Below are 57,244 nucleotides of genomic sequence, written 5' to 3'. Positions count from 1 at the left end.
TTATGGCCCGCTGAAGGTCATGACCGTGCAGGGGCGAATCGGCCGGGTGCGCTACCTGGGCTGGTCCATGGCCCTGACACTGGGCGCGTGTGCGGCGATGTTTATCTGCCTCGCCCTGGCCGCCGTCTCAAAGCCCTTGGCCATTGGCCTGGGCGCCATCGCCGTCGCGGCCTTCATCACCATGAACGTGCAAATCAGCGTGCAACGCCTGCATGACGCCGGCTGGACCGGCTGGATGTGGCTGCTCAACCTGGTGCCGTTCGTGGGCAGTGTGTTTCCGTTTGTGGTGATGGCCGTGCCGGGCAACCCCGGGGTCAATCAATACGGGCCGCCTGCCCCACCCAACAGCACCGCGGTAAAAGTGCTGGCCTGGCTGTGGGTCGCTTTCCTGGCGCTGGTGTTCATGGCCGGCCTGCTGGGCGGTTTCGCCTCGGTAGCCCGCCACTCCCAGGCAATCTGACTCGGCACAACGGCCTCTCCCGCTGTAGACTAGCGCCCCCTCTGCGCCCGCCTCATTGACGAGTCGTGGCCAGGGGCGTTCGTATGGAGAACTGCATGACCCGTTACGCCATGATCACTGGCGCATCCAGAGGGCTGGGCCTTGCGCTGGCCGAAGCCCTCGCCCGGCGTGGCCGCAACCTGATTCTGGTTGCCCGCCAGCGCGACGCACTGGAAGCTGTGGCCACCGAACTGACTCAACGCTTCGGCGTGGAGGTGCTGTTCCGCGCCTGCGATTTGAGCGAACCGCTGCGGTTGTCCGGGTTGTTGATGGAACTCGAAGAGAGCAGCCGTCACATTGACCTGCTGATCAACTGCGCGGGCCTGCGTTCGTACGGGCATTTCCTGGCGCAGGACTGGATGCAGGAACAGGATCTTATCGAGGTTAATATCCTGGCCTTGGCGCGGCTGTGCCATGTGATCGGCAATGCCATGGCGGTGCAGGGTGGCGGGCAGATCCTCAACGTTGCCTCCCTGGCGGCCTTCCAGCCGGGGCCATGGATGAGCAGCTATGCCGCCAGCAAGGCCTACGTGCTGAGTTTTTCCGAAGGGTTGCGCGAGGAACTGCGCCAGTCCGGGGTCAAGGTCTCGGTATTGTGCCCAGGGCCGGTGCGCTCGTCGCGACGGGTGATCGAACGCCTGGCCGACAGCCAGCGCGTGCTCAGCCCTGAGGAAGTGGCGCTGTTCACGGTGCGGGCATTAGCGCGCAACCGTGCAGTGATCATCCCCGGGCGCCGCAATCGCCTGCTGACCTATGGCGCCCGGCTGGGCTCGCGCTGGCTGGTGCGCAAGATCACCGGCGCCATCAACCGCGCCTACCGCCCCCGCTGAGCACCCTGTGGGAGCGGGTTCTACCCGCGAAAAGAACACCGCGAATTAGCTGAAACACCATGGCGCCCTCTTCGCGGGCAGAGCCCGCTCCCACAGTGCCAATGCGCAGGCAACACCCTCATGCAAAATGCTGGGCGAAGCAGGCAGGCCTGAGTACACTCAAGCCCGACGTCAAACATGGAGCAACCGTTGTGGATACTCTGTTCACCAAGATCATCAACAGGGAAATCCCTGCCAAGATCATCTACGAGGACGACCAGGTACTGGCCTTCCACGATATCGCGCCCCAGGCACCGGTGCATTTCCTGGTGATCCCGAAGAAGCCCATCCGCACCCTCAACGACCTCACCGAGGAAGACAAGGGCCTGGCCGGTCATATTCTGTTCACCGCACAGCGGCTGGCCAAGGAGCTGGGCTGCGAGGAAGGTTTCCGCGTGGTGATGAACTGCAATGAATTGGGCGGGCAGACCGTTTATCACATTCATATGCATGTGCTGGGACAACGCCAGATGCACTGGCCGCCGGGCTGATCCCATGTAGCCGCTGCCGTCAGGCTGCGCTGGCCCTCATCTACGCTGGATGTCTCCAGTGGACACCAGGGCCAGCGCAGCCTGGCGGCAGCGGCTACAGGTGTGTTGACTAACCGCAGGCTCTGGCACGGTATTTTGGGTTAAACTGCACCCCGTGATTCTATCCGGAGGTGCCCAATGGCTACCGAACGTCACTACTCCCCCCTCGACCGACTGCTGCTGCAGGCCGACACGGCCATGCGCACGCTGCTGCCTTTCAGCGGCCAGCCGTCGCGGCCGTCCCCGGCCATTGTCCAGCCGGACCCTAAACTCAGTGATGACGAAACCCGCCATGTGGCCGGCCTGATGCGCATCAACCACACCGGTGAAGTGTGCGCCCAGGCGCTGTATCAGGGCCAGGCCCTGACCGCCAAGCTGCCGCAGGTACGCAAGGCGATGGAGCATGCCGCCGAGGAAGAAGTGGACCACCTGGCCTGGTGCGAACAACGCATCCGTCAATTGGGCAGCCACCCCAGCGTGCTCAACCCGTTGTTCTACGGCATGTCGTTCGGCATCGGCGCCATGGCCGGGCTGATCAGTGATCGTGTCAGCCTGGGGTTCGTGGCCGCCACGGAGCATCAGGTGTGCAAGCACCTGGACGAGCACCTGGAACAGTTGCCGGTGGAGGACGAGAAGTCTCGCGCCATTCTGGAACAGATGCGCGTGGATGAAGAGCAGCATGCCGATTCGGCGCTGGATGCCGGTGGTTTCCGCTTTCCGGCACCGGTGCGGTTCGGCATGAGTGTGCTGGCCAAGGTCATGACCAAAAGCACCTACCGCATCTGAAACCGTAGCCGCTGCCGCCAGGCTGCGCTGGCCCTCATCTACGCTGGATATCTCCAGTGAACACAGGGGCCAGCGCAGCCTGGCGGCAGCGGCTACAGGTATTGGTGATGCTTAGCCCAGCTCGATGATTTCGTAGTCGTGGGTAATTTCCACGCCTGCGCGGCCCAGCATGATCGAGGCCGAGCAGTACTTCTCTGCCGACAGTTCGACGGCGCGCTTGACCTGGGCTTCTTTCAAGCCACGGCCCTTGACCACGAAATGCAGGTGGATCTTGGTGAATACCTTGGGGTCTTCAGTGGCGCGCTCGGCTTCCAGGAACGCTTCGCAGCTTTCCACCGGCTGACGCGACTTCTTCAGGATGCTGACCACGTCAAAGTTGCTGCAGCCGCCCAGGCCCAGCAACAGCATTTCCATGGGGCGCACGCCCAGGTTTCGACCGCCGCTCTCGGGCGGGCCGTCCATCACCACCACATGACCGCTGCCCGATTCGCCGAGGAACATGGCTTCGCCTGCCCACTGGATACGTGCCTTCATCACCAGGACTCCACTGTAAAAAAGGCGGCCAGCTTAGCACAGCACTACGAATAAGCCCTGTAGCCCGGCGCTTGCCTGCCGATAAGGTGATTAGTAAATTCTCTGATACATAAAACGAGCGTCTGATAAGCTGGCGCCAAATCACTGGCGCTGCGCCAGCACTCTAACCATCATTTGCCGTTGATCGTCTTGCCCCGGGATTCAGACATGGTCGCCCTCACGCCGCCTATACAGAACATCGATAAACTCCTGGCTCATTGCCAGCGCCGCCGCTATGGGGCCAAGAGCAACATCATCTGTGCGGGCGATCATTCGGACACCCTGTCGTACATCATCAGGGGCTCGGTCACTATCCTGATCGAGGATGATGACGGCCGCGAGATGATCCTCGCCTACCTCAACGCCGGGGACTTCTTCGGCGAACTGGGTTTGTTCGAGTCGCCTGCCCACGGCCACGAGCGCAGTGCCTGGGTAAGGGCCAAGACCGAGTGCGAGGTGGCGGAAATCAGCTACGGGAAATTCCGCGAAGTCGCGCTGCAGCACCCCGAAATCATGTTCGCCCTGGGTTGCCAGATGGCCCAGCGCCTGCGTGACACCACCCGCAAGGTCGGTGACCTGGCCTTCTTCGACGTGACCGGGCGCGTTGCCCGCTGCCTGCTGGAGCTGTGCAAACAGCCGGATGCCATGACCCATCCCGATGGCATGCAGATCAAGATCACCCGTCAGGAAATCGGCCGCATCGTAGGCTGTTCGCGGGAAATGGTGGGGCGAGTGCTGAAGGATCTGGAAGAGCGCAACCTGGTCAACGTCAAGGGCAAGACCATGGTGGTCTACGGTACCCGTTAATCCTTGCTGCGGATGTCGGCCAGCAATTGGCCGTAGGCCAGGTACAGGTTTTCAATCAGCCGCGGCGCTACAAAGCGCTCATGCAAACCGACATGGCTGCTGGCCTCGCAGCGCTGAGGCAACTCGCACGCCTGATTGAAGCGGTTGACCGCTGCCACCATGGACTCGCGCTGGTTTTCCATCAGCATCGCCCCATGCACCAACACCACAGGCCGCGTGCCGCTCAGGCCCTGGCGCCAGCGCTGGGCGGTACCGACCCATTTGCGGCCGTCGATATTGACGTTGTAGCGGCCATCGCAGAAAGCACCGGGCACCTCCCCCAATGAAGCCTCACCACCCAGCGCGGTGACCATGTCGCAAAGCGGCTGGCACAACCGTTGGTAGGCCGTTTCGATCCGGTTTTGATCGCCTTCGCTGCGCGGGGCAACGTACACCAGCGCCACGTTGATGGTCGCGGCAGATTGCGGCACCGGTTCGCCGCCGGTTTCGCGCAGCAGCACGGGCCAGCCGGCTGCGGCTGAAACGGCGCAGGCGGACTCGAAGGCGGGTTGGCGATTAAGGCGGCGGGGCATGACCAGGGTCTGGTCTGTGGACTGCCAGAACAGCAGGCCGTCAGGCTGTTCGCCGCGACAGACGGCGGCCAGCAGGTCTTGTTCGGCCTGAAGGCCGGATTGGGTGTCGAGTTGTAGCACAGTACTCATCGCAAACCCTCTGTAGCAGTGGCCGCCAGGCCGCGTCGGGTGCATCGCGGCCAACCACGGACGGTGTAGGAGCCGGCCTTGGCCGCGATGCAGACGACGCGGTTCAGAACGGTTGCAATCAGGCCTGTACGCGCTCGGGGAAGAACAGGCGCTGCAGCTCATCACCCGGGCTCTCGGCACGCATGAACGCCTCACCCACCAGGAACGAATACACTTCGCTGATTTCCATCAGTTCCACATCGGCACGGTTGAGGATGCCGCTCTCGGTCACCACCAGGCGCTCACGCGGGATCAGCGGCAGCAGGTCCAGGGTGTTTTCCAGGCTGACTTCGAAGTTGTGCAGGTTGCGGTTGTTCACACCCAGCAACGGCGACTTCAGGTGCTTGAGTGCGCGCTCCAGCTCCTCACCGTTGTGCACTTCGATCAGCACGTCCAGGCCCACGCCAAAGGCAGCGGCTTCCAGCTCGGCCATCTTCACGTCGTCCAGCGCCGCCACGATCAGCAGCACGCAGTCGGCACCCAGGGCACGCGACTCGACGATCTGGTACGGGTCGACCATGAAATCCTTGCGGATCACCGGCAGGCTGCACGCGGCGCGCGCTTGCTGCAGGTAGGCGTCAGCACCCTGGAAGTAGTCGATGTCGGTGAGTACCGACAGGCAGGTCGCCCCGCCCTTCTCGTAGCTCTGCGCGATGTCGGCAGGCACGAAGTGCTCGCGGATCACGCCCTTGCTCGGCGAAGCCTTCTTGATTTCGGCAATCACCGCCGGCTGCTTGGTGGCGGCCTGGTCGATCAGTGCCTTGGCGAAACCACGCGGGGCATCGGCGGCAGCGGCCAGGCGCTCAAGCTCGGCGAAGCTGACGCGTTGCAGGCGTTCGGCAACTTCCTCAGCCTTGCGCGCCAGAATCTTTTCCAGAACCGTCGGCACACTCATCCTTCATTCTCCTGCTTGAATACGGCGGTAAAGGCGCCCAGCTCTTCGAGTTTTTCGCGGGCCAGCCCGGTGTGCAGCGCGTCGTGGGCCAAGGCCACGCCTTCTTTCAGGGAAGAGGCGTGGTCTGCGGCATACAGGGCAGCGCCGGCATTGAGGATGATCATCTCGGCGGCCTTCTGGCCGTTTTCGGTTTTGCGCTTGCCCAGGGCATCGCGGATCAGTTCCAGGGACGCCTGCGGGCTTTCCACCGACAGGCCGTGCAGGCTCTGGCTCTTGATGCCCAGGTCTTCGGGCTCCACCCAATACTCGGTGATTTCCCCCCTCCTCAGCTCCGCCACGTAGGTGGGTGCTGCCAGGCTGAACTCGTCCAGCCCGTCCTTGGAATGCACCACCAACACGTGCTTGCTGCCAAGACGGTGCAACACTTCGGCCAACGGGCGGCACAGGGCGCGGTTGAACACGCCGACCACCTGGTGCTTGACGCCCGCCGGGTTGGTCAGCGGGCCGACCATATTGAACAGGGTGCGCAGGCCCAGCTCGCGGCGCGGGCCGGCGGCATGTTTCATGGCACCATGATGGGCCTGGGCAAACATGAAGCCGATGCCCACGCTGTCGATGCAACGCGCTACCTGCACGGGGGTCAGGTTCAGGTACACACCGGCGGTTTCCAGCAGGTCGGCACTGCCGCTCTTGCCCGATACCGCGCGGTTGCCGTGTTTGGCCACGGTGCAGCCGGCCGCCGCGATGACAAACGACGAGGCGGTGGACACGTTGAAGATGTTGGCGCCGTCGCCGCCAGTACCGACGATGTCGACCACGCCGTCCAGGGTCTTGAGTTCAACCGTGTGTGCCAGCTCGCGCATCACCGAGACGGCGCCGACGATCTCGTCGATGCTCTCGCTCTTCATGCGCATGCCCATCAGAAAGGCGCCGATCTGCGCCTCGGTGCACTGCCCGGTCATGATGTCGCGCATTACGTCGCGCATCTCATCGGTGGTCAGATCCAGCTGACCGACGATGCGGTTCAGGGCGTTCTTGATATCCATGATGGCTCCTTAGCCCTGACGAGTGCCGCCGGTCTGCTTGAGAAAGTTGGCGAACAGCTCGTGGCCCTGCTCGGAGAGAATCGACTCGGGGTGGAACTGCACGCCTTCGACGTTCAGCGTCTTGTGGCGCAGGCCCATGATCTCGTCCACCGAACCGTCATCGTTGGCGGTCCAGGCGGTCAGCTCCAGGCAGTCGGGCAAGGTTTCACGCTTGACCACCAGCGAGTGATAGCGGGTGACGGTCAGCGGGTGGTTCAGCCCTTCGAACACACCTTTGTCTTCGTGTACCAGTGGGCTGGTCTTGCCGTGCATGGCCACGCGGGCGCGCACCACGTCACCGCCGAAGGCCTGGCCGATGGACTGGTGGCCCAGGCATACGCCCAGGATCGGCAGCTTGCCGGCAAAGTGCAGGATGGCCTCGATGGAGATACCCGCCTCGCTCGGCGTGCACGGGCCAGGCGATACCACGATGCGTTCGGGGTTCATGGCCTCGATGTCGGCGATGCTCACCTCGTCGTTGCGCACCACCTTCACGTCCGCGCCCAGCTCACCGAGGTACTGCACGACGTTGTAGGTAAAAGAGTCGTAATTGTCGATCATCAGCAACATGGTCTGCTTCCTCAGGCGTCTTTCGGGGAGGTTTGTTCGGCCAGCGCCACAGCGCGGAACATTGCGCGGCGCTTGTTCAGGGTTTCCTCCCACTCCAGGGCCGGCACCGAGTCGGCGACGATACCCGCCCCCGCCTGTACGTGCAGTTCACCGCCCTTGATCACGGCCGTGCGAATGGCAATGGCCGTATCCATGTTGCCGTTCCAGGCAAAGTAGCCCACCGCGCCGCCATACACGCCGCGTTTGACCGGCTCCAGCTCATCGATGATTTCCATGGCGCGAATCTTCGGCGCCCCGGACAAGGTACCGGCCGGCAGGATGGCGCGCAGGGCGTCCATGGCGGTCAGGCCGCTTTTCAACTGGCCGGTGACGTTCGACACGATGTGCATCACATTGGAATAACGCTCGATCACCATCCTCTCGGTGAGCTTCACCGAACCGATCTCGGACACGCGCCCGGTATCGTTGCGGCCCAGGTCGATGAGCATCAGGTGTTCGGCCAACTCCTTCTTGTCGCTGAGCAGGTCCTGCTCCAGCGCCAGGTCGGCCTCTTCGTTGGCACCGCGTGGGCGGGTACCGGCGATGGGGCGCACGGTGATTTCGTTGTCTTCCACCCGCACCAGCACTTCCGGCGAGCTGCCCACCACGTGGAAATCGCCAAAGTTGAAGAAGTACATGTACGGGGTCGGGTTGAAGCAGCGCAGCGCCCGGTACAGATCGATGGGCGCGGCCTTGAAGGCAATGGACATGCGCTGGGACGGCACCACCTGCATGCAGTCGCCGGCCAGGATGTACTCCTTGATGGTGTCGACACCACGTTCGAAGTCTTCCTGGGTGAAGCTGGAACGGAATTCAGGCTCGGCCGCGGGCGGACGGTCGAGCTCCAGGCCACGACGCGGGGTAATCGGCTGGCGCAGCTTTTCCATCAACTCATCGAGTTGCGCCTGGCCTTGCTCGAACGCATCGGCCTGGGCCGGGTCGGCCAGCACGATGGCGTGCATCTTGCCCGCCAGGTTGTCGAACACCACCACGGCATCGGACACCATCAGCAGGATGTCAGGCACGCCGATAGGGTCGGGATTGGGGCACTTGCCCAAGCGTTTCTCGACATAGCGCACGCAGTCGTAACCGAAATAACCCACCAGGCCACCGTTGAAGCGCGGCAGGCCGGGGATGGTCGGTACGTTGTAGCGGGCCTTGAAGGTCTCGACGAAATCCAGCGGGTCTTCGACGTGGTCATGACGCTCCACTTCGACACCGTCACGGGTAATGATCACTTGGTGGTCATGCACGCGCAGCACGGTGCGGCACGGCAGGCCGATGATCGAATAGCGGCCCCACTTCTCGCCGCCCTGCACCGACTCCAGCAAGTAGGAGTTGGGCGCGTCGGCCAGTTTCAGGTAGATCGACAGCGGGGTGTCGAAGTCAGCCAGGGTTTCGCGGGCAAGCGGAATGCGGTTGTAGCCGGCAGCGGCCAAGCGCAGGAATTCTTCGCGGATCATGATCAGCCTCGTGGCATGAGGGACTAACGGTCAGGTATGCAAACGCGCCGGCAGGGCCGGCCAGGTAAAAGTCAGGCGCGCCAACGCCAACGGGCCAGGGCCTTGATGACTTTCATCCAGAGTTTGCGAGTGACCACCACGATGGAATCTCTGCGAGAAGGAGGTGTGATAGCCCCCAACGTTATCTCAGCCGCCGGATCTAAGCAACTGATCAGCCCGCTTAGATTGTCGATAACCATTGCCGGGGACTCCTCGGCGATGGGCCGGCCATGGTTGTAGCCGTAGCTCAAGGCCACGCAGGGTACGCCGGCGGCCTTGGCGGCCAGCACGTCGCTGCGCGAATCGCCGACAAACAGCGAGTCGGCCGGCGAGGCCCCGGCCATCTTCATCACGAACAGCAGCGCCGCAGGGTCGGGCTTCTGCTGGGGCAGCGTGTCACCGCCGATGATCCACTTGAAGAAACGCCCCAGCTTGAGTTCATCCAGCAGGGGCGCCACGAATTGTTCCGGCTTGTTGGTGATCAGCGCCATCTCCACGCCGCGCTTCTGCAGCCATTTCAGGCTTTCGCGCACGCCGGGGTAGACGGTGGTCAGCTCATGGCCGCTGGCGTAGGCGTCCATGAACAGCGCCAGCGCCTCGTCGGTCTGGGCCTCGCCCACGGCCGCGTGGTCCATGCCACCGGCCAGGCCGCGGCGCACCAGCACCCGGGCGCCGTTGCCGACGTAGGTGCGGGCGGCCTCAAGGCCGGCCGGGGCACGGCCCAGCTTGAGCAGCGTAGTGTCCAGGGCGGCTGCCAGGTCCGGGACGGAATCGATCAGGGTACCGTCCAGATCGAACATCACCAGGCGTGGCAGCTTGCCCGGAAACAGCTGCTCGAAGCCGCTCATGAACGGGCCAGCGCCAATTCGGAGCGCATCTTGTCGATGACTTCCTTGTAGTTCGGCGCGTTGAAGATCGCCGAGCCGGCCACGAAGGTGTCGGCGCCAGCGGCGGCGATTTCGCGGATGTTGTTGACGTTGACGCCGCCGTCGATTTCCAGGCGGATATCACGGCCACTGGCGTCGATCAGCGCGCGGGCTTCGCGCAGCTTGTCGAGGGTGCCAGGGATGAACTTCTGGCCGCCGAAGCCTGGGTTGACGCTCATCAGCAAGATCATGTCGACCTTGTCCATCACGTACTTGAGCACGTCCAGGGGCGTGGCCGGGTTGAACACCAGGCCGGCCTTGCAGCCGCCGTCACGGATCAGTTGCAGGGAACGATCGACGTGCAGGGTGGCTTCCGGGTGGAAGGTGATGAAGCTGGCACCGGCCTCGGCAAAGTCGCCGATGATGCGGTCCACAGGGCTGACCATCAGGTGCGCGTCGATGGGTGCGGTGATGCCGTACTTGCGCAACGCGGCGCAGACCATCGGGCCGATGGTGAGGTTGGGGACGTAATGGTTGTCCATGACATCGAAGTGGACGATGTCGGCGCCAGCGGCCAAGACATTGTCGACTTCCTCGCCCAGACGGGCGAAATCTGCGGAGAGGATGGACGGAGCAATTGCAAAGGGCTGCATGACGCACCTTTCTGGGCTGGAATCACGGTGGCGCGCATTGTACATCAGCCGAAGGGGATGGGGTTGGCCGCTGGGTAATGTCCAGGACTGTAGCCGCTGCCGTCAGGCTGCGCTGGCCCTCCCACTGCACTGGAGATATGCAGTGAAGGTCAGGGCCAGCGCAGCCTGGCGGCAGCGGCTACAGGTCAATAGGCGCTTCGGTAGATCTGCTCGATATCCTTGGCGCTGAGCTTGCGCGGATTGTTGCGCATCAGGCGATCAATCCCGCAGGCCTCCTTCGCCATCTCAGGAATCGCCTCTTCCGGCACGCCAAAACTGCGCATCCCCTTGGGTATCTCTACCGCCGCACACAGTTGCACCATGGCCTGCACCGCCGCATCGGCTGCGTCCTGATCCGACAACGCGCCCACCTGCAACCCCATCGCCACGGCAATATCGCGAAACCGCTCCATGCACGCCAGCTTGTTCCACGCCATCACATACGGCAGCAACAAGGCATTGCTCACCCCATGGGCGATATTGAACTGCCCACCCAGCGGATACGCCAACGCATGCACCGCCCCCACCCCGGCATTGCCGAAAGCCATGCCGGCCATCAGGCTCGCCGTGGCCATGTCTTCGCGCGCTTGCAGGTTCTGGGGGTTGGCATAGGCCTTGGGCAACGCCCGCACGATCAGCTTGATGGCACCCAGCGCCAGCGAATCGGTGATGGGCGAGGCATTGACCGAGATATACGATTCGATGGCATGCACCAAGGCATCCACCCCACTGGCCGCCGTGACGCTGCGCGGGCAGGTCAGGGTCATCTGCGGGCTGACCAGCGCCACGTCGGGCAGCAGGAAATCACTGACGATACCTTTCTTGAGGTGCGCAGCCTTGTCGGAAAGGATCGCCACGTTGGTCACCTCCGACCCCGTGCCGGCCGTGGTCGGGATGGCAATCAGCGGCGGCCCCTTGCGCTTGACCAGCCCCACGCCGAACAGCGCCGCCAGCGGCCCGTCATGCCCGGCATATGCGGCGACGCTCTTGGCGATATCGATGGCGCTGCCGCCCCCTACCCCGATCAGGCCGTCATGGCCGCCGTCACGGTAGGCCTGCATGCAATCCTCGACAATCGCGATCTCGGGCTCGGGTTGCACCCTATCGAAGATCCCATGGCGGCGCCCGCCCAGTTGCGCCAGCGCCAGGGCGACGGTGCCGGACTGCACCAGGATGGCGTCGGTGACGATCAGCGGGTTATGCACATCGAGGCGGGTGAGTTCGCCATCCAGTTGCTCGATGGCGCCAGCGCCGGTGAGCAGGCGGTTGGCGATCTTGAAGGCAGAGAGGGTCATGAAGGCGGCCTGTTTCCGGACATGGGCTGCATTCAGACTAGCCAACATCCCCGGCCAACCAAGCATCATTGGCCGGGGTGATGGTGCGGGATCAGGCCTGGGCGGTACGCAGTTTCTCGCTGCGGCCCCGCAGCCATTCCAGGGTGAGCAGCAGCACGACAGAGAATGCGATCAGCAAGGTGGCGGCCGCAGCAATGGTGGGGCTGAGGTTTTCGCGGATGCCGCTGAACATCTGCCGGGGCAGCGTCGCCTGCTCGGGGCCGGCCAGGAACAGCGTCACCACCACCTCGTCGAACGAGGTGGCGAAGGCAAACAGCGCCCCGCTGATCACCCCGGGGGCGATCAACGGCAAGGTCACCCGGCGGAACGCAGTGATCGGCGAAGCCCCCAAACTGGCGGCAGCGCGCACCAGGTTGTGGTTGAAGCCCTGCAGGGTTGCCGACACGGTGATGATCACGAAAGGCACGCCCAGCACCGCGTGCACCACAATCAGCGAGGTGAAGCTGTTGCCCAGGCCCAGCGGGGCAAAGAACAGGTAGCTGGCCACGCCGATGATCACCACTGGCACCACCATCGGCGAGATCACCAGGGCCATCACCAGCGACTTGCCGGGAAAGTCGCCGCGGGTCAGGCCGATGGCCGCCAGCGTGCCGAACACCATGGCCAGCACCGTGGCCGCCGGGGCCACGATGATGCTGTTGGTGAGCGCGCGCATCCACTCGGGCGAAGCAAAGAAGTCCTGGTACCAGTGCAGCGAGAAACCCTGCAACGGGTACACCAGGAAGCTGCCGGCGTTGAACGACAGCGGCACGATGACCAGCACCGGCAATATCAGGAACAGCAGGATCAGACCGCACAGGATGCGCAGGCTGTAGAACCACACCCGCTCGATGGGCGACATGTAAGGGCTCAGCATTTTCTATTCTCCTCAGCTCAGGCGCAGGCGGCTGGCGCCGACCAGTTTGCTGTACACCAGGTACAGCAGCACGGTGGCCAGCAACAGCAGGCCGCCCAGCGCAGTGGCCATGCCCCAGTTGATGCTGGTGTTGGTATAGAAAGCCACGAAGTAGCTGACCATCTGATCGTTGGGGCTGCCGAGCAGCGCCGGGGTGATGTAGTAGCCGATGGCCAGGATGAACACCAGCAGGCAACCCGCGCCCACCCCCGCATAGGTTTGCGGGAAGTACACGCGCCAGAAGCTGGCGAACGGGTGGCAGCCCAGGGAAATGGCCGCACGCATGTAAGTGGGCGAAATACCCTTCATCACGCTGTAGATGGGCAGAATCATGAACGGCAGCAGGATATGCACCATGGAGATGTACACACCGGTGCGGTTGAACACCAGCTCCAAAGGTTTATCGATGATGCCCATGGCCATCAGCGCGCTGTTGATCAGCCCGCCCGATTGCAGCAGCACGATCCACGCCGCCACCCGCACCAGGATCGAGGTCCAGAACGGCAGTAGCACCATGATCATCAGCAGGTTGCTCTGCCGCGCGGGCAGGTTGGCCAGCAGGTAAGCCAGTGGATAGGCCAGCAGCAGGCAGATGACGGTGATTACCAGGCCCATCCAGAAGGTGCGGGCAAAGATATCCAGGTAAATGGCCTGGTCCGGGGTGGCCGGGGCCACTTCGCCCAGGTCGTCGATACGGTGATCAACGGCGGCGAGCAGGTAAAAGGGGGTGACACTGCTGGTGTTGCGGCGTATCGCCTGCCAGTAGGCAGGGTCGCCCCAGCGTTCGTCGAGGGTTTGCATGGCTTCTTTATAAGAAGCCGGCTCAGGCGTGAACGGCAGCGCCCGGGCGGTTTTCGACAGCAGGCTGCGGTAGCCGGCCAGTTCCATGTTCAAGCGCTTGGACAGATCACCCAGGGTTTGCTGCTTGCGCGCTTCCACCAGGTCTTCGCTCAACGCCTTGTAAACGCCTTCATCGGGCAGGCTCTTGCCGTCCCAGGCTTTCACTGCAGCGACAGTACGCGGCAGGCCTTCGACCACTTCCGGGTTGCCGACGCTTTTGTACAACAGCGCAGCGATGGGCACCAGGAACACCAGCAGCAAGAACAGCACCAGCGGCGCGATCAATGCCTGCGCCTTCAGGCGGTTAAGCCGTTCGGCCCGGGCCAGGCGCTGTTTCAGGTTAGGGCTGGCGACCTCTTTGAGGGGCACTGCAAGGGCCATGGTCAACTCCGCGAATCTTTGAACGGAAGGCGCGCTACCCGCAGGTAGCGCGCCGCCTGCTTGGGCTTACTTGGCAGCCCAGGCGTTGAAGCGTTGTTCCAGTTGCTCGCCGTTGTCAGCCCAGAAGCCGACGTCGATCTGCACCTGGTTGGCGATGTTTTCCGGGGTGGTCGGCATGTCCTTGAGGATGGCCTTGTCCAGCAGCGGCACCGCCTGGCTGTTGGCCGGGCCGTAGGCGATGTTTTCCGAGAAGGTCTTCTGCTGCTCAGGCTTGACGGAGTAAGCGATGAACTTCTTCGCTTCTTCGGCGTTCTTCGCGCCCTTCGGAATGGCCCAGGCGTCGAAGTCGTAGACCCCGCCGTTCCACACCACTTTCAGGTTGCTCTCTTTCTGCACGGCGGCGATGCGGCCGTTGTAGGCCGAGCTCATGACCACGTCACCCGAGGCCAGGTACTGTGGCGGCTGGGCACCGGCTTCCCACCACTGGATGCTTGGCTTGAGCTCGTCGAGCTTATTGAAGGCGCGGTCCTGGCCTTCCTTGGTGCCCAGCACTTTGTAGACGTCCTTGGGCGCAACGCCGTCGGCCATCAAAGCGAACTCCAGGGTGTACTTGGCGCCTTTGCGCAGGCCGCGCTTGCCCGGGAATTTCTTCACGTCCCAGAAATCGGCCCAGCTGGTAGGCGCGGTCTTGAGTTTGTCAGCGTTGTAGGCCAGCACCGTGGACCACACGAAGAAGCCCACGCCGCATGGCTGGATGGCGCCCTTGACGTAGTCGGACTCTTTGCCGAAAAGCGCCGGGTCCAATTGCTCGAACATGCCCTCGTCACAGCCACGGGCCAGTTCCGGCGATTCCACCTCTACCAGGTCCCAGGACACGCTCTTGGTGTCGACCATGGCTTTGACCTTGGCCATCTCGCCGTTGTATTCGCCGGCGACGATCTTGCCTTGCCCGGACTTTTCCCACGGCTGGTAAAACGCCTTCTCCTGGGCCGCCTTGTTGGCGCCACCAAAGGAAACCAAGGTCAGGTCCGCCGCCATGGCCTGGGTTGCGCCCATCAGGCCCAGGGCCAGGGCGGTGAACTTCAAGTGCTTGAGCATTTGTTCTTCTCTCCACAGTGCAGGGTTGGTGTTGCTTTGGGCGATCGGGTTCGCCTCTAGTCGACTAACAACGGGTCCAGCGCACGCGCGTGCTCGACCTGCCAGCCGAGCGGTACCACATCGCCCACGGCCAGTGCCGGATCGAGATCGGCAATTGGCTGCTTCACGAAGAAATCCGACTTGCCGCACACCTCCAGACGCACGCGCACGTGGTCGCCCAGGTAGATGAACTCGGCAACCCGGCCAGAGAATCGGTTGCTGCACTGCTCGCTGTGGCCATTGAGGAACACCCGCTCCGGGCGGATCGACAGGGTGACCGGGTCACCCGGCTCGCCCACATTGACGGCCAGCGCCTCGATCTTCTCGCCACGCTCAAGGCCGACGATGCAGCGCTCGCCGTCCTGAGTAATCAGCCGGCCGCTGAGGCGGTTGTTCTCGCCGATGAAGTTGGCCACGAAGGTGTTTTTCGGCTCTTCGTACAGGGTGCGCGGCGGGGCGATCTGCTGGATCTCGCCCTGGTGGAACACCGCCACGCGGTCGGACATGGTCAGCGCCTCGCCCTGGTCGTGGGTGACGTACACCACGGTCACGCCCAGGCGCTGGTGCAGGTGCTTGATTTCCATTTGCATGTGTTCACGCAGTTGCTTGTCCAGCGCGCCCAGCGGTTCGTCCATCAGCACCAGCTGCGGCTCGAACACCAGCGCCCGGGCCAGGGCCACGCGCTGTTGCTGGCCGCCGGACAGTTGCGCGGGGTAGCGTTGGGCGAACTTGCCCAGTTGCACCATGTCCAGCACGCGCTTCACGCGCTCGCCGACGTCGGTCTTGCTCAGGCCGCGCACCGTCAGCGGGAACGCCAGGTTCTCGGCCACGGTCATGTGCGGGAACAGCGCGTAGTTCTGGAACACCATGCCGATGTCGCGCTTGTGCGGCGGCACGTTGTTGATCGAGCGCCCGGCCAGCAGGATCTCGCCGGCGGTGGGTGCTTCGAAGCCGGCCAGCATCATCAGGCTGGTGGTCTTGCCCGACCCGGAGGGCCCGAGCAAGGTCAGGAACTCGCCCTTGCGAATATCCAGGTTGAGGTCTTTGACGATCAGCACTTCACCGTCGTAGCTCTTTTGCACGCCACGAAAGCTGACCAGCACATCGCTCGAATTCACCTCGCTCATACCCCACGCCCTATGTTTATGACTGCAGTGCATTAAGCCTAGTGAAGGCTGCAGGCCACGCAAATCGGGGGCTGGGAGAGAATGGCATCAGCCGGATGGAAGGCTTGGGGTAGGGATTGCCCTACACGGGTGGCGGGGATGGGTATGTTTTTTGGGCGGGGGCTGGAAACGGGGGGCGCCTGTTGTCGCAAATGGATAACTCAACCCTGTGGGACCGGGCGAAGCTCGGGAAATGGCCTACGCGGAATTCCAGGTATACCGCGTCGGCCTCTTCCCGAGCTTCGCCCGGTCCCACAGGGAGGGGGAGCAGATCAGGTCAGACCAGCTTATGCTCCATGGCGTATTTCACCAGTTCGGCCAGGGAGGTGACGTTGAGCTTTTGCATCAAGCGCGCCTTGTGGGTGCTGATGGTCTTGCTGCTCAGCGCCAATTGCTGGGCGATGTCGTTGACGTTGGCGCCCTGGGCCAGGCGCTCGAACACCGAAAACTCACGCTCCGACAGCTGTGAATGCAAAGGCCTGGAATCGGTCAGCCCCACTTCAAACACCATGCGGTCGGCCAGGTCCGGGTCGATGTAGCGTCCGCCATTGGCCACCCGACGAATGGCGGTCAGCAGCAGCGCCGGATCACTGTCCTTGGTCGCGTAACCTGCGGCACCCACCTTCAATGCCCGCGCGGCCATCTGCGCCTCGTCGTGCATGGACAGCACCAGGATGGCCGGCGGGCTGGTCAGCGCCCGAATGCGCGGGATGGCTTCCAGGCCATTCACCCCGGGCATGGAGATATCCAGCAGCACCACCTCGCACGGCGTATGCCGCAAAGTCTCCAGCAACTGCTCGCCATTACTGGCCTCGCCGACCACCACCAGGTCCCTGGCCAGGCCGATCAGCTGCTTGATGCCTTCACGCACAATGGTGTGGTCTTCGGCCACTAATACCCGGATCACTGCCCTACCCCTGCCGTTGAACGCTCATGAACTGGAATGCGAACCCGCAGGGTGGTGCCCTGCCCCGGCTCGCTGTGCAACTGCAATACCCCGCCCAGCATCAGCACGCGCTCGCGCATGCCCACCAGCCCAAATGATGTGGAGGGACCTGCGCCCACCACGAAACCGCGGCCATCGTCGGCGATGCTCATCACCAGCCAATCCTCTTCGACTTCCAGGGCGATGTCGACAGTATGCGCCTGGGCGTGGCGCATGACGTTGGTCAATGCCTCCTGCAGGATGCGAAACAGGCCAGTAGCCTTGGCGTCGGTGAGGTCCGGAACGTTCTCGGGCACCTGCACCAGGCACGGGATCTGCGTGCGCGCCTCGAAGCGGCGAGCCTGCCACTCGATGGCCGAACCGATGCCCGCATCCAGGATCGGCGGGCGCAACGCCGTGGCCACGTCGCGCACCAGCTGGAATAGCTGGGCAATCAACCGCTTCATGCTGTTGAGGCGGTCCTGCAGGCCGGGGTCGAGGCTGGCGTAGGCCAGTTCGCACATGGACGTTTCCAGTTTCAGTACAGTGAGCATCTGCCCCAGCTCGTCGTGCACCTCGCGGGCGATGCGCGCCTTTTCTTCCTCTCGCACGCTTTCCAGGTGTGCGGACAGTTCACGCAGCAGGTCCTGGGAGCGGGCCAGGGCCAGCTCGGCGTGCTTGCTCTCACTGATGTCCCAGACGATGCCATCCCACACCCGGCCCTGGCCCAGCCCGCGGGACATGGCCTTGATCTCGGCCCAGCGCTCCTGGCCTTCGCGGGTCAGGATGCGGCCCTGCCATGACCAGTCGCTGTCAGTGTCCAGCGCCTGGTCCTGAGTGCGGTGGTAGCTGGCCCGGTCTTGGGGGTGCACCAGATTGCGCAGGCCCATGTCCGGGTGACGCAAGGCAGCAGGCGAATAACCCACCAGGCTTTCGCTGCCTTCGCTGATGTAGGCGAACTCCAGCATACCGCCGGCCTGCAGGCGCTCCAGCCGAAACACCAGGCCGGGCACGTTGGCGGCGATACCTTGCAGCCGTGCCTCGCTTTCCTGCAGGGCGGCCGTGGCCCGGCGCCGCTCGGTGACATCGGTGAGGTACACCACCAGGTATTCGGCATCGTGAAAGCGCAGGAAACTCAGCGACACGTCGGCCGGCAGCCAACTGCCATCGGCGCGCAGGCACTGGCTTTCGAAACTCAGCGGCTCGCCATCACTGGCCCTGGCGCGGCGCCACAGGTTCAGCCAGCGGTCCATGTGCAGGCCCGGCTCGAAATCGATCAATGGCCGGTTCAGCACCCCGCCCGGCCCGTAGCCCAGCATGGCTTCAGCGGCACGGTTGGCATAGCGCACGTGACTGTCCCAGTTCACCCACAGGATGCCCACGGTGCTTTGGTCGATGGAGAACTGGGTCAGGCGCAAGGCCTCCTCGCCGGCCTGACGACGGCTGATGTCCTCGCGCGCGTCCATCAGCCGGCCTTCCAGCCAGTGTTGCTGGCGGCGCTGCCAAAACACGATGGCCGTGGCCGACAGGCCCAGCACGGCGAACAGCAGGCTCAGGTTCTGCCAAAAGCCGGGCGACTCGGTGAGGCGGGGATAGCGCGGCTGCAGCCAGCGGCCGTGCAACTGCTCCAGGTCCTTGGGCGGCACGGCCTGCAAGCCCGCTTCAACGATCTGCGCCAGCACCGGCCAATCACGTCGCGAGGCAATGCGCAGCAGTTGCGGCAGGCCGATGTCGCCCACCACTACCAGATCGGCGAAGTCACTTTCCCCGGACAGCCGTCCCAACTGCGCTTCATCGATGACCGCGTAGCGCGCCTGCTGGCTCAACAGCAACTGCAGGGCCTGGCGCTCCAGGGGCACACCTTGCAGGTTGAGGTTGGCGTAGGTGCTGCGCAGGTAATCGGCCACGGCGCTGGGCATGCGCACGGCGACACGGTCCTTGCTGTCGATTTTTTCCAGGTCTACCGCCACGGCGCCGTTGCGCTCGCCCACCACCAACTGCGGGATACGCATATAGGGGTCGGAGAACAACCATAAGCGCAACCCTGCCGGGGTTTGCACCAGGCCGGGTGCCAGGTCGATCTCGTCATCGCGCAGCGCTTGCTCCAAGGCCGCCTGGTCAGGGAAGTTACGCCAGTGCAGTTCCAGTTGCAGGCTTTTGGCCAGCCAGTTCACCACCTCGACGTTGACCCCGGACAGCTGCTGCAAGCGCCGGTCGTACTGGGCGAACGGCGCCTGCAGCACCACGCCCACACGCAGCTCGCGATGCTGGTCGAGCCAGGCCTGCTGCTCGGGCGTCAGCGTCACGGGCACCGCCCAGGCGATCAAGGGAAACAGCAAACAGCCGATAAGCAGGCAGCACAGTCGAATCATCGCAACTCTCATCACCCATGAACGACGCTATACGTTTGGCGGTTCGGGACAAATACCATTAGGCTGCCAGCACTACCCTGGCGTGGAATATCCGATGTCTTCAATCTACCGCACAACGCTGCCGGCGTTTTGCCTATCGCTGATGTTGCCCATGGCGCTGCCGGCGATGGCCGATGACGCAGCCAAACAACCTGCCACCGAGAAGGCGGCCGAACAGCCCAAAGTGGAACGCCAGCCGCTGCTGGAACGCAGCCAGGAAGATGCCCTGGCCCTGGAACGGCAGTTGCCCCAGGACGAACAGCAACAGTTGCAGGCCGGCAGCGACAGCTTCCTGGCCCTGTGGAAGCCGGCCAACAGCAGCAATGCCGCGGGCGCCGTGGTGATCATCCCCGGCACTGGCGAGACTGCCGACTGGCCCAATGCCATTGCGCCGATCCGCAGCCGCCTGCCCGACGCCAACTGGCACAGCCTGAGCATCAGCCTGCCAGACCTGAGCGCCGATGCGCCGCAGGCACGGGTGGAAGAAAAGCCGCCAGCGCCCAAGGAAGCCGACAGCAAGGCCACGCCGCCAGCCAACCCATCGGTGGAGCAGGCTACCGCGACCGAACCGGACAAGGCCCCGCCGCAAAGCGCGGACGAACTGGCCAAGGCTGACGCCGAGCGCATCTTTGCCCGTATCGACGCTGCCGTGACTTTCGCCCAGCAACAGAAATCCCGCACAGTGGTGCTGCTTGGCCATGGCACGGGTGCCTATTGGGCCGCGCGTTATCTGAAAGAACGCCCACAACCCCATGCTCAGCGCCTGGTGATGGTGGCGCCGATGACACCGACCAATGCCAGCCAGAGCCTGCAGGAACTGGCCCCTGCGCTGAAGGTGCCGACCGCCGACATTTTCTACAACGACACAGTTGCCGCCCAGGATGCAGCACGGGCGCGACTGCAGGCCAGCAAGCGGCTCAAGGACACCGGTTATACGCAGGTGTCTCTGAATGCGATGCCGGGGGACAAAGCGTCGGAGCAGGAACAGTTGTTCCGCCGGGTGCGCGGGTGGCTAAGCCCCAAGCCGGTGGATTGAATCTCCTGTAGCCGCTGCCGAAGGCTGCGCTGGCCCTGTCCGCCACTGGAGATCTTCAGGGTTCACACAGGCCATCGCAGCCTGGCGGCAGCGGCTACGGGCATTCAGCGCAAACCACGGCGCTCGCGGATCAGCGCGTAGGCGCTGTGCAGCTCGCGGGTACGTTCAGTGGCTTCGCGCACCTGCAACGGCGTTGCCCCGGTACCGGCCAGTTTGTCCGGGTGGTGCCGGCTCAACAACCGCCGATAGGCCCGCTTCACCTGCGCCGCCTCGGTGGTGGCCGTCACCCCCAGCAGGCGCATGGCCTCCTGGTACGCCCCACCGCTGTTGGCCAACGGTTTGCGCGACGGCTCGTAGTCGCTGGATAACCCCTGTACCCGCACCGATGTCCAGCCCAGCCACTTGCCCCACTGCACCACCAGCTGCCGTTCTTCGCGACTGACACTGCCATCGGCCCACGCCATCCGCCAACAGGCGCGCAGCACCCCTTCGGCGGAATTGGGCTGTTGCCCCAGGCGTTGCAGATGATGTTGCAGGCGGTCGCGGCCGTCCTTGCCGCGGTTGAAGGCGACAATCGCCGACCGGCACTGGGCCTCATTGAGCCGCAACGAGCGCATTTCCTCGCGCGCCTGCTGAATATGGCTCTCCACCACCCGCCCGTCGCACTTGGCCAGGCGCCCCAGCAGCACGAACAGCACCTGGTCGTCGCGCAATTGCGGTTTGCCGCGCAAGCGATCGAACAGCTCCGCCCAGCTGTGCAGTTGCAGGCGCCGATCGGCGGCCTGCCCCAGCAAGGCCCCCAGCATTGCCCCGGGGATATTGGCGATGGCAAATCCTGCGCCAGCGCCGATCACGGTTCCAGGCCACAACATATCAACGCTGCTCTTGCACTTGGGCTTCTACTTCGGCCAAGCGTTCGTGGGTGCCCACATCGACCCAACGCCCGCCGAAGTGCTCGCCGCTGACCTTGCCAGCCACCATCGCATCGCGCAGCAAGGGGGCCAGCTTGAAGGCGCCGGCGGTGCTGCCGGCAAACAGCGCCGGGTGGAGCACCGAGATACCGCTATAGGTAAGGCGCGCCTCGCCGGCTTCGCTGACCTGGCTGCCGTGCAGCGCAAAGTCACCGACCGGGTGATGGGCCGGGTTGTCGACCAGCACCAGGTGGGCGAGGCCCTCCAGCGGCTGGCGCAGACGGGCGAAGTCGTACTCGGTCCAGATATCGCCGTTGACCACCACGAAGGGCTCCACGCCCAGCAGCGGCAGGGCCTGGAAGATGCCGCCGCCGGTTTCCAGCGGCTCACCTTCTGCCGAGTACTGAATGCTGACGCCGAACTGCGCGCCATCGCCCAGGTGATCCTCGATCTGCTGGCCCAGCCAGGCATGGTTGATGACGATCTCGGTGAAGCCTGCCGCAGCCAGGGCCCGCAGGTGGTACTCGATCAGCGGCACGCCGCCGGCGCGCACCAGCGGCTTGGGCGTGTGCAGGGTCAGGGGGCGCAGTCGCTCGCCTTTGCCTGCGGCCAGAATCATTGCTTTCATGCAGGCTGCTCCGTGGCCTTGCGCAGGCTGGTCAACAGGTCACCCAGCGGCGCCAGTTCCGGCCGCCGCGCCAGTACCGCTTCTATATAAGCAAAGAAGCGTGGCACGTCGGTGAGGTAGCGCGGCTTGCCGTCCCGGTGGCAGATGCGGGCAAAGATGCCGATGACCTTGAGGTGGCGCTGCACCCCCATCAGGTCGCTGGCACGCAGGAAGTCCTGGAAGTCGGCCTGCACCGGGATGCCCTGGGCAACCGCCTGCTGCCAGTAACCCTGCAGCCAGGCGTCGACGCGCGGCAGCGGCCAGCTGAGGAAGGCGTCCTTGAACAGGCAGGTGATGTCGTAGGTCACCGGGCCGTACACCGCGTCCTGGAAGTCCAGCACCCCTGGGTTGGGTTCGCTTTGCATCAGGTTGCGCGGCATGAAGTCCCGGTGCACCAGCACCTTGGGCTGGGCCAGGGCGCTGTCGATCAGCAGGTTGCTGGCCTGCTGCCACAAATCCTGCTGCGTCGCATCGAAGCTGGCGCCCAGTTCCCGGCCCACGTACCACTCGGGGAACAGTTCCAGCTCGCGGCGCAGCAGCGCCACGTCATAGCTGGGCAAAGCCGCATCCATGGGCAGTTGCTGATAAGCCAGCAGCGCGTCGATGGCATCCTTGAACAGGCCATCGGCGTTATCGCCGTCAATCACGTCCAGGTAGGTCTTGCTGCCCAGGTCATTAAGCAACAGGAAGCCGCGCTCCAGATCCTGGGCGTAGATTTTCGGCACGTTGATGCCCGAGGTCGCCAGCAAAGCGGCGATATCCACAAACGGTTTGCAGTTTTCCTGGGGTGGCGGGGCGTCCATGACGATAAAAGTGCGTCCTTCACCCTGCCAGCGAAAATATCGGCGGAAGCTTGCATCACTGCTGGCGGCGGTCAACGAAGACGGGGGTACAGCCCCCCAGCCCGCGGCCATAAAGAGTTTCGTCAGTTGCTCATCGAGCCATATCTGCAGCTGTTGCAGGCGTACATCTTGATCGGGCATTACAGAGGTCTCCGACGGCGCTAGCCGTCAAGCGGGTCATGCTTTATTATCCAGCATCTTTTTCAGACCATCGAGAGGCGTGCGGCCCCACCGCGGGCAGATGGCACGCAGGAAGCCCGGACTAATAAGATGGCATTGAAATCCCCCGCGTTTCGTAAAAAATTTCCGTTGCTGGTCACCGGCGGTTTGCTGGCGATGCAACCCCTGGCCGTGCCGTTCGCGGTAGCCGCCGAGCAGTATGACTGTACTGTCTCTGCGACGGGAGCCTGGGAGTGCAAACCCAAAGCCCCGGTCGGTGTCTTGCCGCCTCGCCCCGTCCATGACGGCAGCGCCTCTTCGGCCCCTGAAAGTGCCGATCAGACCACGCCTGCCGCTGAGGAAGAGAAGGCCAAGGGCCCCATGCTCGTTACCCAGAGCAAGGGCCGTGGCCTGAAATCCCGCAGCGCCGACTACAGCCATCTCGATTGGGTCCCACGCGAGAAGCTCACTGCTGCCCAGCTGGCCGAGACCGGTCCGTACTGCGAAGGCGCCTATGTCGAGCCCATCCGGCCCGGCATGGACGACAAGACGGCGAAGAAAGACTCGCCGACCTTCATCGGTGCCAAGGTATCGCGCTACGACCAGGAGCAGCAGACCGCTACCCTGGCCGGTGACGTGGTGATGCGCCAGGGCAGCCTGCAGGCCGAAGGCGACGAAGCCAGCCTGCACCAGGCAGAGAACCGTGGCGAAATCACCGGCAACGTCAAGCTGCGCGACCAGGGTACCCTGATGGTCGGCGACCACGCCGAGATCCAGCTGGACACCGGTGCAGCACAGGTCGACAACGCCGAATACGTGATGCACAAGCAGCGTATCCGCGGCAGCGCCCTGTACGCCAAGCGCGGCGAGAACGCCATCATCCGCCTCAAGGATGGTACCTATACCACCTGTGAGCCGGCGAGCAACGCCTGGGAAATCAAGGGTAACAACATTACCCTGAACCCGGCGACCGGCTTCGGCACGGCGACCAACGCCACCCTGCGCGTGCACGACATCCCTGTCCTGTACACGCCGTACATCTATTTCCCGATCGACGACCGTCGTCAGTCCGGCTTCCTGCCGCCGAGCATCGGCAGCGGCAGCAAGACCGGCTTCTCGCTGGTCACGCCGTACTACTTCAACCTGGCGCCCAACTACGACGCCACGTTGTACCCGCACTACATGAGCAAGCGCGGCATGTTGACCGAGGGCGAGTTCCGCTACCTGACCAAGAACAGCGAAGGTCAGTTTGGTGGGGCGTACCTGAGCGATGACGATGATGAGCGCAGCCAGCAGTCCGACTACTCGAAGGACCGCTACCTGCTCAACTGGCAGCACAAGGGCCAGCTGGATCAGCGTCTGACCTACAAGGTCGACTACACCAAGATCAGCGACCCGTACTACTTCCAGGATCTGGAAACCAACCAGATTGGCGTGCAGAACCACGACTATCTGAATCAGCAGGCTGCAGCCTATTATCGTGGCGACACCTGGACTGCCGGCCTGAACGTGCAGGGTTACCAGCTGACGACGGTTTCGGACATCACGCCGTATGACCGTCTGCCGCAGATCACCTTCAATGGTGCGCTGCCGTACCATCCTGGTGGTTTGGACTTCACGTATCAGACCGAGGCCGTGCGTTTTGAACGCAGCCTGCAGAACGGTACCTACACTGATGAAGATGGCGTGACCTCGCCTCGCATCGACACCAACGTCCGCGGCCTGGCCCGCGCCAATGGTGATCGCCTGACGCTTGCGCCGCAGATCAGCCTGCCGCTCACCGCGTCGTGGGGCTACGTCAAACCGTCGGTTCGGTTCATCTACACCGACTACCAGCTTGACCTGGACAGCTTCGGCAAGAGCACGCTCGTCACCAGCGGCAACTCGCCGGAAGTGTTCCACAGCAACCTCGACCGTTCGATCCCGATCTACAGCGTCGACAGCGGCCTGTACTTCGACCGCAACACCTCGTTGTTCGGCACCAACTATCGTCAAACCCTGGAACCACGCGCGTACTACCTGTATGTGCCGTACCAGAACCAGACCGATATCCCGATCTTCGACTCGGCCGAAAACCAGTTCAGCTATTCCCAACTGTGGCGTGACAACCGCTTCTCCGGTTACGACCGCATTGGTGATGCCAACCAGATCTCCCTGGGCGCCACCACTCGCTGGATCGAAGACAACGGTTTCGAGCGTCAGCGCTTCAGCTTCGGTGAAGCCTTCTACATGCAGGACCGCAAGGTCCAGCTGCCAGGCATCAACTACGCCGATCGCGCAGAGGCCACTGCCAGCCGTTCGCCGTATGCCCTGGAGTACGAGTACCACTTCAACCGCGACTGGCGCTTCAATTCGGACTTCAACTGGGACCCGGACAGCCACAGCACCCGTTCGGGCAGCGCGATGTTCCACTACCAGCCTGAAGACGATCCGAACAAGGTCATCAACGCCGGCTACCGCTACCGCAACGACATCGTCCACTACGATTCGTCGACCGGTCAGTGGGGCTTTGGTGGTGACTACGGCACGCCTGGTAGTGATAACTACATCAAGGACTACTACAAGATCCAGCAGCACGACTTCTCGATCATGTGGCCGGTCGTCCCGCAGTGGAACGCTATCGCTCGCTGGCAGTATGACTACAACCGCAACCGTACCCTGGAATCCTTCGCCGGTTTCGAGTACGACAACTGCTGCTGGAAACTGCGCTTCATCAGCCGCTACTGGGTTGATTACGACGAGTTCAGCCAGTCGCTGCCGCAGAATGAAAAAGGCGACCACGGTGTCTTCCTGCAAATCGTGCTCAAAGGGCTCGGTGGCGTAGTGGGCAATAAAGTCGAGTCTTTCCTCGACAAGGGCATTCAAGGTTATAAAGAACGTGAAGAGCAAGCTAACTGATTGTTTGCGCCCTCTGTTTCTGGGTGCACTGTTGTTGAGTGGCGCGGCACATGCCGACGTTCGACCTCTGGATAGCGTTGTTGCCATCGTCGACAACGATGTGATCATGAAGAGCCAACTGGACCAGCGTGTCCACGAGGTTCAACAGACCATCGCCAAGCGTGGCGGCACCAACATGCCGCCTACCGACGTGCTGGAGAAGCAGGTACTGGAGCGCCTGATCGTCGAGAACCTGCAACTGCAGATCGGCGATCGCTCCGGTGTGCGCATCACCGACGAAGAGCTGAACCAGGCCATTGGCACCATCGCCCAGCGCAACAACATGAGCGTTGCGCAGTTCCAGGCGGCCCTGGCCCACGACGGCCTGTCGTACCAGGACGCCCGTGACCAGGTGAAGCGCGAGATGATCATCAGCCGCGTGCGCCAGCGCCGCGTGGCCGAGCGCATTCAGGTATCGGAGCAGGAAGTGAAGAACTTCCTGGCCTCGGACCTGGGCAAGGCTCAGCTGTCGGAAGAGTTCCACCTGGCCAACATCCTGGTCGCTACCCCGGAAAGCGCAAGCTCCGAAGCGATCCAGGCGGCGGCACGCAAGGCGGGCGAAATCTACACCCGCCTCAAGCAGGGTGCCGACTTCGGTCAACTGGCCGTGGCCAACTCGGGCAGCGACAACGCCCTGGAAGGCGGCGACATGGGCTGGCGTAAAGCAGCCCAGCTGCCACCGCCGTTCGACGCCCAGGTCAGTGCACTGAGCCAAGGCGACGTTACCGAGCCAACCCGCACTCCAGGTGGTTTCATCATCCTGAAGCTGCTGGAGAAGCGCGGCGGCGGCACCGTGACCCGTGACGAAGTGCACGTGCGCCACATCCTGCTCAAGCCCAACGAAGTACGCAGCGATGCCGAAACCAAGGTGCTGGCGGACCGCCTGTATCAGCGCATTCAGGGTGGCGAAGACTTCGCCGACCTGGCGAAGAGCTACTCCGAAGACCCGGGTTCGGCCCTCAACGGTGGCGACCTGAACTGGGTTGACCCGCAGTCGCTGGTACCCGAGTTCCGCCAGGTCATGGCCAGCAGCGCCCAGGGCGTTGTGTCCAAGCCGTTCAAGACCCAGTTTGGCTGGCACATCCTGGAAGTGCTGGGCCGTCGTGCCACCGACAGCACCGAACAGGCACGTGAACAGCAAGCCATGATGATCCTGCGCAACCGCAAGTACGACGAAGAGCTGCAGAGCTGGCTGCGCCAGATCCGCGACGAAGCCTACGTTGAGATCAAGCTGCCTGGCGCCGAACAGGCTGCCCAGGCCGACCAGTGAAGCCCACGCGCTTCGCGCTGACGCCCGGCGAGCCGGCGGGCATAGGTCCAGACCTGTGCCTGTTGCTCGCCGCGCAACGCCAGCCACACCCCCTGATTGCCATTACCAGCCGTGACCTGCTCGCCGAGCGGGCCACGCAGCTGGGCGTGGCCGTCAACCTGCTGGCGGTGGACGTCGACAACCTGCCCGATCAACCCGCCGACGCCGGCAGCCTGTACGTCTGGGACACGCCATTGGCGGCCCCGGTGGTCACTGGCACGCTGGACCGCGCCAACGCGGCTTTCGTCCTTGAAACCCTGACCCGCGCGGGCCAAGGCTGCCTGGACGGGCACTTCGCCGGGATGATCACTGCCCCGGTGCACAAGGGCGTGATCAACGAGGCGGGTATCGCGTTTTCCGGCCACACCGAATTCCTCGCCGAGCTGACTCACACCGAACAGGTGGTGATGATGCTGGCCACCCACGGCCTGCGCGTGGCACTGGTGACCACTCACCTGCCGCTGCGCGCCGTGGCCGACGCTATCACTGATGAACGCCTGGAGCGGGTCACCCGCATCCTGCATTCGGATCTCAAGGACAAGTTCGGCATCGCCCAACCGCGCATCCTGGTCTGCGGCCTCAACCCGCACGCCGGCGAAGGCGGCCACCTGGGCCGTGAAGAGATCGAGATCATCGAACCGACACTGGAACGCCTGCGCAGCGAGGGCATGGACCTTCGCGGACCGCTGCCAGCCGATACTCTGTTTACCCCCAAATATCTGGAGCACTGCGACGCAGTGCTGGCGATGTACCATGACCAGGGCCTGCCCGTGCTCAAGTACAAGGGCTTTGGCGCAGCGGTGAACATCACCCTGGGCCTGCCGATCATCCGCACCTCCGTGGACCATGGCACCGCCCTGGACCTGGCAGGCAGCGGGCGCATCGACACCGGCAGCCTCAAGGTCGCGCTGGACACCGCCTACCAGATGGCCGAGACCCGTATATGACCGAGCAATACCAACACCGGGCGCGCAAGCGCTTCGGCCAGAACTTCCTGCACGATGCCGGCGTCATTGACCGCATCCTGCGTTCCATCCATGCCCGCGAAGGCGAGCGCATGCTGGAAATCGGCCCGGGCCAGGGTGCCCTGACTGAAGGCCTACTGGGCAGCGGCGCACAGCTGGACGTGGTGGAACTGGACAAGGACCTGGTGCCTATCCTCAACCGCCAGTTCGCTGACCGCGGCAACTTCAGCCTGCACCAGGGCGACGCCCTGAAGTTCGACTTCACCACCCTGGGTGCCGCCCCTGGCAGCCTGCGTGTGGTCGGTAACCTGCCGTATAACATCTCCACGCCGCTGATCTTCCACCTGCTGTCCAACGCCGAACTGATCCGCGACATGCACTTCATGTTGCAGAAGGAAGTGGTAGAGCGCATGGCCGCAGGCCCGGGCGGCGGCGACTGGGGCCGCCTGTCGATCATGGTGCAGTACCACTGCCGCGTGGAACACCTGTTCAACGTGGGCCCTGGCGCGTTCAACCCGCCGCCCAAGGTCGACTCGGCCATTGTGCGCCTGGTGCCCCACACCACCCTGCCGCACCCGGCCAAGGATCACCGCCTGCTGGAGCGCATCGTCCGCGAAGCCTTCAACCAGCGTCGCAAGACCCTGCGCAACACCCTCAAGGCCCTGCTGACCAGCGAGGCCATCGAAGCCGCCGGCGTCGACGGCAGCAAGCGCCCCGAGCAGCTCGACCTGGCCGCCTTCGTGCGCCTGGCCGACAAGCTGTTCGAGCAGAACGGCGCCAGCTGATCCCCCTCATCGAGCGCCCTGACTACTGTCATGGCGCTCGATGGCCTAGACTGAAGAAACCGGCACACCCAATGCCCCTTCGTTTTTGCATTTAAGGCTCATGCATGTCCGACCCCCGCTACCAGATCGACGTCAGCGTCGTCACCCGCTTCCTCGCCGATCAATCCCAGCCCGAACACCAGCGGTTCGCGTTCGCCTATACCGTTACCGTGCGCAACAACGGCCAATTGCCGGCCAAACTGATCTCGCGCCACTGGGTCATCACCGACGGTGACGGCAAGGTCGAGGAAGTGCGCGGCGCCGGCGTGGTTGGCCAGCAACCGCTGATCGAAGCGGGCCAGAGCCACACCTACAGCAGCGGCACGGTGATGACCTCGCAGGTCGGCACCATGCAGGGCAGTTACCAGATGGTGGCCGAGGACGGCAAACACTTCGACGCCGTGATCGCCCCCTTCCGCCTCGCCGTGCCAGGCTCCCTGCACTGATGGCGGTGTACGCGGTCGGCGACCTGCAAGGCTGTCTGCAACCGCTCAAGTGTCTGCTTGAGCGCGTGCGTTTCAACCCCGAACATGACCGCCTGTGGCTGGTGGGTGACCTGGTCAACCGCGGCCCCGAGTCGCTGGCCACCCTGCGCTTCCTGTACCAGATGCGCGATTCGCTGGTGTGCGTGCTGGGCAACCACGACCTGCACCTGATTGCCGCGGGCAGCAACATCGAGCGGCTGAAGAAAAGCGATACCCTGCGCGAAATCATCGAGGCCCCGGACGGTCCCGACTTGCTGGACTGGCTGCGTCGGCAAAAGCTGATGCACTACGACGAGCAGCGCGACATGGCCCTGGTGCACGCCGGCATCCCGCCCCAGTGGTCACTGAAGAAGGCGCTGCGCTGCGCGGCCGAAGTCGAGCAGGCCCTGCGCGACGACAATCTGTTCAAGCCGTTCCTGGACGGCATGTACGGCAACGAGCCGGCCAAATGGAACAACAACCTCACCGGCGTCGACCGCCTGCGGGTGATCACCAACTACTTCACCCGCATGCGCTTCTGCACGGCCCAGGGCAAGCTGGAGCTCAAGGGCAAGGAAGGCGCCGACAGCGCGCCGCCTGGCTACAAACCCTGGTTCAGCTTCCGCGAGCGCAGAACCCGGGGCCTGAAGATCATCTTCGGCCACTGGGCGGCGCTGGAGGGCAAGTGCGACGTGCCGGGCGTGTTCGCCCTGGACACCGGTTGCGTGTGGGGCGGGGCCATGACCCTGATGAACGTCGACACCGGCGAACGCATTGGTTGCGACTGCGACGAACGCGGAAACATCCGCGGCTCGATAGGGCAACCCTGACGCGGTAGAATCGACGAATAACCGCGCGACCCCCGCGCCCGTAGCCGCTGCCGCCAGGCTACGCTGGCCCTGAGCCTCACTTGAGATTCGGAGTGAACCTGAGGGCCAGCGCAGCCTGGCGGCAGCGGCTACAAGCCGATCGTACCCAGGAGCCTGTCATGACCGAATTCAAACGCATCCCCCCGCAAACGGCCCATGAGCTGCTCGCCAACGGCGCCGCCATCGTCGACGTGCGCGACGCCCAGACCTTCGCCGCCAGCCACATTCCCAACGCCCATCACCTGGACAACCACTCGGTGCAGGACTTCATCCGTGGCGCCGACCTCGACAAACCACTGGTGGTGGTCTGCTACCACGGCAACTCCAGCCAGGGCGCCGCAGCTTACCTGGTCAGCCAGGGTTTCTCCGAGGTTTACAGCCTGGATGGCGGTTTCGAGCTGTGGAAAGTCACCTACCCCGAGCAAACCGCCCAAGGCATCGCCGAATAATTTTTTTTCTGGCGCCAAGCCCCCGCCCCGCAAGGCTTGGCGCGGGCTGACGAACGGTCAGCCCATAACATATCGCTCATTGCACCTTGAAGTCTGAGATTCCCAACTATCCTTAGGGCAGGCCATCCAAAACAGGGGAGAGCCGGTACACCGACGCGCGGGTCATCGGTAGCGACTTTGAGGTGTTCTGGGGGGTATACAGCGGCCGATTGTTTCGGCGGCTGCCAGCATCAACTGATTGATCCGACGTCGGCTCCACGTATCGAGCGAGGTGACGTCATGAGTATTTTTAGCCACTTCCAACAACGTTTCGAGTCCACTCGTCAGGAAGAGCTCTCGTTGCAGGAGTATCTGGAGCTCTGCAAAACGGATCGCAGTGCCTACGCGTCTGCTGCCGAACGCATTCTGATGGCAATCGGGGAACCGGAGTTGCTCGACACGTCGACCAATTCCAGGCTGTCGCGGATCTTCTCCAACAAGGTTATCCGCCGCTATCCGGCCTTCGAAGACTTCCACGGCATGGAGGAGTGCATCGACCAGATCGTTTCGTACTTCCGCCATGCCGCGCAGGGTCTGGAAGAGAAGAAACAGATTCTTTACCTGCTGGGCCCGGTGGGCGGTGGTAAATCGTCCCTGGCAGAAAAACTCAAGCAACTGATCGAGAAGGTCCCGTTCTACGCGATCAAGGGCTCACCCGTCTTCGAGACGCCCCTGGGGCTGTTCAACGCCACCGAGGATGGCGCCATCCTGGAAGAGGATTTCGGCATCCCGCGCCGTTACCTCAACACCATCATGTCGCCGTGGGCGACCAAGCGTCTGGCCGAGTTCGGGGGCGACATCAGCCAGTTCCGCGTGGTCAAACTCTACCCTTCCATCCTCAACCAGATCGCCGTGGCCAAGACCGAGCCGGGCGACGAGAACAACCAGGACATCTCCGCCCTTGTGGGTAAAGTCGACATCCGCAAGCTGGAGGAATACCCACAGAACGACGCCGACGCCTACAGCTACTCGGGCGCACTGTGCCGGGCCAACCAGGGCCTGATGGAATTCGTGGAGATGTTCAAGGCGCCCATCAAGGTGCTCCACCCACTGCTGACCGCCACCCAGGAAGGCAACTACAACAGTACCGAAGGGCTGGGTGCCATCCCCTACTCCGGTATTCTGCTGGCCCACTCCAACGAATCGGAATGGCACAGCTTCCGCAACAACAAGAACAACGAGGCCTTCATCGACCGGATCTACATCGTCAAGGTGCCGTACTGCCTGCGCGTCAGCGATGAGATCAAGATCTACGACAAGCTGCTGTTCAACAGCTCGCTGTCCAAGGCCCACTGCGCGCCGGACACCCTCAAGATGCTGGCCCAGTTCACCGTGCTGTCGCGGCTCAAGGAGCCGGAAAACTCCAACATCTACTCCAAGATGCGGGTGTACGACGGCGAGAACCTGAAAGATACCGACCCCAAGGCCAAGTCGATCCAGGAATACCGCGACAGCGCCGGCGTGGACGAAGGCATGAATGGCCTGTCGACTCGCTTCGCATTCAAGATCCTGTCCAAGGTATTCAACTTCGACCCGCACGAAATTGCCGCCAACCCGGTGCACCTGCTGTACGTGCTGGAACAGCAGATCGAGCAGGAGCAATTCCCCGCAGAGGTACGCGAGCGTTACCTGCGCTACCTGAAGGAATACCTGGCACCGCGTTACATCGAGTTCATCGGCAAGGAAATCCAGACCGCGTACCTGGAGTCCTACAGCGAGTACGGCCAGAACATCTTCGACCGCTACGTGCTGTACGCAGACTTCTGGATTCAGGACCAGGAATACCGCGACCCGGAGACCGGCGAAATCCTCAACCGCGTGGCCCTCAACGAAGAACTGGAGAAAATCGAGAAGCCGGCCGGCATCAGCAACCCGAAAGATTTCCGCAACGAAATCGTCAACTTCGTGCTGCGCGCCCGGGCCAACAACAACGGCAAGAACCCGACCTGGCTCAGCTACGAGAAGCTGCGCGTGGTCATCGAGAAGAAAATGTTCTCCAACACCGAGGACCTGCTCCCGGTCATCAGCTTCAATGCCAAGGCCAGCAAAGAAGACCAGCAAAAACACAACGACTTCGTTACACGAATGGTCGAACGCGGGTACACCGACAAACAGGTACGGCTGCTCTCCGAGTGGTACCTGCGGGTCAGAAAGTCGCAGTGATGCAGCGGTAAGCTTGAAGCTGCAAGCCGCACGCTGTCGGCGCTGGGCGTATGCCTTGCGTCGACGGCCAGGCTTGCACTGGACGGCTTTTGACTTGCGGCTTGCAGCTTAAAGCTTGCAGCTGCCCGGAGGGCCTATGAGCTACGTGATCGACCGACGCCTGAATGGCAAGAACAAGAGCACGGTGAACCGCCAGCGATTTTTGCGGCGCTACCGTGACCACATCAAGAAAGCGGTGGAGGAGGCCGTCAGCCGTCGCTCCATCACCGACATGGAACACGGCGAACAGATCAGTATCCCCGGCCGCGACATCGACGAGCCGGTGCTTCACCATGGCCGCGGCGGCAAACAGACCGTCGTGCACCCCGGCAACAAGGAATTCACGGCAGGCGAACACATTGCCCGGCCCCAGGGTGGCGGCGGCGGTGGCAAGGGCCCAGGCAAGGCCGGCAACTCCGGCGAAGGCATGGACGAGTTCGTCTTCCAGATCACCCAGGAAGAATTCCTGGAATTCATGTTCGAAGACCTCGAACTGCCCAACCTGGTGAAACGCAACCTCAGCGGCACCGACACCTACAAAACGGTACGCGCGGGCATCAGCAACGAAGGCAACCCGTCGCGCATCAACATCATCCGCACCCTGCGCTCGGCCCACGCCCGGCGCATTGCCCTGTCAGGCAGCAGCCGCGCCAAACTGCGTGAGGCCAAGGCTGAACTTGAGCGCCTGCGACGGGAAGAACCGGACAACTTCGGCGATATCCAGGAAATGGAGGCCGAAATCGAACGCCTCAGCGCACGCATCCACCGGGTGCCGTTCCTCGACACCTTCGACCTCAAATACAACCTGCTGGTCAAACACCCTAACCCCAGCTCCAAGGCGGTCATGTTCTGCCTGATGGACGTCTCGGGCTCCATGACCCAGGCCACCAAGGACATCGCCAAGCGCTTCTTCATCCTGCTGTACCTGTTCCTGAAGCGTAACTACGACAAGATTGAAGTGGTGTTTATCCGCCACCACACCAGCGCCCGCGAAGTGGACGAGGAAGAGTTTTTCTATTCCCGCGAAACCGGCGGCACCATCGTCTCCAGCGCCCTGAAGCTGATGCAGGAGATCATGGCCGAGCGCTACCCCACCAACGAGTGGAACATCTACGCCGCCCAGGCTTCGGACGGTGACAACTGGAACGACGATTCGCCCATCTGCCGCGAGATCCTGACCAAGCAGATCATGCCGTTCGTCCAGTACTACACTTATGTTGAGATCACCCCACGCGAACATCAGGCATTGTGGTTTGAGTACGAACGCATTGGCGAGGCTTTCGCCGATACCTTCGCCCAGCAGCAGCTGGTGTCGGCCGGGGATATCTATCCGGTCTTCCGTGAACTCTTCCAGCGCAGGTTAGTGACATGACCGCTAGAGAGCAGAAACGCCAACCCCTGTCCACGGGCTCCGAGTGGACCTTCGAACTGATCCAGGCCTACGACCGGGAAATCAGCCGTATTGCCGAGCGTTATGCGCTGGATACCTACCCCAACCAAATCGAGGTGATTACCGCTGAACAGATGATGGACGCCTACGCCTCGGTAGGCATGCCCCTGGGCTACCATCACTGGTCGTACGGCAAGCACTTCCTCAGTACGGAAAAGTCGTATACACGTGGCCAGATGGGCCTGGCGTACGAGATCGTGATCAACTCCGACCCTTGCATCGCGTATCTGATGGAAGAAAACACCATCTGCATGCAGGCGCTGGTGGTGGCCCACGCCTGCTACGGGCACAACAGTTTCTTCAAGGGAAACTACCTGTTCCGCACCTGGACGGACGCCAGCTCGATCATCGATTACCTGGTGTTCGCCAAGCAGTACATCATGCAGTGCGAGGAGCGCCACGGCATCGATGCGGTGGAAGACCTGCTCGACTCCTGCCACGCCCTGATGAACTACGGCGTGGACCGCTACAAACGGCCCTACCCCATTTCTGCCGAGGAAGAACGGCGGCGCCAGAAGGACCGCGAAGAGCACCTGCAGAAACAGATCAACGACCTGTGGCGCACCATCCCGAAAAGCGCCGACAAGAACAGCGAACGCGACAACGCACGCTTCCCGGCCGAACCGCAGGAGAACATCCTCTACTTCATCGAGAAGCACGCCCCGCTGCTGGAACCCTGGCAGCGCGAGGTGGTGCGCATCGTGCGCAAGATCGCCCAGTACTTCTACCCGCAGCGCCAGACCCAGGTGATGAACGAAGGTTGGGCGACGTTCTGGCACTACACGCTGATGAACGACCTGTACGACGAAGGGCTGGTGACCGACGGCTTCATGATGGAATTCCTGCAGTCGCACACCAGCGTGGTGTTCCAGCCCGGCTTCGACAGCCCCTACTACAACGGCATCAACCCCTACGCCCTGGGCTTTGCCATGTACCGCGACATCCGCCGCATGTGCGAAGAGCCAACCGATGAAGATCGCCACTGGTTCCCCGACATTGCCGGCGGAGATTGGTTATCTACTATCAAGTTCGCCATGACCAGCTTCAAGGACGAAAGCTTTATCCTGCAGTACCTGTCGCCCAAGGTGATCCGCGACCTGAAGCTGTTCAGCATCATGGACGACGACCAGCGCGACGACCTGCTGGTGCCCGCCATCCACGACGAGGGCGGCTATCGCACCATCCGCGAAACCCTGGCCGCCCAGTACAACCTGGGCAACCGCGAACCCAACGTGCAGATCTACAGCATCGACCGCCGCGGCGACCGCTCGCTGACCCTGCGCCACCAACAGCACGACCGCAAACCCTTGGGCGAGTCCACCGATGAAGTGCTCAAGCACCTGCATCGGCTGTGGGGCTTCGATATCCACCTGGAAACCCTGCAGGGGGACCAAGTGATGAAAACCCACCACGTCCCCCCAAAGACGGAACACAGCGAAGGTGACTACGGGCGCCTTGACCTCGCTGTCGTTCACCTCTAGCCAAGGCGCCGAACCTCCGCAGGCCCGGACAGGTTATCCTGTCGGGCCTACGGAGGTTTTTTCATGCAGATTTACAAAGTCGGCGGCGCGGTCCGCGACCGTCTTCTGGGCCGTACCGTCACTGACATCGACTGGGTGGTGGTGGGCGCCACCACCGAGCAGATGCTCGCCTTGGGCTACCGCCCCGTGGGCGCCGATTTCCCGGTATTCCTGCACCCCACGACGGGCGAGGAATACGCTTTGGCGCGCACCGAACGCAAGAGCGGGCGTGGCTATGGCGGCTTTGTGTTTCACGCCAGCCCGGACGTGACCCTGGAGCAGGACCTGATCCGTCGCGACCTGACCATCAATGCCATGGCCGAGGATGATGACCAACAACTCTTCGATCCGTACGGTGGCCAGAAAGATCTCGAAGACCGAATTTTACGCCATGTTTCCCCGGCGTTCGCCGAAGATCCTCTTCGCGTACTACGCGTAGCGCGATTCGCGGCGCGCTACGCCGAACTTGGCTTCACGGTGGCACCCGAAACCCTGGCACTGATGCGCGAGCTGAGCGAATCGGGGGAGCTTGAGGCACTGACACCCGAGCGCAGCTGGAAAGAGATTTCCCGTGCCCTGATGGAGAATCAGCCGAACGTGTTCGTGCAAGTGCTGCAGGACTGCGGCGCGCTGAACGTACTGATGCCCGAAGTGGCCACGGTCGACCTTGAGCCACTGGCTCAGGCTGCGCACCATGAACAACCATTGACCGTGCGCTGGGCCTGCCTGGTGGGCGGGTTGGGCAAGGCAATCAACGAACGCTTCAAAGTGCCACGCGATTGCCAGGAACTGGCGATGTTGGTGGGGCAGTACGGCGAGGACGGGCAGCGCGCGCTGGAACTGTCAGCCGAGCGACTGCTGGAATTGCTGCACAGCTTCGACGTGTACCGACGGCCACAGCGGTTCGAGGAATTCATCAAGGTGGGTGAGATGAAGTCGCTTGGGCAGGCGCAAGGGGACTACCTGCGCGGTGCGGCCGATGCGGCGCGTGGGGTGGCGGTGAAACCGCTGGTTGAGGCCGGCTTCACCGGCCAGCAGCTGGGCGAAGCGCTGAAGGCAGAACGCCTGAAGGCCCTGCAAACCTACAAAGCCACCGCAACCTGACGTAGCCGCTGCCGCCAGGCTGCGCTGGCCAGCGTTCCAACGCTGAAATCACCTGCAACCGAAGGGCCAGCGCAGCCTGGCGGCAGCGGCTACAGGGCTGCTGTCAGCTGCTGCCCGCGCCACTGGAACGGCACCGGCGCCAACACCTGATCAATCTGCGCTTCGGCCCACACCTGCGCCATGGGCTTGCCCACACCCGGATGCAGCACATCCGGCGCAATCAACGCCAACGGCCACAGCACGAAGGCGTTCTTCAAGATCTCCGCACGTGGCAGGACCAAGCCATCGAAATTGCCAACCAGATCACCGTACATCAGCACATCGATATCCAGCGGCAACCCCTTGCGCTCCGGCGCATAGCGGCCGTTGTCCGCTTCGATGAACTTCAACCGCCGGTCCAGTTCGATCAACGGCAGGTCGGTCAGCGCGCTCACCACCAGGTTGAAGAACGGCCCACTCTTGATGCCCACCGGCTGGCTTTCGAACACCGCCGAGCAGTGCATGTCCTGGACGAAACCCGCCAAGGCTTCGAGGCCCGCACACAGGTGGGCTTCGCGGTCGATGTTGCTGCCCAGGCCCAGGTAGATCCGTGTCAGCGACATCCGCGCTCGATCTCCACGCCAACACCCTTGGCAGCCGCTACGGCGCCAGGCTTGGTCAACTTGAGGTGCAGCCAGGGGATGTTGAATTCACTCATCAGCACCTGCGCCAGGCGCTCGGCGAAGGTTTCCACCAGTTGGAACTGGCTGGCCTCGGCAAACGCCTGGATGCGCGTGGAGACACTGGCGTAATCCAGCGCCAGGCTCAGGTCATCGCCTGCGGCAGCCGGGCGGTTGTCCCAGGCAAAACTCAGGTCCAGACGCAGGCACTGACGAATGCCGCGCTCCCAGTCATAGGCACCGATCACGGTGTCGACTTCCAGACCCTCGATAAACACTCTGTCCAAGCACTTCTCTCCGCAGCACGACAAGGGCGCAATGCGCCGTTAGAATCAGGGGCGTCCTCGCCCGGAATAGTTAGCATGTTTTGGTTACTGGCGATTCTCGCCTACCTGCTCGGCTCGCTGTCCTTCGCCATTGTGCTTAGCCGCGTGACCGGCAACCCCGACCCGCGCATGAGCGGCTCCGGCAATGCCGGCGCCACCAACATGCTGCGCCTGGCCGGCAGGAAGCTCGCCATCCTCACCCTGCTGGGCGACGTGTGCAAGGGCCTGCTGCCGGTGCTGGTGGCACGCCTGGCAGGGCTTGAGCTGCAAGACCAGGCCTGGATAGGCCTGTGCGCCGTGCTCGGCCACATGTTCCCGGTGTACTTCCGCTTCCAGGGCGGCAAGGGTGTCGCCACCGCCGCCGGCATGATCCTGGCCCTGTACCCGCCCGCCGCACTGCTGGCGGTGGCCGTATGGGGCCTGACCTTCTACCTCACCCGCACCAGTTCCCTGGCTTCGCTGATCGCCACGCCCCTGACCCTGCCATTGCTGGCCTGGCAGGAGCCCCAGGCGCTGCTGCCGATGAGCGTGCTCACGCTGCTGATCGTCTGGCGCCACCGCGGCAATCTACGCGACCTGTTCGCCGGTCGCGAACGGCATTTCTGATCGACGGCAAAAGCCGCGCTCATCACAACGGCTGCAACTGCTCCATCGGCCAGCGCGCCTGCACGCTGATGGCCAGGCTTTCGTGCTGGCCGGCCTGCAGACGCTGGCAACCGGCATAGGCGATCATCGCGCCATTGTCGGTGCAGAACTGCGGACGCGCGTAGAACACCTGCCCGTTGAACTCGCCCAGCATGCTGTCCAGCGACTCGCGCAGGGCCTTGTTGGCGCTTACGCCACCGGCGATCACCAGGCGGTTCATGCCGGTCTGCTTGAGGGCACGACGGCACTTGATGGTCAGAGTGTCCACCACGGCCTGCTGGAACGCCAGCGAGATGTCGCTACGAGTCTGATCACTGTCGTCCCCGGCGGCCTGGCACTGCTGCCAGGTGTTCAGGGCCGAGGTTTTCAGGCCGCTGAAGCTGAAGGTCAGCCCTGGGCGATCGGTCATCGGCCGCGGGAAAGTGAAGCGCCCCGCCACCCCTTGGGCAGCCATGCGCGCAATCTCCGGACCACCCGGGTAATTGAGGCCGATCATCTTCGCCGTCTTGTCGAAGGCTTCGCCGGCGGCATCGTCCAGGGTCTCGCCCAGCAGCTCGTATTGGCCGATGCCATCCACGCGCACCAGCTGCGTATGGCCACCGGAAACCAACAAAGCGACGAACGGGAACTGTGGCGGTTGCGCCTCCAGCATCGGCGCCAGAAGATGGCCTTCCATATGGTGCACGCCCAGCGCCGGGATACCCCAGGCAAACGCCAGGGCCTGGGCACAGGAAGCCCCTACCAGCAGGGCCCCGACCAGGCCGGGGCCCGCGGTATAGGCGATGGCGTCAATCTCGGTGGCCACGCAGCCGGCTTCGGCCAGCACCTGGCGAATCAGGGGCAGCATGCGCTTGACGTGGTCGCGCGAGGCCAGCTCCGGCACTACCCCGCCATAGGCGCGGTGCAGGTCGATCTGGCTGAACAGCGCATCGGCCAAAAGGCCGCGTTCACTGTCGTAGAGGGCGACGCCGGTTTCGTCGCAGGATGTTTCCAATCCCAGTACTAACATGGGTCATGGCCTTGTTGAGGCTGAATTCGAAGGCGCGCATGATAGTCGCCACTCAGTGCCCCGGCCAGCGGTTTTCGATCAGAGGCTTTGCATTCCGGGCTGCTAAGGGTTAACATCCGCAACCCTTAAAAACCGACGTACTTCAGCGCATGTTTTTGCCATTGGCACGTCGATCCCGGTAATGAATGAAGGTAGCTCTAGATGCCAGCCGTCAAAGTTAAAGAGAACGAACCCTTCGACGTAGCTCTGCGTCGTTTCAAGCGCTCCTGCGAAAAAGCCGGTGTACTGGCTGAAGTTCGTAGCCGCGAATTTTACGAGAAGCCGACTTCCGAGCGTAAGCGCAAAGCAGCTGCTGCTGTTAAGCGTCACGCCAAGAAAGTTCAGCGCGAACAGCGCCGCGCCGTTCGTCTGTACTAATACAGACAGCGTCGCAAGCTTCTGCCTCGCCCGGCCCACAGCCGGGCTGCCGGCAGTTGTTGCTGTTGCAAGAGCCGTTGTTGCAACACCCCGTTCAGGCTTTGCCCGAGCGGATGCCTAGGTCGCCTTGTGCACCGAAGCAACCTGCCTGAAACGTCAGAGCTGGCCTCATCGCCAGAGTGCACGTCAGAACTGACGAGCCTTCACCGGCTGCAGACGAGCACACCCCCTTTTTTCCTGTTTCAAACGTCCCGCTTCGACACCAGCCCCGGCTGATCGGATGCGACGCCGTTTCCGACAAACAAACAGGAAGGTGCAGGCCAGCAGCGCGGCCGGCACACGGTTACACTGCTGCAACGCTTCCTAGCCTGATGATGAGAGAACCATGGCCGGGCTGATTCCCCAGGGCTTCATTGACGACCTTCTGAACCGCACCGACATCGTCGACGTGGTGACTTCGCGCGTCCAGATGAAAAAGGCCGGCAAGAACTACTCCGCCTGCTGCCCGTTCCACAAGGAAAAGACCCCCTCCTTCACCGTCAGCCCCGACAAGCAGTTCTACTACTGCTTCGGCTGCGGCGCCGGCGGCAACGCCCTCGGCTTCATCATGGACCACGACAACCTGGATTTCCCCCAGGCCGTGGAAGAGCTGGCCAAGGCCGCCGGCATGGAAGTGCCCCGCGAGGAAGGCGGGCGTGGCCACAAGCCGCGGCAACCCACCGACTCGCCGCTGTACCCGCTGCTGACCGCCGCGGCCGAATTCTACCGCCAGGCGCTCAAGGGCCACCCCGCGCGCCGGGCCGCCGTGGACTACCTGAAGGGCCGCGGCCTGTCGGGCGAGATCGCCCGCGACTTCGGCCTGGGCTTCGCCCCGCCAGGCTGGGATAACCTGTTCAAGCACCTGGCCAGCGACCCCCTGCAACAAAAGGTGATGATCGACGCCGGCCTGCTGATCGAGAACGCCGACTCCGGCAAGCGCTACGACCGCTTCCGCGACCGGGTGATGTTCCCCATCCGCGACAGCCGCGGCCGGGTGATCGCCTTCGGCGGCCGGGTACTGGGCGACGACAAGCCCAAGTACCTGAACTCCCCGGAAACCCCGGTGTTCCACAAGGGCCAGGAGCTATACGGCCTGTTCGAGGCGCGCAAGCACAACCGCAACCTCGACGAGATCATCGTGGTCGAGGGCTACATGGACGTCATCGCCCTGGCCCAGCAAGGCCTGCGCAACGCCGTGGCAACCCTGGGCACGGCCACCAGCGAGGAACACCTCAAGCGCCTGTTCCGCGTGGTGCCCAGCGTGCTGTTCTGTTTCGACGGTGACCAGGCCGGTCGCAACGCCGCCTGGCGCGCCCTGGAAGCGGCATTGCCAAGCCTGCAGGATGGCCGCAAGGCGCGCTTCCTGTTCCTGCCCGAAGGTGAAGACCCGGACACCCTGGTTCGCGCCGAAGGCACCGATGCCTTCAAGGCCCGTATCAACCAGCACGCACAGCCGCTGGCCGACTACTTCTTCCAGCAACTGACCGAAGAAGCCGACCCGCGCTCGCTGGAAGGCAAGGCGCACATGGTCACGCTGGCGGCGCCGCTGATCGACAAGGTGGCCGGCGCCAACCTGCGTCAGCTGATGCGCAACCGCCTCAGTGAAATCACCGGGCTGAGTGGCGAAGCCGTCAAACAGATGGCCCAGAGTGCCCCGGCCGAGGCGCCGCCGCCCAGCTACGATCCAGGCTTCGACTACGATTCGGTGCCCGACTACACGCCTGACTACAGCGATTTCCACCAACAGCACGCGCCCCAGGAATTCCAGCCGCAACAGCAGCAGGCCTGGACACCCAACAAGGGCGGCGGCAAGAAAGACTGGAAAGGCAACAAGGACTGGAAGGGCAAGGGCGGGCGCAATTTCGAACCACGGGTGCCGCCGCGCGTGCCGACGTCGGTGGAACCACCGACCCTCAGCGCTCTGCGTACCCTGCTGCATCATCCGCAATTGGCCGAGAAGGTAGAGAGCACCAGCCATTTTGCCGACGAAGAGCATACCTACTCGCAGCTGCTGGTAGCCCTGCTCGAAGCCTTGCAGAAGAATCCTAAGCTACGCTCTCTACAGTTGATTGCGCGCTGGCACGGCACCGAACAGGGTCGCCTGCTGCGCGTGCTGGCCGAGAAAGAATGGCTGATCGAGGCCGATAACCTTGAACAACAGTTTTTCGACACCATAACTAGCCTGACCGCCCGCCAACGCGAGCGACGCCTGGAACGCCTGTTGCTCAAGGCCAGGCAGGGTGAATTGAGCGATGAGGAGAAAAATCAGCTTCTCCAGCTGTTAACTCGCAATGTTCACGCACAAACCCCGACCTCAACTGGCGCGTGAGGTCCTAGCTCGGGTATAATCCTCGGCTTGTTTTTTGCCCGCCAAGACCTTCAGTGGATAGGGTGTTATGTCCGGAAAAGCGCAACAGCAGTCTCGCATCAAAGAGTTGATCACCCGCGGTCGTGAGCAGGGCTACCTGACTTACGCGGAGGTCAACGACCACCTGCCAGAGGATATTTCAGATCCGGAGCAGGTGGAAGACATCATCCGCATGATCAACGACATGGGGATCAACGTATTCGAGAGTGCTCCGGATGCGGATGCCCTTTTGTTGGCCGAAGCCGATACCGACGAAGCAGCAGCTGAAGAAGCCGCCGCAGCGTTGGCGGCCGTGGAGACCGACATCGGTCGCACCACCGACCCAGTGCGCATGTACATGCGTGAAATGGGTACGGTCGAGCTTCTGACCCGCGAAGGCGAAATCGAAATCGCCAAGCGTATCGAGGAAGGCATCCGTGAAGTGATGGGCGCAATCGCGCACCTTCCCTGGCACGGTCGACTACATCCTCGGCGAATACGATCGCGTCACCAGCGAAGGTGGCCGCCTGTCCGACGTTCTGAGCGGTTATATCGACCCGGACGACGGCATTGCGCCGCCGGCCGAAGTCCCGCCGCCAATCGACCCGAAGGCTCCGGCCAAGGCCGAGTCTGACGACGAAGACGAAGAGAGCGACTCCAGCGACGACGAGGAAGAGGCCGAAAGCGGTCCGGACCCAGTCGTGGCCGCACAGCGCTTCGGCGCCGTGTCCGAGCAGTTGGACATCACCCTGAAGGCTTTGAAAAAGCACGGTCGCGACAGCAAGCAAGGCATTGCCGAGATGCTGGCCCTGGCCGAGCTGTTCATGCCGATCAAGCTGGTGCCCAAGCAGTTCGAAGTGCTGGTGGAGCGCGTTCGTGGCGCCCTGGATCGCCTGCGTCAGCAAGAGCGCGCCATCATGCAGCTGTGCGTGCGTGATGCCCGCATGCCGCGTGCCGACTTCCTGCGCCTGTTCCCGAGCAACGAAGTCGACATGACCTGGGCCGGTGACCTGGCCAAGCGCAGCACCAAGTGGGCCGAAGCACTGGGCCGCCTGAACGCTGACATCGTGCGTTGCCAGCAGAAGCTGGTCGACCTGGAGACCGAAACCGGTCTGACCATCGTCGAAATCAAGGACATCAACCGTCGCATGTCGATCGGTGAGGCCAAGGCCCGCCGCGCGAAGAAAGAGATGGTTGAAGCCAACCTGCGTCTGGTGATCTCGATCGCCAAGAAGTACACCAACCGTGGCCTGCAGTTCCTGGACCTGATCCAGGAAGGCAACATTGGCTTGATGAAGGCGGTGGACAAGTTCGAATACCGTCGCGGGTACAAGTTCTCGACGTACGCCACCTGGTGGATCCGTCAGGCCATTACCCGTTCGATCGCCGACCAGGCACGCACCATCCGTATTCCGGTGCACATGATCGAGACGATCAACAAGCTCAACCGCATTTCCCGCCAGATGCTGCAGGAAATGGGTCGCGAACCGACCCCGGAAGAGCTGGGCGAACGCATGGAAATGCCTGAGGACAAGATCCGCAAGGTACTGAAGATCGCCAAAGAGCCGATCTCCATGGAAACGCCGATCGGTGACGACGAAGACTCGCATCTGGGCGACTTCATCGAAGACTCCACCATGCAATCGCCGATCGACGTGGCGACCGTGGAAAGTCTGAAGGAAGCCACCCGCGAAGTACTCGGCGGCCTGACCGCACGCGAAGCCAAGGTGCTGCGCATGCGTTTCGGCATCGACATGAATACCGACCACACGCTGGAAGAGGTTGGTAAGCAGTTCGATGTAACCCGTGAGCGGATTCGTCAGATCGAAGCCAAGGCACTGCGCAAGCTGCGCCACCCGACGAGAAGCGAGCACCTGCGCTCCTTCCTCGACGAGTAACACCAAAACCCCCGGCCCTGCCGGGGGTTTTGCATTCTGGCGCCGAAACCGCGTCGCCTGCATCGCGGCCAAGGCCGGCTCCTACGCCGTACGTGGTAGGAGCCGGCCTTGGCCGCGATGCAGACGACGCCGTTTCAGGACAGTTGCTGCCACAGGCTCCCTGCTATCTCGCCCATGCCGTCTACACTCGAAGGATCCCTTCCGGCGTAACGAGGCCCTCATGCGCGTGCTGCTTTTGCTGCTCCTGCTGTGTTGGACAGCAACAGCCGATGCCCTCAACCTGACCGATCAGGAACGGGCCTGGCTCAAGGATCATCCCGAGCTGCGCCTGGGCGTGGATGCGTCGTGGCCGCCCTTCGAGTTTCGCGATGAACAAGGCGTGTACCAAGGCCTGGCCGCCGACTACATCCATCAAATCCAGCAAACCCTGGACGTCAGCCTCAAACCCATCGAACCCATCAGCTGGTCTGAAGTACTGAAACTGGCCCAGAAAGGCCAGATCGACCTGCTGCCCGGCATCATGTCCACGCCCGACCGCCAGACGTACATGGCCTTCACCCGCCCATACCTGGACTTCCCGATTGTTATCCTGGCCCGTAAAGACGGCGCCCAGCCACACAACCTGGAAGACCTGTACGGGCTGAAAGTGGCCGTGGTGGAAAACTATGCCCCTCATGAGCTGCTGCGCACCCACCACCCCGACCTCAACCTGGACCCGCTGCCCAACGTCAGCTCCACCCTGGAAGCCCTGGCTACCGGGCAAGTCGACGCCGTAGTGGGCGACCTTGCCTCCGCGGTATGGAGCCTGCGCCAGCTAAAGCTGCAAGGCATCTACGTCAGCGGGGAAACGCCTTATCGCTATCAGCTGGCCATGGGCGCGCCCATGGATGAGAAAATCCTGGTGGATATCCTCGACAAGGCCTTGGCCAGCATACCCTCCTCCACCATCAGCCAGATTCAGGAGCGCTGGGTGGGCCAGGTAATCGACCGTCGGCCGCTGTGGCGCGACTATCTGATCTACGGCTTGCCGGCCCTGCTGCTGGTGCTGGGCATATTGGCCATCGTGCTTCGGGTCAACCGCCGCCTGAGTTCGGAAATATCCCGGCGCATCGCTTTGGAGCAGGAGCTGCGCAGTAGCGAGTACCATTACCGCAGCCTGGTGGAAAGCCTGTCGGCCATTGCCTGGGAAGCGCGCACCAGCGATTTCACCTACAGCTACGTGTCGCCCCATGCCGAACCGTTGCTGGGCTACCCCCTGACCCAATGGCTGCAGCCCGGTTTCTGGCGCAGCATCCTGCACCCCGAAGACGCGGCCCGCACGCAGGCTTACTGCAATACCGAGACTGAATTGGGCCATGATCACACGGTCGACTACCGCGTGATCGCCGCTGACGGCCGACACCTGTGGGTGCGGGACATCGTCAGCATGATCCGCCAGGGCCACCAACCGATCATGCGCGGGCTGATGATCGACATCAGCGAAATGAAGCGCACCGAAGAAGCCTTGCGCCGGTCCGAGCAAAAGTTCGGCTCGGTGTTCCGCCAGTGCCCTGACATCCTGGTGATCGCCCGCCTCAGCGACGGCTGCCTGCTGGAGGTGAACAAAGCCTTCGAAGAGCAGATCGGCCTATACGCCACCGACGTGGTAGGCCGCACCGCCACCGAGCTGGACATATGGGGTATTCAGGGCGTGGGTGCAGGGCTGTTGCAGCGTCTGCAGGCCGGCAGCATCCGCAATCTGGAAATGCCCTTTCGCCGCAGCAACGGCCAACTGTTTACCGGCCTGATCTCGGCCGAGCCCTTCCAGTTGGACACCGTGCCTGCGCTGGTGGTCGTGGTGCGCGACATCAGCGAGCTGAAGGAAACCCAGCAGAAGCTGCAAATCAGCGAGGAAAAATTCGCCAAGGCCTTCCACGCCTCCCCCGATGGCATGCTACTGAGCCGCCAGAGTGACGGCCTGCTGCTGGAGGTCAACGAAGGCTTCAGCCACATCAGCGGCTACCCCAGCAGCGTTACCATCGACCGCTCCACCCTGGACCTGGGCTTGTGGGTAGACCTCAACGAGCGCAAGCGCCTGCTGGATATCCTGGAGCGCGACGGCTTCGTGCGTGATTTCAGCTGCCTGTTCCGCCGCAGCGACGGCGCCATTCGCCTGTGCGAAGTATCCAGCCGCCCGCTGCCCATCGGCGGTGAGCCGTGCATGCTGACCATCGCCCGGGACATCACCGACCGCCAGCAAATGCAGGAAAAACTGCTGCTGGCCGCCACCGTCTTCGAAAGCACCGCCGAGGGCGTGCTGATTACCGACACCCGCCAGCGCATCACTGCCGTCAACCGCGCCTTCAGCGAAATCACCGGCTACAGTGAAGCCGAAGCCTTGGGCGCCACGCCCACCTTGCTGGCTTCGGGGCAACATGACAGCGCCTTCTACGTTGCCATGTGGCACCGCCTGACCTGCGAAGGGCATTGGCAGGGCGAGATCTACAACCGTCGCAAGAACGGCGAGCTGTACCCCAGCTGGCTGACCATCAGCGCGGTGCGCAACACCGAGCAGGCGCTGACCCATTTCGTCGCAGTGTTTGCTGACATCTCCAGCCTCAAGCATGCCCAGGCACGGCTGGACTACCAGGCCCACCATGACCCGCTGACCGGGCTGCCCAACCGCACGCTGTTCGAAAGCCGCCTGCAAGCCTCGTTGAGCCGCGAACACGATGACAGCGGCCAGGGCGCCGTGCTGTTCCTGGACCTGGACCGCTTCAAGCACATCAACGACAGCCTCGGTCACCCGGTAGGCGACCTGCTGCTCAAGGGCATTGCCGTGCGGCTCAAAGAGCAGGTGCGCGACATCGACACCGTGGCCCGCCTGGGCGGTGACGAATTCATCATCCTGCTGCCCGGCCTGCAGCAGGCCTCGGACGCCGAACACATCGCCAACAAACTGCTGACCTGCTTCCAGGCGCCCTTCCAGGCCGGCGAGCACGAGTTCTTCACCAGTGCCAGCATCGGCACCAGCCTTTACCCCCAGGACGGTACCGACGTGGCGACGCTGATCAAGAACGCCGATGCCGCCATGTACCGCTCCAAAGCCAAGGGCCGCAACCGCGTCGAATCCTACACCCGCGACCTGACCGCCCAGGCCAGCGAACGCGTGGCCTTGGAGCACGAACTGCGTCGCGCCATCGAGCGCAACGAACTGAGCCTGGCCTACCAGCCCAAATTCAGCCTGCGCGATCACAGCCTGGTAGGCGCCGAAGCCCTGATCCGCTGGAACCACCCCACCTTCGGCGAAGTGCCGCCCGAACGCTTCATCCAGCTGGCCGAAGAAAACGGCACCATCCTGCAGATCGGCGACTGGGTGCTGGACCAGGCCTGTCAGCAGTTGCAGCAATGGCATCGACGCTACGAGGACTTCGGCCCGTTGTCAGTCAACCTGGCCGGCGGCCAGCTACGCCAGCCCAACCTGCTCAGGCGCATTGAACAACTGCTGCGCGACCACCGGCTGGCCCCCGGGCTGCTGCAACTGGAGATCACCGAAAACTTCATCATGAGCCAGGCCGAAGAAGCGCTGGCAGTGCTGCACCAGCTCAAACGCCTGGGTGTGCAACTGGCCATCGACGACTTCGGCACCGGCTACTCCTCGCTCAGCTACCTCAAGCGCCTGCCGCTGGACATCCTCAAGATCGACCAATCGTTCGTGCGCGGCCTGCCCGCCGACACCCACGATGCCGCCATCGTGCGCGCCATCATCGCCCTGGGCCGCAGCATGCAACTGACGGTGATCGCCGAAGGTGTGGAAAACAAGGCGCAGCAGCAATTCCTGGCCGAAGAGGGCTGCGAACAGGTGCAGGGGTTCATCTTCAGCGTGCCCCTGAGCCCCGGCGAATTCGCCAGTTCCTTCCTTCGTACAAGGGTTTCCGACTTTTCGGATGGCACTGTTGATAAACCGTCGTTATAATCCGCGACCTACTGGGGGCCTATAGCTCAGTTGGTTAGAGCAGGGGACTCATAATCCCTTGGTCGCAGGTTCGAGTCCTGCTGGGCCCACCATCTTTGAAAGCCGCGCTGATTGCGCGGCTTTTTCGTTTTTACCAGCCCCCGTAGCCGCTGCCGCCAGGCTGCGCTGGCCCTCGTGTTCGCTGCAGATCCCCGGTGTATGCGAGGGCCAGCGCAGCCTGCGGCAGCGGCTACAGCCGTTTGAAGGCGCGACCGGTTTTCGTCAGCGCCTGCTCAAGCGTCAACGGCGGCACCCACCCCAATAGCCGCCGCGCCTTGCTTGAGTCCACCTGCAACGACGCACACAGGGTGACGTACATGTTCTGCCGCCCTGCCAACTTCGCGCCCCAGCGCATCAAGGCATCAGGCACCGGCACCAGCCGCGCAGTGCGGCCCATGCTGGCAGCCAGGTAGCGGACGATCTGCGCCGTGGATGCGTCTTCGCCATCGGAAATCAGGAACAGTTCGTTGCCGGCAGCCGGGTGGTGAGTGCATAGCACAATGAAGTCCACCAGGTTCTCCAGCGCCACCATGCTGCGCCGGTTATCCAGCGCCCCGAAGGGCAGCGGTAAACCCGAATCCACCAGTTTCAGCAGCCGCGGGAAGTTGCGCCGGGCGTGGGCGGCATAGATCAAGGGTGGGCGAATGATGACCACGTCCATGGAGGTGTCCCGCACCAGCGCACGCAACGCTTCTTCGGCCTCGAACTTGGAGCGGGCGTAGTCACCGTCCGGCACGGGCTGCGAGGATTCATCGAACGGCGTACCCGTGGTAAACGAGCCGTTGACGCCCACCGAGCTGATGAAGATCAGGCGCCGCACACCGGCCGCCAGGGCCTGACGTGCCAAGCTCAAGGTGCCTTCCAGATTGGTACGGCGGTATTCGGCCAAGGGGTCGGGGCTGGTGTCGCTGGCCAGGTTGAGGCGCGCGGCAATGTGCACCACCACCTCGATACCCTGCAGGGCTGCAGTCCAGTCAGTGTCCCCGCCAATATCACCCATCGCGACCAAGGGGATGGCGCCGGGCGTGGCCGGCAGCGAGCGGCAGGTGCCCAGCACCTGGGTATCTGCCTGCGCTGCAAGCGCCTGGCAGACGGCCTGGCCGAGAAAACCGGTGGCGCCGGTGACAAGTAGTTTCATGGCTGGCGGGGCCTCGTGGGGCGCGGGCGGTTGCTGTGCAGCATAGCCGTGGATCCGCGCAAATGTTCACGACCGCCCGTGACGGAAACAGTTACACTTGTGCCGTTCCATCCTTTTTTGTTTCGGAAAAAGAAGTCGGTCAAAAACCGACGCGGTCGCGCCACTGTAGTCGGCTCCACGCCGTAAGCCAGACCTTTTCCCGACCTATTCACCGTAGCGGGGACGCGTAATCCCCAGAGGTAATCATGGCCTATAGTGCTGCTTCGCAATCCGATGTCTCGATCCCGACCATTCCCCTGGGCGAAATTCTGCCCTGGGCGATCTTTGGCGGCCTGCTGCTGATGCTGGCGATCTACTTCGTCGGCGCCGAGCAAGGCGCAACCGCGCTGTTCAAAGGCATGTACGTTCACGAATTCGTGCACGACGGTCGCCACCTGCTGGGCTTCCCCTGCCACTGATCTCTTCGAGGTGTTTCACATGACTGGTCGTTTACTCGTCAGGGGCATGCTCGTCGGTCTGATAGCCGGCATCCTCGCCTTTGGCTTTGCCAAGGTATTCGGTGAGCCGCAGGTTGATCGCGCCATCGCCTTCGAAGAACACATGTCGCACATGCACGGCGACGCCGAAGAACCCGAGCTGGTCAGCCGCGAAGTGCAAAGCACCTTCGGCCTGCTAACGGGCGTGGTGGTGTACAGCGTGTCGCTGGGCGGCATCTTTGCGCTGGTGTTCGCCTACTCCCTGGGCCGCATCGGCAAGGTCGGCCCGCGTGGTTTGTCGGCACTGTTGGCGCTGGCTGCCTTCGTGGTGCTGATTCTGGTGCCGGAACTCAAATACCCGGCCAACCCGCCGTCGGTCGGCAACCCCGACACCATCGGCCTGCGTACCCAGGTGTTCTTCCTGATGCTGCTGGTGTCGGTGGTGGCGGCCGTCATCGCCATCAATGCTGCGCGCAAGATCGCCTTCCGTTCGGGCGCCTGGGCCGGTGCCATTGCCGGCGTGGCGCTGTATGTGGTGATCATGGCGGTGGCTGGCACGCTGTTCCCCACCATCAACGAAGTGCCGGCGCACTTCTCCGCCGACCTGCTGTGGAAATTCCGCACCTCGTCGCTGGGCATCCAGGTGGTGCTGTGGACCAGCCTGGGCCTGATCTTCGGGCCAGTGGCCGAACGCCTGCTGCAACCTGCACGCGGCTACGCCCACGCCTGAGGCAGCCGCCCCAGAGGAAAAACCGCGCCCCGGCGCGGTTTTTTTATGGTCCTGGAGGGAACATGCGGATATGCCCACACGCTTTTGATGCCGAACATGCAAGGCTGGCAACGCCAGTCCGACAGGCCATGGAACGTTGCAGCAAATGCAGCAGCAAGTCTCTTGAAACCGCGTTGCCTGCATCGCGACTAAAGTCGGCTCCTACCCCGTCCGTGGTAGGAGCCGGCCTTGGCCGCGATGCAGACGCCGCCGGCCTGTAGCAGCTGCCGAAGGCTGCGTCGGGCTCACGCGGTGCATCAGTTGTACCGCAGCGCCTGTGACGCGACCTGGCGGCCGCTGCTACAGGGGATCGCGTCGCCCGGATCCTGTAGCAGCTGCCGAAGGCTGCGTCTTGCGCCCCACAGTGCATCAGACATTGCGCGGCGTCGGTGACGCGACCTGCCGGCCGCTGCCACAGGAGTGATGCAACGCCGTCCGTGGCAGGAGCCGGCCTTGGCCGAGATGCAGGCGCCGCCGTCCTGCAGCAGCAACTGTCTTTGTGGGAGTGGGCTCTGCCCGCGAAAAACACGCCGCGGTGCGTCAGGAAGTCCGCGTTACCTTCTTCGCGGGTAGAACCCGCTCCCACAGTGAACGGTGTAGCAAGCTGCCGAAGGCTGCGCCGGGCTCACGCAGTGCTCCAGTTGTACCGCAGTGCCTGTGACGCGGCCTAGCGGCCGCTGCTACGGGCTCCCCAACAAATCTCCCCCCCAAGTGTTTACCTTCCCACGACAGTTGCTGCTGCATCTATTGAAACGTGCCATAGCCTGATGGGCCTGCGTTGTCCTTTTCTGGACAGTGAGCCGATTAGCTGCCTTAATCGGCTCACGAAATGAGCCGATCAGGCTTTTTATTCGGCTCATAAGGAACAGCCTCACCGGCCCTGCAGCATCATGACCGACTCCCGCACCCTGCCCCTCGACACCCTCGACCACCAACTCATCGCCGCCCTGCAAATCAACGCCCGCGAGAGCGTGGCCGTGCTCGCCCGCCAGTTGGGCATTGCCCGCACCACGGTTACCTCGCGCCTGGCGCGCCTGGAAAAGGCCAAGGTCATCACCGGCTACGGCGTGCGCCTGGGCCAGCGCCTGGCCGATGGCGGCCTGCAAGCCTACGTGGGCATCACCGTGCAGCCGCGCTCGGGCAAGGAAGTGGTACGCCGCTTGAGCGCCATGGCCCAAGTGCAGCAATTGTGCGCAGTGAGCGGCGAGTTCGACTACGTGGCGTGGCTACGCACCGACTCGCCGGAGCAGCTGGACCAGTTGCTGGACCAGATCGGCAGCGTGGACGGCGTCGAGAAAACAACCACCTCGATCATCCTCAGCAGCAAGGTCGACCGCGGGCAGGCGATTTGACGTACATCGTCGTCACTTTGTAGGGTATTAGGTCATTACGACGGCAGTCTGCTTCTTAATTACGACAGGGCCCCTCCCTAAAATGGCTGGCATTCCTTTCCTATACTGAAAGATTCGCTCAGTAGCCGCCCATAAGGCCCGCCATGACTCAGCACAACCGCCACCCCGCCGACGGCAAGAAGCCTGTCACCATCTTCGGCCCGGACTTCCCTTTCGCCTTTGACGACTGGATCGAACACCCCGCCGGCCTGGGGCTGATCCCCGAGGAAAATCACGGCGCCGAGGTGGCGATTGTCGGTGCCGGCATCGCTGGCCTGGTGGCGGCCTATGAACTGATGAAAATGGGCCTCAAGCCGGTGCTCTACGAAGCCTCGAAAATGGGTGGGCGCCTGCGTTCCCAGGCGTTCGAGGGCACTCAGGGCATTGTCGCCGAGTTGGGCGGCATGCGTTTTCCGGTGTCATCCACCGCTTTCTATCATTACGTGGACAAACTGGGCCTTGAGACCAAGCCTTTCCCCAACCCGCTGACCGCCGCCTCCGGCAGCACCGTCATCGACCTGGAAGGCCAGACCTATTACGCCCGCTCCATCGCCGACCTGCCCGCGCTGTTCCAGGAAGTGGCCGACGCCTGGGCCGATGCCCTGGAAGCCGGCGCTCAGTTCAAAGAGATCCAACAAGCCATCCGCGACCGCGACGTGGTGCGCCTGAAACAACTGTGGAACACCCTGGTGCCACTGTGGGACGACCGCACCTTCTACGACTTCGTCGCCACCTCGAAAGCCTTCGCCAAGCTGTCCTTCCACCACCGCGAAGTGTTCGGCCAGGTGGGTTTCGGCACCGGCGGCTGGGATTCGGACTTCCCCAATTCGATGCTGGAAATCCTGCGGGTGGTGATGACCAACTGTGATGACCACCAGCACCTGGTGGTGGGCGGCGTCGAGCAGGTACCCCTGGGCATCTGGCGCCACGTGCCGGAACAATGCGCACACTGGCCCGCAGGCACCAGCCTCAGTTCCCTGCACCACGGCGCGCCCCGGTCCGGGGTGAAGAAAATCGCCCGCGCCGCCGACGGCCGCTTCGCCGTCACCGACACCTGGGGCGATACCCGCCACTACGCGGCCGTGCTCGCCACCTGCCAGAGCTGGTTGCTGACCACCCAGATCGAGTGTGAAGAGTCACTGTTCTCTCAAAAGATGTGGATGGCCCTGGACCGCACCCGGTACATGCAGTCGTCCAAGACCTTCGTGATGGTCGACCGGCCTTTCTGGAAAGACAAGGACCCGGTCACCGGCCGCGACCTGATGAGCATGACCCTCACCGACCGCCTGACCCGTGGCACTTACCTGTTCGACAACGGTGACGACAAGCCCGGGGTGATCTGCCTGTCGTACTCGTGGATGAGCGACGCCCTGAAGATGCTGCCGCACCCGGTGGAAAAGCGCGTGAAACTGGCGCTGGACGCACTGAAGAAGATCTACCCCACCGTGGACATCGCCGGGCACATCATCGGCGACCCTATTACCGTGTCCTGGGAAGCCGACCCGCACTTCCTCGGCGCATTCAAGGGCGCCCTGCCCGGCCATTACCGTTACAACCAGCGCATGTACGCGCATTTCATGCAGCACGACATGGCCGACGAGCACCGGGGCATTTTCATTGCCGGTGACGACGTGTCCTGGACGCCTGCATGGGTAGAGGGCGCGGTGCAGACCTCATTGAACGCGGTTTGGGGCATCATGAAACACTTCGGTGGTCGCTGCCATCCGGATAACCCGGGGCCGGGTGATGTGTTCAATGAGATCGGCCCGATCGCCCTCGCCGAATAAGGACTGCCCATGAAACTTGCGCTGTACCAGTGCCAACCCCGCCCCGAAGCCGTCATCGATAACCTGGCGCGCCTGCAAACCCAGGTGCGGGTGGCCAAGGCCCAGGGCATCGAGCTGTTGGTGTTCCCGGAGATGTTCCTGACCGGCTACAACATTGGCAGCGACGCCGTGCAGCGGCTGGCGGAAACGGCGGACGGCCCCTCGGCCAACGTGATTGCCGGCATTGCCCAGGCCCACGGCGTGGCCATCGCCTATGGCTACCCCGAACGCGCCGCAGACGGTCAGGTGTACAACAGCGCGCAACTGTTCGATGCCCAGGGCATCAGCCGCCTCAATTACCGCAAGACCCACCTGTTTGGTGAGCTTGACCGTGCCATGTTCAGCCCCGGCGGCGACCAGTTCCCGGTGGTGGAACTCAACGGCTGGCAGGTGGGCATGCTGATCTGCTACGACCTGGAGTTCCCGGAAAACGCCAGAAGGTTGGCTCTGGCCGGGGCCGATCTGATCCTGGTACCCACCGCCAATATGCTGCCATACGAGTTTATTGCCGACGTGACAGTGCGCAGCCGCGCCTTCGAGAACCAGTGCTTCGTTGCCTACGCCAACTACTGCGGTGCGGAGGGCACAATCCAGTATTGCGGCCTCAGCAGTGTGGCCGGGCCAGACGGCTCGCGGCCTGCCTTGGCGGGCACGCAGCCCGCCCTGGTCAGCGCTGATCTGAGCCGCGATGCGTTGTTGCAAGTACGCCGCAATTACGACTACCGCCAGGATCGCCGCCCTGCGCTGTATCGTTCAATTTGCGATCAGTAGTCAATATCCCGCCATGGCCGAAGCCCTCATTCATAGGGCTTCGTTTTTTTGGCGTCGGTAAATATTCCACCCATCCCACACCCGCCCGCCGCCCTGCAAGGCCCATAGGCCGCCGCCCCCAGCAAATACAGGGGCCTTGGCCGGTAAGGCAGACAAAATCCGGTCATTTGCGATCACTGGGCTGAAAACGCAAGCAAATAGCCAGCGTCAACTTTCCTACCTTCATATAAATCAATAAGTTAAATAGCCAAGACGCCATTCAAACCCCTCCCTTCACTTTTTTTGACAAAAGCGATTGACAGCCCGAAGCAGACAGCCGATATATCTCTCTACCCACCGCCAAAAAGTTGTGGGCCGAGCCGCTTCAAAGAAGGTGGCCGCCGCGAAACCAGAAGTATCTGAAAACAACTGCCAACACTTATTTATTTCCGTGGCCCGACACTTTCGGGTCTGTATGGGTTTTTGACATTGCATTGTCCACCAAGCTTGTTTTCACGAGCGGGCGGTAGCTTTGTCCAACGATAAACAACTTTCGAGTGGGCCGTAACTGTCGGACCTGGCGGTAGCTTTGCCGAACGAAAGTTGAAATTACCTGTGTCGACGTCCTGCCTTCGCGACCCTCCCAATAAAAAATCGCAGCGAGTCTGTTGCCATGTCGTCTCTTATCGATGTTGATGAAGCCACCTCGACACGCCTGGTCAATGACATGAACCGCCAGGGCTTTGCCGTGCTCGAACATGCGCTGGACGAGGCGGCGCTGCTGGAGTTGCGGGCCTATGTCGACCAGCAGGCTGCCCGCCACAACAATCAATACTTCGCCTACCACGGCTACCCCGCACTGGCCGGCAGCCCCTTGGCCAAGCTGGGCAACACCCCGGCATTCAAAAGCCTGCTGGTGCGCCTGCATGCCAAGGGCCGCGGCCGCCCGGCTGCCAGCGACGAGATCTTTCCGGTGTTGCGCTGCGTGCAAGGCGGCACCGGCCGCAAGGAGTCCAACGCGTTCCACTACGACGCCACGCTGCTGACCCTGCTGATGCCCATCTTCACGCCCACCGAAGGCAGCGAGCGCGGCGACCTGATCCTGTTCCCCAACCTGCGCCGCACGCGCAGCTGGGTCATGATCAATGTACTGGAAAAGTTCATATTCCAGAATGCACTTTGCAGAAAGCTCATAAGTACATGTATTGATCGAGGTTTATTAAAACCGATCACCCTGCCGGTAGTACCCGGCAACGTTTACTTCTTCTGGGGTTATCGCTCGTTACATGCCAATCAACCCTGCGATCCGGCCTTCAGGCGCGCCACGGCGTTATTTCACTTCGGTGACCCGCACGCCGGCAGCTTTATAACGCGGTTGATATTGAAGCTTAACCAGCACCGCGCCCGAAAAGTTATCGCCCGTACCGATACCCCCCTGTCCTGAGTGTGCGCCTTGCCCCTGCGGCTTTTGCCGGGAGAACTCCATGATTAACGTGACCAAGTCTTATCTGGGCAATATCGACAAGTTCAAGGCGTACGTGGACCTGATCTACGCCTCGCACTGGATGACCAACCACGGCCCGCTGTGCTGCGAGCTGGAAGAACGCCTCAAGGACTACCTGGGCGTGCGCAACCTGATCCTCACCAACAACGGCACCCTGGCCCTGCAAGTGGCCTACCGGGCGCTGGGCTTGAGCGGCAGCGCGGTGACCACCCCGTTCAGCTTCGTGGCCACCAGCAGCACCCTGCAGTGGGAAGGCATCCGCCCGGTGTTCGCCGACATCGACCCGGCCACCTGGAACATCGACCCCGAGCAGATCGAGTCGCGCATCGGTTCCGACACCAGCGCCATCGTCGCCACCCACGTGTTCGGCAACCCCTGCGCGGTGGAGCGTATCGATGCCATCGCCAAGCGCCGCAACCTTAAAGTGGTGTACGACGGCGCCCACGCCTTCAGCGTGCGCCACGCCGGGCAGTCGGTGTTTAACTGGGGCGATGCGAGCACCCTGAGCTTCCACGCCACCAAGCTGTTCCACACCATCGAAGGCGGCGCCATCGTGGTACAGGACGACAACCTGGCCGCCGAGATCCGCAAGCTGTGCAACTTCGGCATTACCGGCGTGGACCGCATCGAAGGCCTGGGCACCAACGCCAAGCTCAATGAGTTTTCCGCGGCCATGGGCCTGTGCGTGCTGGACGATATCGAGCACATCCTGCAGCAGCGCGCCGAGATGGGTCATTACTACGAGC

Annotated in this window: 50 protein-coding genes, 1 tRNA gene and 1 pseudogene (2 of these 52 only partly in view); 30 read left to right on the top strand and 22 right to left on the bottom strand. The window is 62.9% G+C overall.

What is annotated here, in order from left to right:
• From ACZ9GA_RS31530 to coq7, 4 genes are all read left to right on the top strand, one after another.
• Window positions 1-460: the 3' portion of a DUF805 domain-containing protein gene (locus tag ACZ9GA_RS31530; RefSeq protein WP_457358173.1), read on the top strand. Its footprint begins 326 nt before the window's first position; only the last 460 of its 786 coding nucleotides appear in the window; its start codon lies beyond the left edge, outside the window; the stop codon is at window positions 458-460.
• A gap of 95 nt (window positions 461-555) precedes the next feature.
• The gene (locus tag ACZ9GA_RS31525; RefSeq protein ID WP_457358175.1) at window positions 556-1,329 is read left to right on the top strand and encodes an SDR family NAD(P)-dependent oxidoreductase; all 774 of its coding nucleotides are present in this window, start codon (window positions 556-558) and stop codon (window positions 1,327-1,329) included.
• A gap of 191 nt (window positions 1,330-1,520) precedes the next feature.
• Window positions 1,521-1,859, top strand: coding sequence for a histidine triad nucleotide-binding protein (locus ACZ9GA_RS31520; protein WP_027980374.1), 339 nt, complete (start codon window positions 1,521-1,523; stop codon window positions 1,857-1,859).
• 177 nt (window positions 1,860-2,036) lie between these two features.
• A complete protein-coding gene (coq7, locus tag ACZ9GA_RS31515; RefSeq protein WP_457358177.1) occupies window positions 2,037-2,684 on the top strand; it encodes a 2-polyprenyl-3-methyl-6-methoxy-1,4-benzoquinone monooxygenase in 648 nt (215 codons plus the stop codon).
• 111 nt (window positions 2,685-2,795) lie between these two features.
• On the opposite strand, the gene ACZ9GA_RS31510 is transcribed toward coq7, so the two are convergent.
• Entirely contained in the window at window positions 2,796-3,218 is a 423-nt protein-coding gene (locus ACZ9GA_RS31510) for an OsmC family protein (RefSeq protein WP_008365263.1), read from the bottom strand.
• 207 nt (window positions 3,219-3,425) lie between these two features.
• On the opposite strand from ACZ9GA_RS31510, the gene crp reads away from it, so the two are divergent.
• Window positions 3,426-4,064 carry a cAMP-activated global transcriptional regulator CRP gene (gene crp / locus ACZ9GA_RS31505; protein WP_457358180.1) on the top strand — a complete coding sequence of 213 codons (639 nt, stop codon included), beginning with the start codon at window positions 3,426-3,428 and terminating at the stop codon, window positions 4,062-4,064.
• On the opposite strand, the gene ACZ9GA_RS31500 is transcribed toward crp, so the two are convergent.
• From ACZ9GA_RS31500 to ACZ9GA_RS31435, 14 genes are all read right to left on the bottom strand, one after another.
• The gene (locus ACZ9GA_RS31500) at window positions 4,061-4,765 is read right to left on the bottom strand and encodes a lipoate--protein ligase family protein (protein ID WP_457358182.1); all 705 of its coding nucleotides are present in this window, start codon (window positions 4,763-4,765) and stop codon (window positions 4,061-4,063) included. The two genes, crp and ACZ9GA_RS31500, sit on opposite strands and share 4 nt — an antisense overlap.
• Window positions 4,766-4,883: 118 nt before the next feature.
• A complete protein-coding gene (trpC, locus tag ACZ9GA_RS31495) occupies window positions 4,884-5,699 on the bottom strand; it encodes an indole-3-glycerol phosphate synthase TrpC (RefSeq protein ID WP_457358184.1) in 816 nt (271 codons plus the stop codon).
• A complete protein-coding gene (gene trpD, locus ACZ9GA_RS31490) occupies window positions 5,696-6,745 on the bottom strand; it encodes an anthranilate phosphoribosyltransferase (RefSeq protein ID WP_457358186.1) in 1,050 nt (349 codons plus the stop codon). The genes trpC and trpD overlap by 4 nt, the downstream gene beginning before the upstream one ends.
• A gap of 9 nt (window positions 6,746-6,754) precedes the next feature.
• A complete protein-coding gene (locus ACZ9GA_RS31485; protein WP_457358187.1) occupies window positions 6,755-7,354 on the bottom strand; it encodes an aminodeoxychorismate/anthranilate synthase component II in 600 nt (199 codons plus the stop codon).
• A gap of 11 nt (window positions 7,355-7,365) precedes the next feature.
• On the bottom strand, window positions 7,366-8,856 hold the full coding sequence (trpE, locus tag ACZ9GA_RS31480; RefSeq protein ID WP_457358189.1) for an anthranilate synthase component I: 1,491 nt from the start codon (window positions 8,854-8,856) through the stop codon (window positions 7,366-7,368).
• Between the two features lie 71 nt (window positions 8,857-8,927).
• Window positions 8,928-9,743, bottom strand: a complete 816-nt coding sequence (locus ACZ9GA_RS31475) for a phosphoglycolate phosphatase (RefSeq protein WP_457358191.1) — start codon at window positions 9,741-9,743, stop codon at window positions 8,928-8,930.
• Window positions 9,740-10,414 (bottom strand): ribulose-phosphate 3-epimerase, encoded by a 675-nt coding sequence (rpe, locus tag ACZ9GA_RS31470; protein ID WP_455921971.1) that lies wholly within the window; start codon window positions 10,412-10,414, stop codon window positions 9,740-9,742. Before rpe ends, ACZ9GA_RS31475 begins: the two co-directional genes overlap by 4 nt.
• 185 nt (window positions 10,415-10,599) lie before the next feature.
• Window positions 10,600-11,748, bottom strand: coding sequence for an iron-containing alcohol dehydrogenase (locus ACZ9GA_RS31465; protein ID WP_457358193.1), 1,149 nt, complete (start codon window positions 11,746-11,748; stop codon window positions 10,600-10,602).
• Between the two features lie 91 nt (window positions 11,749-11,839).
• Window positions 11,840-12,664 carry an ABC transporter permease gene (locus ACZ9GA_RS31460; protein WP_027980363.1) on the bottom strand — a complete coding sequence of 275 codons (825 nt, stop codon included), beginning with the start codon at window positions 12,662-12,664 and terminating at the stop codon, window positions 11,840-11,842.
• A 12-nt stretch (window positions 12,665-12,676) separates the two neighbouring features.
• The gene (locus ACZ9GA_RS31455; protein ID WP_457358195.1) at window positions 12,677-13,924 is read right to left on the bottom strand and encodes an ABC transporter permease; all 1,248 of its coding nucleotides are present in this window, start codon (window positions 13,922-13,924) and stop codon (window positions 12,677-12,679) included.
• 66 nt (window positions 13,925-13,990) lie between these two features.
• A complete protein-coding gene (locus tag ACZ9GA_RS31450; RefSeq protein WP_457358197.1) occupies window positions 13,991-15,022 on the bottom strand; it encodes an ABC transporter substrate-binding protein in 1,032 nt (343 codons plus the stop codon).
• 56 nt (window positions 15,023-15,078) lie between these two features.
• A complete protein-coding gene (locus ACZ9GA_RS31445; RefSeq protein ID WP_457358199.1) occupies window positions 15,079-16,188 on the bottom strand; it encodes an ABC transporter ATP-binding protein in 1,110 nt (369 codons plus the stop codon).
• 316 nt (window positions 16,189-16,504) lie between these two features.
• On the bottom strand, window positions 16,505-17,134 hold the full coding sequence (locus ACZ9GA_RS31440) for a response regulator (RefSeq protein WP_457358201.1): 630 nt from the start codon (window positions 17,132-17,134) through the stop codon (window positions 16,505-16,507).
• Window positions 17,131-19,524 carry a PAS domain-containing sensor histidine kinase gene (locus ACZ9GA_RS31435; RefSeq protein ID WP_457358203.1) on the bottom strand — a complete coding sequence of 798 codons (2,394 nt, stop codon included), beginning with the start codon at window positions 19,522-19,524 and terminating at the stop codon, window positions 17,131-17,133. Before ACZ9GA_RS31435 ends, ACZ9GA_RS31440 begins: the two co-directional genes overlap by 4 nt.
• A gap of 94 nt (window positions 19,525-19,618) precedes the next feature.
• Between ACZ9GA_RS31435 and ACZ9GA_RS31430 the strand changes: the two genes are divergently transcribed.
• Window positions 19,619-20,599 (top strand): alpha/beta hydrolase family protein, encoded by a 981-nt coding sequence (locus tag ACZ9GA_RS31430; protein ID WP_457358205.1) that lies wholly within the window; start codon window positions 19,619-19,621, stop codon window positions 20,597-20,599.
• Between the two features lie 104 nt (window positions 20,600-20,703).
• Here ACZ9GA_RS31430 and ACZ9GA_RS31425 read toward each other — a convergent pair whose 3' ends face one another.
• From ACZ9GA_RS31425 to ACZ9GA_RS31415, 3 genes are read right to left on the bottom strand one after another with little or no spacing between them, the layout of a single operon-like run.
• Entirely contained in the window at window positions 20,704-21,471 is a 768-nt protein-coding gene (locus ACZ9GA_RS31425; RefSeq protein ID WP_457358207.1) for a TerB family tellurite resistance protein, read from the bottom strand.
• Between the two features lies 1 nt (window position 21,472).
• Window positions 21,473-22,138: an N-acetylmuramate alpha-1-phosphate uridylyltransferase MurU gene (gene murU / locus ACZ9GA_RS31420; protein ID WP_457358209.1), complete on the bottom strand. Its 666-nt coding sequence runs from the start codon at window positions 22,136-22,138 to the stop codon at window positions 21,473-21,475.
• Window positions 22,135-23,160, bottom strand: a complete 1,026-nt coding sequence (locus ACZ9GA_RS31415; RefSeq protein WP_457358211.1) for an aminoglycoside phosphotransferase family protein — start codon at window positions 23,158-23,160, stop codon at window positions 22,135-22,137. The genes murU and ACZ9GA_RS31415 overlap by 4 nt, the downstream gene beginning before the upstream one ends.
• Before the next feature lie 129 nt (window positions 23,161-23,289).
• On the opposite strand from ACZ9GA_RS31415, the gene ACZ9GA_RS31410 reads away from it, so the two are divergent.
• The 11 genes from ACZ9GA_RS31410 to ACZ9GA_RS31360 all read left to right on the top strand — a co-directional run bounded on the left by ACZ9GA_RS31410 (window position 23,290) and on the right by ACZ9GA_RS31360 (window position 37,310).
• Window positions 23,290-26,076: an LPS-assembly protein LptD gene (locus ACZ9GA_RS31410; protein WP_457358213.1), complete on the top strand. Its 2,787-nt coding sequence runs from the start codon at window positions 23,290-23,292 to the stop codon at window positions 26,074-26,076.
• Window positions 26,057-27,385 carry a peptidylprolyl isomerase gene (locus ACZ9GA_RS31405; protein ID WP_457358215.1) on the top strand — a complete coding sequence of 443 codons (1,329 nt, stop codon included), beginning with the start codon at window positions 26,057-26,059 and terminating at the stop codon, window positions 27,383-27,385. Before ACZ9GA_RS31410 ends, ACZ9GA_RS31405 begins: the two co-directional genes overlap by 20 nt.
• A complete protein-coding gene (gene pdxA / locus ACZ9GA_RS31400) occupies window positions 27,382-28,371 on the top strand; it encodes a 4-hydroxythreonine-4-phosphate dehydrogenase PdxA (RefSeq protein ID WP_457358217.1) in 990 nt (329 codons plus the stop codon). The genes ACZ9GA_RS31405 and pdxA overlap by 4 nt, the downstream gene beginning before the upstream one ends.
• The gene (gene rsmA / locus ACZ9GA_RS31395) at window positions 28,368-29,174 is read left to right on the top strand and encodes a 16S rRNA (adenine(1518)-N(6)/adenine(1519)-N(6))-dimethyltransferase RsmA (RefSeq protein ID WP_457358218.1); all 807 of its coding nucleotides are present in this window, start codon (window positions 28,368-28,370) and stop codon (window positions 29,172-29,174) included. Before pdxA ends, rsmA begins: the two co-directional genes overlap by 4 nt.
• Before the next feature lie 104 nt (window positions 29,175-29,278).
• The gene (gene apaG / locus ACZ9GA_RS31390) at window positions 29,279-29,659 is read left to right on the top strand and encodes a Co2+/Mg2+ efflux protein ApaG (protein WP_027980349.1); all 381 of its coding nucleotides are present in this window, start codon (window positions 29,279-29,281) and stop codon (window positions 29,657-29,659) included.
• Window positions 29,659-30,507 carry a symmetrical bis(5'-nucleosyl)-tetraphosphatase gene (locus ACZ9GA_RS31385; RefSeq protein WP_457358220.1) on the top strand — a complete coding sequence of 283 codons (849 nt, stop codon included), beginning with the start codon at window positions 29,659-29,661 and terminating at the stop codon, window positions 30,505-30,507. Before apaG ends, ACZ9GA_RS31385 begins: the two co-directional genes overlap by 1 nt.
• A 158-nt stretch (window positions 30,508-30,665) precedes the next feature.
• Window positions 30,666-30,995, top strand: a complete 330-nt coding sequence (gene glpE, locus ACZ9GA_RS31380) for a thiosulfate sulfurtransferase GlpE (RefSeq protein ID WP_457358222.1) — start codon at window positions 30,666-30,668, stop codon at window positions 30,993-30,995.
• A 279-nt stretch (window positions 30,996-31,274) separates the two neighbouring features.
• The gene (locus ACZ9GA_RS31375) at window positions 31,275-33,197 is read left to right on the top strand and encodes a PrkA family serine protein kinase (RefSeq protein WP_027980346.1); all 1,923 of its coding nucleotides are present in this window, start codon (window positions 31,275-31,277) and stop codon (window positions 33,195-33,197) included.
• A 136-nt stretch (window positions 33,198-33,333) separates the two neighbouring features.
• On the top strand, window positions 33,334-34,608 hold the full coding sequence (locus ACZ9GA_RS31370) for a YeaH/YhbH family protein (protein WP_027980345.1): 1,275 nt from the start codon (window positions 33,334-33,336) through the stop codon (window positions 34,606-34,608).
• Entirely contained in the window at window positions 34,605-36,167 is a 1,563-nt protein-coding gene (locus tag ACZ9GA_RS31365; RefSeq protein WP_457358225.1) for a SpoVR family protein, read from the top strand. Before ACZ9GA_RS31370 ends, ACZ9GA_RS31365 begins: the two co-directional genes overlap by 4 nt.
• 63 nt (window positions 36,168-36,230) lie before the next feature.
• Window positions 36,231-37,310 carry a tRNA nucleotidyltransferase/poly(A) polymerase-related protein gene (locus tag ACZ9GA_RS31360; RefSeq protein ID WP_457358227.1) on the top strand — a complete coding sequence of 360 codons (1,080 nt, stop codon included), beginning with the start codon at window positions 36,231-36,233 and terminating at the stop codon, window positions 37,308-37,310.
• 89 nt (window positions 37,311-37,399) lie between these two features.
• On the opposite strand, the gene folK is transcribed toward ACZ9GA_RS31360, so the two are convergent.
• Together folK and folB are read right to left on the bottom strand one after the other, a co-directional pair.
• Window positions 37,400-37,912, bottom strand: coding sequence for a 2-amino-4-hydroxy-6-hydroxymethyldihydropteridine diphosphokinase (gene folK / locus ACZ9GA_RS31355; protein ID WP_457358229.1), 513 nt, complete (start codon window positions 37,910-37,912; stop codon window positions 37,400-37,402).
• Window positions 37,903-38,256 carry a dihydroneopterin aldolase gene (gene folB / locus ACZ9GA_RS31350; protein ID WP_027980341.1) on the bottom strand — a complete coding sequence of 118 codons (354 nt, stop codon included), beginning with the start codon at window positions 38,254-38,256 and terminating at the stop codon, window positions 37,903-37,905. Before folB ends, folK begins: the two co-directional genes overlap by 10 nt.
• 75 nt (window positions 38,257-38,331) lie before the next feature.
• Between folB and plsY the strand changes: the two genes are divergently transcribed.
• On the top strand, window positions 38,332-38,901 hold the full coding sequence (plsY, locus tag ACZ9GA_RS31345; protein WP_457358231.1) for a glycerol-3-phosphate 1-O-acyltransferase PlsY: 570 nt from the start codon (window positions 38,332-38,334) through the stop codon (window positions 38,899-38,901).
• A gap of 22 nt (window positions 38,902-38,923) precedes the next feature.
• Here plsY and tsaD read toward each other — a convergent pair whose 3' ends face one another.
• The gene (tsaD, locus tag ACZ9GA_RS31340) at window positions 38,924-39,949 is read right to left on the bottom strand and encodes a tRNA (adenosine(37)-N6)-threonylcarbamoyltransferase complex transferase subunit TsaD (RefSeq protein WP_457358233.1); all 1,026 of its coding nucleotides are present in this window, start codon (window positions 39,947-39,949) and stop codon (window positions 38,924-38,926) included.
• Between the two features lie 201 nt (window positions 39,950-40,150).
• Between tsaD and rpsU the strand changes: the two genes are divergently transcribed.
• The 5 genes and pseudogenes from rpsU (at window position 40,151) to ACZ9GA_RS31315 (ending at window position 48,697) form a co-directional block, all read left to right on the top strand.
• Window positions 40,151-40,366, top strand: a complete 216-nt coding sequence (rpsU, locus tag ACZ9GA_RS31335; RefSeq protein WP_002551877.1) for a 30S ribosomal protein S21 — start codon at window positions 40,151-40,153, stop codon at window positions 40,364-40,366.
• A gap of 385 nt (window positions 40,367-40,751) precedes the next feature.
• A complete protein-coding gene (gene dnaG / locus ACZ9GA_RS31330; RefSeq protein WP_457358235.1) occupies window positions 40,752-42,734 on the top strand; it encodes a DNA primase in 1,983 nt (660 codons plus the stop codon).
• 67 nt (window positions 42,735-42,801) lie between these two features.
• A pseudogene (rpoD, locus tag ACZ9GA_RS31325) lies at window positions 42,802-44,650 on the top strand (RNA polymerase sigma factor RpoD).
• A 220-nt stretch (window positions 44,651-44,870) separates the two neighbouring features.
• Window positions 44,871-48,605 (top strand): bifunctional diguanylate cyclase/phosphodiesterase, encoded by a 3,735-nt coding sequence (locus tag ACZ9GA_RS31320; protein ID WP_457358239.1) that lies wholly within the window; start codon window positions 44,871-44,873, stop codon window positions 48,603-48,605.
• A 15-nt stretch (window positions 48,606-48,620) separates the two neighbouring features.
• Window positions 48,621-48,697: transfer RNA gene (locus ACZ9GA_RS31315), tRNA-Ile, on the top strand.
• Between the two features lie 137 nt (window positions 48,698-48,834).
• Here the strand turns inward: ACZ9GA_RS31315 and ACZ9GA_RS31310 are convergent.
• Window positions 48,835-49,782 (bottom strand): NAD-dependent epimerase/dehydratase family protein, encoded by a 948-nt coding sequence (locus ACZ9GA_RS31310; RefSeq protein ID WP_457358241.1) that lies wholly within the window; start codon window positions 49,780-49,782, stop codon window positions 48,835-48,837.
• Between the two features lie 245 nt (window positions 49,783-50,027).
• On the opposite strand from ACZ9GA_RS31310, the gene ACZ9GA_RS31305 reads away from it, so the two are divergent.
• From ACZ9GA_RS31305 to ACZ9GA_RS31275, 7 genes are all read left to right on the top strand, one after another.
• On the top strand, window positions 50,028-50,240 hold the full coding sequence (locus ACZ9GA_RS31305) for a CbtB domain-containing protein (protein ID WP_027980335.1): 213 nt from the start codon (window positions 50,028-50,030) through the stop codon (window positions 50,238-50,240).
• A 19-nt stretch (window positions 50,241-50,259) separates the two neighbouring features.
• Complete coding sequence (locus tag ACZ9GA_RS31300) at window positions 50,260-50,988, top strand: CbtA family protein (RefSeq protein WP_457358243.1); 729 nt, start codon at window positions 50,260-50,262, stop codon at window positions 50,986-50,988.
• A 929-nt stretch (window positions 50,989-51,917) separates the two neighbouring features.
• Complete coding sequence (locus tag ACZ9GA_RS31295) at window positions 51,918-52,379, top strand: Lrp/AsnC family transcriptional regulator (protein ID WP_457358244.1); 462 nt, start codon at window positions 51,918-51,920, stop codon at window positions 52,377-52,379.
• 143 nt (window positions 52,380-52,522) lie between these two features.
• A complete protein-coding gene (locus ACZ9GA_RS31290) occupies window positions 52,523-54,205 on the top strand; it encodes a flavin monoamine oxidase family protein (protein WP_457358246.1) in 1,683 nt (560 codons plus the stop codon).
• 9 nt (window positions 54,206-54,214) lie between these two features.
• Window positions 54,215-55,015 (top strand): carbon-nitrogen hydrolase family protein, encoded by an 801-nt coding sequence (locus tag ACZ9GA_RS31285; RefSeq protein ID WP_457358248.1) that lies wholly within the window; start codon window positions 54,215-54,217, stop codon window positions 55,013-55,015.
• Between the two features lie 652 nt (window positions 55,016-55,667).
• The gene (locus ACZ9GA_RS31280; protein ID WP_457358249.1) at window positions 55,668-56,438 is read left to right on the top strand and encodes a hypothetical protein; all 771 of its coding nucleotides are present in this window, start codon (window positions 55,668-55,670) and stop codon (window positions 56,436-56,438) included.
• Between the two features lie 40 nt (window positions 56,439-56,478).
• Window positions 56,479-57,244, top strand: the 5' portion of a protein-coding gene (locus tag ACZ9GA_RS31275; RefSeq protein WP_457358251.1) for a DegT/DnrJ/EryC1/StrS family aminotransferase. The gene runs 344 nt beyond the window's last position; only the first 766 of its 1,110 coding nucleotides appear in the window; the start codon lies at window positions 56,479-56,481; its stop codon lies off the right edge, out of view.

Source organism: Pseudomonas sp. TE3644 (genome assembly GCF_056278815.1).
Note: the sequence above shows the minus strand (reverse complement) of the source record. Positions and strands in the feature narration are given on the sequence as shown.

Coding starts and splice junctions, on each gene's coding strand:
- ACZ9GA_RS31525 (WP_457358175.1), top strand. CDS start 556: ATGACCCGTTACGCCATGATCACTGGCGCATCCAGAGGGCTGGGCCTT.
- coq7 (WP_457358177.1), top strand. CDS start 2,037: ATGGCTACCGAACGTCACTACTCCCCCCTCGACCGACTGCTGCTGCAG.
- ACZ9GA_RS31510 (WP_008365263.1), bottom strand. CDS start 3,218: ATGAAGGCACGTATCCAGTGGGCAGGCGAAGCCATGTTCCTCGGCGAA.
- crp (WP_457358180.1), top strand. CDS start 3,426: ATGGTCGCCCTCACGCCGCCTATACAGAACATCGATAAACTCCTGGCT.
- ACZ9GA_RS31500 (WP_457358182.1), bottom strand. CDS start 4,765: ATGAGTACTGTGCTACAACTCGACACCCAATCCGGCCTTCAGGCCGAA.
- trpC (WP_457358184.1), bottom strand. CDS start 5,699: ATGAGTGTGCCGACGGTTCTGGAAAAGATTCTGGCGCGCAAGGCTGAG.
- trpD (WP_457358186.1), bottom strand. CDS start 6,745: ATGGATATCAAGAACGCCCTGAACCGCATCGTCGGTCAGCTGGATCTG.
- ACZ9GA_RS31485 (WP_457358187.1), bottom strand. CDS start 7,354: ATGTTGCTGATGATCGACAATTACGACTCTTTTACCTACAACGTCGTG.
- trpE (WP_457358189.1), bottom strand. CDS start 8,856: ATGATCCGCGAAGAATTCCTGCGCTTGGCCGCTGCCGGCTACAACCGC.
- ACZ9GA_RS31475 (WP_457358191.1), bottom strand. CDS start 9,743: ATGAGCGGCTTCGAGCAGCTGTTTCCGGGCAAGCTGCCACGCCTGGTG.
- rpe (WP_455921971.1), bottom strand. CDS start 10,414: ATGCAGCCCTTTGCAATTGCTCCGTCCATCCTCTCCGCAGATTTCGCC.
- ACZ9GA_RS31465 (WP_457358193.1), bottom strand. CDS start 11,748: ATGACCCTCTCTGCCTTCAAGATCGCCAACCGCCTGCTCACCGGCGCT.
- ACZ9GA_RS31460 (WP_027980363.1), bottom strand. CDS start 12,664: ATGCTGAGCCCTTACATGTCGCCCATCGAGCGGGTGTGGTTCTACAGC.
- ACZ9GA_RS31455 (WP_457358195.1), bottom strand. CDS start 13,924: ATGGCCCTTGCAGTGCCCCTCAAAGAGGTCGCCAGCCCTAACCTGAAA.
- ACZ9GA_RS31450 (WP_457358197.1), bottom strand. CDS start 15,022: ATGCTCAAGCACTTGAAGTTCACCGCCCTGGCCCTGGGCCTGATGGGC.
- ACZ9GA_RS31445 (WP_457358199.1), bottom strand. CDS start 16,188: ATGAGCGAGGTGAATTCGAGCGATGTGCTGGTCAGCTTTCGTGGCGTG.
- ACZ9GA_RS31435 (WP_457358203.1), bottom strand. CDS start 19,524: ATGATTCGACTGTGCTGCCTGCTTATCGGCTGTTTGCTGTTTCCCTTG.
- ACZ9GA_RS31430 (WP_457358205.1), top strand. CDS start 19,619: ATGTCTTCAATCTACCGCACAACGCTGCCGGCGTTTTGCCTATCGCTG.
- ACZ9GA_RS31425 (WP_457358207.1), bottom strand. CDS start 21,471: ATGTTGTGGCCTGGAACCGTGATCGGCGCTGGCGCAGGATTTGCCATC.
- murU (WP_457358209.1), bottom strand. CDS start 22,138: ATGAAAGCAATGATTCTGGCCGCAGGCAAAGGCGAGCGACTGCGCCCC.
- ACZ9GA_RS31415 (WP_457358211.1), bottom strand. CDS start 23,160: ATGCCCGATCAAGATGTACGCCTGCAACAGCTGCAGATATGGCTCGAT.
- ACZ9GA_RS31410 (WP_457358213.1), top strand. CDS start 23,290: ATGGCATTGAAATCCCCCGCGTTTCGTAAAAAATTTCCGTTGCTGGTC.
- rsmA (WP_457358218.1), top strand. CDS start 28,368: ATGACCGAGCAATACCAACACCGGGCGCGCAAGCGCTTCGGCCAGAAC.
- apaG (WP_027980349.1), top strand. CDS start 29,279: ATGTCCGACCCCCGCTACCAGATCGACGTCAGCGTCGTCACCCGCTTC.
- ACZ9GA_RS31385 (WP_457358220.1), top strand. CDS start 29,659: ATGGCGGTGTACGCGGTCGGCGACCTGCAAGGCTGTCTGCAACCGCTC.
- glpE (WP_457358222.1), top strand. CDS start 30,666: ATGACCGAATTCAAACGCATCCCCCCGCAAACGGCCCATGAGCTGCTC.
- ACZ9GA_RS31375 (WP_027980346.1), top strand. CDS start 31,275: ATGAGTATTTTTAGCCACTTCCAACAACGTTTCGAGTCCACTCGTCAG.
- ACZ9GA_RS31370 (WP_027980345.1), top strand. CDS start 33,334: ATGAGCTACGTGATCGACCGACGCCTGAATGGCAAGAACAAGAGCACG.
- ACZ9GA_RS31365 (WP_457358225.1), top strand. CDS start 34,605: ATGACCGCTAGAGAGCAGAAACGCCAACCCCTGTCCACGGGCTCCGAG.
- ACZ9GA_RS31360 (WP_457358227.1), top strand. CDS start 36,231: ATGCAGATTTACAAAGTCGGCGGCGCGGTCCGCGACCGTCTTCTGGGC.
- folK (WP_457358229.1), bottom strand. CDS start 37,912: ATGTCGCTGACACGGATCTACCTGGGCCTGGGCAGCAACATCGACCGC.
- plsY (WP_457358231.1), top strand. CDS start 38,332: ATGTTTTGGTTACTGGCGATTCTCGCCTACCTGCTCGGCTCGCTGTCC.
- tsaD (WP_457358233.1), bottom strand. CDS start 39,949: ATGTTAGTACTGGGATTGGAAACATCCTGCGACGAAACCGGCGTCGCC.
- rpsU (WP_002551877.1), top strand. CDS start 40,151: ATGCCAGCCGTCAAAGTTAAAGAGAACGAACCCTTCGACGTAGCTCTG.
- dnaG (WP_457358235.1), top strand. CDS start 40,752: ATGGCCGGGCTGATTCCCCAGGGCTTCATTGACGACCTTCTGAACCGC.
- ACZ9GA_RS31320 (WP_457358239.1), top strand. CDS start 44,871: ATGCGCGTGCTGCTTTTGCTGCTCCTGCTGTGTTGGACAGCAACAGCC.
- ACZ9GA_RS31310 (WP_457358241.1), bottom strand. CDS start 49,782: ATGAAACTACTTGTCACCGGCGCCACCGGTTTTCTCGGCCAGGCCGTC.
- ACZ9GA_RS31305 (WP_027980335.1), top strand. CDS start 50,028: ATGGCCTATAGTGCTGCTTCGCAATCCGATGTCTCGATCCCGACCATT.
- ACZ9GA_RS31300 (WP_457358243.1), top strand. CDS start 50,260: ATGACTGGTCGTTTACTCGTCAGGGGCATGCTCGTCGGTCTGATAGCC.
- ACZ9GA_RS31295 (WP_457358244.1), top strand. CDS start 51,918: ATGACCGACTCCCGCACCCTGCCCCTCGACACCCTCGACCACCAACTC.
- ACZ9GA_RS31290 (WP_457358246.1), top strand. CDS start 52,523: ATGACTCAGCACAACCGCCACCCCGCCGACGGCAAGAAGCCTGTCACC.
- ACZ9GA_RS31285 (WP_457358248.1), top strand. CDS start 54,215: ATGAAACTTGCGCTGTACCAGTGCCAACCCCGCCCCGAAGCCGTCATC.
- ACZ9GA_RS31280 (WP_457358249.1), top strand. CDS start 55,668: ATGTCGTCTCTTATCGATGTTGATGAAGCCACCTCGACACGCCTGGTC.